The organism is Bacillus sp. FSL L8-0199 (assembly GCF_038005705.1).
Classification (GTDB): Bacteria; Bacillota; Bacilli; order Bacillales; family Bacillaceae_G; genus Bacillus_A; species Bacillus_A cereus.
The window spans coordinates 4,895,172-4,952,630 of sequence record NZ_JBBOTS010000001.1; the positions used below are offsets into that span (position 1 = coordinate 4,895,172).

Genomic DNA, 57,459 nt, shown 5'->3' on the forward strand with positions numbered 1-57,459 from the left:
CTATCCCTCCAATAAAAAAAGCCTTTGCAAATTCGCAAAGACTTCTTGTTTTATAAATATTTCTCGATTTCTTCGTAAACATCCTTCAAACGAGGATTTCCTTCTCCAACAATTTCTCCATTTACAAGAACGACCGGATAAAATAAATCTTCTTCCACTACGCGCTCTGCGAATGCTTTTTTATCCGCATCTTCTTGTTCTTCCTGGAAATCAATATACTCGAAATTAAATTTATCTTCTTGTCCTTCATATTTACGACCAATTGCCGCTTGTAACCATTCAAACGTTTCTGTTGAAGATGGCATTCCAACGCAGCTCGCACAAATTACTTTCGTTCCATACACTTGAACATTAACCATTTCTTCTCCCCCACTTCTTGTCCCAACAGTATATTCAGATGTCTTATTACATAAGCACATCATTTTACAAACTTATTCCATACCCCTATACTGAAAAAACACGATACAAAATTTCGACAATAAAACAAGAAGAGAAAAAATAGATTTTCCCCTCTATCTTGATTATAATAAAACTGATGAAAGGAGTCGATAAAAATGGAAAACCCACATATGGAAGAACAAGTATTAGAAGTATTAGATAAATTACGTCCATTCTTACTTCGCGATGGCGGAGACGTTGAATTAGTAGACATTGAAGAAGGTATCGTAAAACTACGCCTTATGGGTGCATGCGGAAGCTGCCCAAGTTCTACAATCACACTAAAAGCTGGTATCGAGCGCGCGTTACTTGAAGAAGTACCAGGCGTTATCGAAGTAGAACAAGTATTTTAATTAAAAGCGGAAGCGGCTCGTTCAGAACAGGAGGTCATTGGAGCTCCTGACGAAGAGGCGCTTTTTGCCTCACAGGAAGGCGCGAAATGGCCGACTGTTCTAGCCGCTGGAGCTGGATATTATCTAGCGGCTCGTTCAAAGTCACTTGCTAAAAGGAGACCAAATTTGGTCTCCTTTTTTTATTCAAATCACATTTATCCGTTAACATCATAAAACAAAATTGGAAATCCCTCTCAAAAAATGCGATAATTAATACTATATAGTGAATCGTTCACACATATAAAGTAAAAAACATAGGGGGACGACAGATGCCAAAAATGGGGAACACTTTTTTAACAATTCAAGAACTAGAAAAGAAAAAAGAATATTTATTAGGCCTTTCATCCGTTATACCAACATGGAATACAAGCTATCAATTTTTATTTAAAGAAATTCAGCAAGAATTATTGGGTAAAGTAAATGAAAAACTCGAAGGGCATCAATTCGTTTTAAATATATGTGCAGATCAGCAGGTAGGGGCATAATGTATTACATAAAATTGTGGTATAAAAAAGAGACCTCCATCGGTCTCTTTTTTATACTTTTAAGATAGCCAATCTAATTTTCTAATCCCGAGCTTATCTACTGGTAAACGAAGTGAACCATAAAAATGCTTCATAAATTGCTCTGAGCGGTTCACATCGTGTAAAATGGCTTCTAAGCGATCTCTATATATGCTTTTTTGTTCTTCGTTTCCAGTTTGGTAATATCGTTCGACCGTTTCAAAATAATGAAGCGGGAACAGGAGCCTTGCAAATAATAAGCGCCAGCCAAATGAGGATAGCGAATAATTCCGTTCATAATCCGTAACAAATTGAACGATTGTTTGCTCCCAGTCTTTCTTTTTTTCTATCGTCATATGGCGGATCCATTCTGCAATATCTCGACTCGGGTGATCATATACCCAATCAAAAGGGAGTTTGAGACGCTTCGTTTGATGCCATAATAAAGGTGTGAATCGTTCTTGGCAAATTGTTGCTGCATCCGTTAGTTGCGGCGTATCATCCATTTCTGTATCGACAACATATTGAATGGCATTTTCTGCAACTCCTAAGTAATACGGGAAGGATTCAATAAACAATTGATCGAATACATCTGAAGGGTGGTTCATTACTTGTGATTGCCAAAACTTTTCTAATTGATCGAGCCTTTTTTCCCATAACGCTTTCCATTCACCAATTCGGCTTAATTGCTCAATTTCTTCTGGAAAGAATGCACCTCGTTTATGGAATATAGAAAGCTCACTTCCTAATGACATAGCATGTCGTTCTAACGTGCGCATACCTTTTAATAAGCAGTAATTTTGTTCTTCTATCTCACTTACATAGTAGCCGTGTATAGTCGGAACGAAAGTCGCTACAGTTATATCCCCTTGCTGGTTCATATAATCACTGAGCTTTTTCATCTCTACAAGTACTTCTTCCTCCATTTCTCCAATTGGAACAAGTACATAAATTTTGTTGCGAATCCAAAAGCTTTTATAGGGGCCAAGGGGGATTAATTCTTTAACATGCATGTGATAATGCTCATAAATATGCTGAATCATCGCAGTCGCCACCTATGGTTTTTCTTTATATATATGAGCTTGTGCTCGCCTTTCATTCCTATGCACATGATAAAGCAACGAAACGTATACAAATACTAAAAAGAAAAAAAGGTGATAAACATGAAAGAATCAAATCAACTACAAGAAAGAGCATTAAAACTATTACAAGAACGCGGTGTAACAATTGACGATATTGCTGAACTTGTTCATTTTCTTCAAAAAAAATATCATCCAAATTTAGAGATGTCAGAATGCCGTTACAATGTAGAACGTGTACTATCAAAACGTGAAGTACAAAACGCACTGATTACTGGTATCGAGCTTGATGTCCTTGCTGAAAAGGGAATGCTAAGTGAACCGTTACAAGATATTGTAAAACGTGATGAAGGCTTATATGGAATTGATGAAGTTATCGCACTTTCTATCGTGAATGTGTACGGCTCTATCGGTTTCACGAACTTTGGATATATTGATAAATTAAAACCTGGTATTTTAGAATACTTAAATGATAAATCAACTGGAAAGGTGCATACATTCCTTGATGATATCGTTGGCGGAATCGCTGCCGCTGCTTCAAGCCGTTTAGCGCACCGAGCTGAGCACTCAGAATAATAGTGTTTTCTAGGCCGTCAGGTTCATGCTGACGGTCTTTCATATTCCATCAGCATAAATTCTCTTCCGCGACTCAAAAAAATAGGCCCTTGCTTAAATCCGATATTTTTATATAACGTAATCGCTCTTGTATTAAATGTCGCTACGCTTAATCGAAACATTTTTGCATTAAACTCTTTCGTGGCAAACGCTATTCCAGCTTGGAAGAATTCTTTCCCCATTCCTTTCCCGGTTAACGCCGGCTTCATGCCAAGTCCGATATCAATCACATCTTCTCCACCATATAAATGAGCATCTCTTCCACCTGGTACTTGTGCATTTGCTCCAAAACAAAAATAACCGATGAAGTCTCCTTGATCATCACAACAGCCATAATACGTTCCATCTAATAGCTCTTCCATTACTTCTTTCTCGCCTGAAAAACTATATAAATTATATGGTTCCTCGTACGTCCAAGTATTTATCTCATTTGCTTCTTCCTCTGTTAATTTATGTATATCCACTTTCTCTTTCCCCCTATTATATTTCTATTAACAATATTCGATATTCATCTTATAATTCATCTTTCTCAATATATTTTTTTAATTTCTCGCCTCATTTTTATGGAAGATTTTTCTTATTATGTTACGATTAAACATAATCATTACAAATAAGGTGGTGACAATTTGAATTACTTTTCTTATCTCTCCTCGGAAGAACGGCAAAATTTTTTCTATAAAGAACCTCTTGGTTTTTCAAAAAATATAGAGAAAGAACAACTAGCTTACGCACTAGGTGCCACACTATATACTCCTGGCACGAAAGAAACGATTGCGGAAGATATAATTAGAAGGAAACATGTGGATGCTATCTCAATTATTCTTTGTCTAGAGGACGCTATCAGCGATGAGGAAGTAAAACTTGCAGAGCAAAACATCGTCGTTCAAATACAGCAAATCGCTAACTTAGTCAGTGCCAACATACTAAATCAAGCAGACATCCCACTTCTTTTTATTAGAGTTCGACAGCCAAGTCAAATGAAGAAGATTGTTACTGAATTAGGTAGTGCTGTTCATTGTTTATGTGGTTTTGTCTTTCCAAAATTCACACCGATTAACGGAAAGACTTATATCGATCAGCTTGCATATATAAACGAGTTATACTCATTATCGCTATATGGCATGCCGATTTTAGAATCACCCGAAATTATGTATAAGGAAACACGGGCAGAATCATTATTACAAATAAAGGATTTACTAGATTCTTATCACGATTACATCTTAAATGTACGTATTGGTGCTACTGATTTTTCAAGTATATTTAGTATTCGGCGCAATAAATACACACCTATCTATCATATTACTGTTGTCCGTGATTGTATTTCAGACATTATTAACGTTTTCTCAAGGGCAACAAATGAATATATTATTTCAGGATGTGTATGGGAATATTTTTCTAATGATCATGAAGAAGGGCTTATTCAAGAGGTATCACTTGACCATGCAAATGGCTTAATCGGAAAGACAGTTATTCACCCATCTCATATTAAAGTTGTACAGGCAATGCACATTGTCACAATGGAAGATTATTTAGATGCGAGATTAATTTTACAAAATGCAGATACGTATAATGGAGTGCTAAAAAGCAGTTTTTCTAACAAAATGAATGAAGTAAAACCTCATTATGGCTGGGCTCGCAAAACCATTTTAAAATCTAATATTTACGGGGTGCTACATGAAAACAAACAATTCACCGATCTCCTTATTGCAAATGCAAAGCAACACGTATAACGTTTTAAATAATATACAAGTTCATGTAGAAGTACGTGATAATCCATATAATTTAGCGCTAGACAATCTTTTTCAAATGGCTGCGAGAATAAATAAGAAACGTAGTTTTTTATTTGTGAGTACAATCCTTGGAAAGCATCTTCCTACTAAACCTGCAGTCTCTCTATCAAGTGGAGTTGCTCTCGCTGCAAGATATATGGAAATACTACATAATATTTCTCATCCATTTCAAAAAGAAATTTTAAATCTCATTTCATTAGAAATTGATGAAATCCCAGAGGAAGTATTTCGTTATCAATATCCTCTGCAAGAAGAAGTTTTGTTCATCGGATTCGCTGAAACAGCGACATCACTTGGTCATTCTATGTTTCAATGCTTTCAAAATGCAAAGTATGTACATACAACTAGGGAATCGATACCCCACCTAGAATCTGTCATTACATTTGAGGAAGAACATTCTCATGCAACATCGCACCGTTGTTATGTAGATGAAAGCTTTTTTCAAAACAACAATCCAATTGTTCTCGTAGATGATGAGATGACAACAGGAAAAACAGCATTAAATATTATTAGATCTATTCAAAATAAATTCCCACGAGAAGAATATATAATTGCTTCTTTATTAGACTGGCGTTCTCATACTAATAGAAAACAATTTAAACAATTAGAAGAAGAACTTCAAATTAAGGTTCATGTTATTTCTTTATTAGAAGGCAGTATTCATACAACTGGCCAACCATTAAATATTGCAAAAACAAAGATTCAAATTGAAGAAACAAAACCTGATTTCAAAAAACATACCCTTACCTGCCCAAAATCACCCTATACATCAAATTATATAAAATATACTGGGCGATTTGGCATTTCAGCATATGAACAAAAGCACATTCATTCTTTCGCCCAAGAAGCAGGAAAAACTTTAAAAAGAGAAAGAATTGGAAAACGAACACTCTGTCTCGGAACGGGTGAATTTATGTATATTCCAATGAAAATTGCTGCTGAAATGGGTGAAAATATTTTATATCAATCTACAACAAGAAGCCCTATCCATCCTGTTTCAAATGATGTGAACTACGCCATTCATAATCATTTCTCATATCCAAGTCCTGAAGATTCTACTATTACAAATTACTTTTATAATATTTCACCTCATGATTACGATGAAGTATTTGTTTTCATTGAGCGTAATTTAGGGGAAGAAGCCCTATCTCCTCTTCTACAGCAGTTACAAACAGTTATTCCTTTTATTCATATCGTCTCATTTTCAAATAGCATAGAAAAGGAAGGTTGATAATTATGGTAAAAGTAAATTCTCATATTAGTAGTTACAATCCAAATGATGCTATTTTTCTATTAAAAGATATTAGTGATTTAATGAAAGAAAGTTCCACGGAAACTAGAGAACAAGCAATTCAAGCTGGCACACATTATTCCGAAATGTTACCAATGGAATATAAACCCTCTAAAGCGTATATGGATTTATTCTTTTCTTCCCTGCAACAATACAAACACAAACTAGCCATCGCTGTTGGAGTTGTCGCCGAACAGATTATACAAACTAAAGGAACTAACCTTGTCCTCGTTTCATTAGCTCGTGCTGGTACACCTATTGGCATTCTTATCAAACGCTACATACGCTATCAATACAACCTTGATGTACCTCACTATTGTATTTCTATTGTTCGCGGACGCGGTATTGATGAAAATGCACTCCATTATATTTTGGAACATCACCCTAAAGAAACAATTCAATTCATTGATGGGTGGACTGGAAAAGGTGCAATAAAAAAAGAATTAGAATATGCAGTACACACATTTAACGAACGAAATAATACACACATTTCTCATTGTATGGCTGTACTTGCTGATCCCGGTTACTGTACTTCAATTTACGGTACACGTGAAGATTTTCTTATTCCTAGCGCTTGCTTAAATGCAACAGTCTCTGGACTCATTAGCCGCACTGTACTAAATGACACCTATATCGGTCCAAATGATTTTCATGGTGTTAAATATTATAAAGAGCTAGAACAAGAAGACTTATCAAATTTATTCGTTGATGAGGTAACAGATTTATTCCCTTCTGTTCATTCTCATATAGATAATCAATTACGTTATATTACTTCAACTTACACTAATCCCTCTTGGCAAGGATTAAAAGATATACAGTCTATCCAAAATCACTTTGAAATTGACGATATTAACTTAATTAAACCAGGAGTCGGTGAAACAACTCGCGTATTACTCCGGAGAATACCGTGGAAAATTTTAATACGCAAGCAAAACAATCCCGATTTAAAGCATATTTTACTTCTCGCTAAAGAAAAGAATGTCCCTATTGAAATCTATGAAAATATGGCTTATTCATGTTGCGGGCTCATTAAGCCTCTTAAGAGGGAAATGATATGATTTTCGCCAGTGATCTTGATCAGACGCTTATTTATTCCCGGAAATCGTTTCGTGCCCCTATAGAAGATGAATCAATTCAACTCATTGAAACTTTAGATGGGAAAGAAATTTCTTTCATATCACATAAAACCATTTCACTACTAAAAAAATTACAACTGCACTCACATTTCATCCCAGTTACAACAAGAACTATTGAGCAGTTTCAGCGGATTGCTTTATTCCAAGACGAAATCATTCCCGAATACGCCATTACAAGTAATGGTGGTAATATCCTTCATAACGGGAAACAAGATGGTACTTGGAACAGGACAGTAAAAGAAAGACTATCGGCTGAATGTATAGAGAGAAACGACATACTAAAGGAATTTGGACAAATAGCTCATAAAGATTGGGTTATATCACAAAAAACAGCCGATGATCTATTCCATTATTGCATTATTAAACGGGAGAACATTCCTTATGATGAATTATCATCTTTTACTTCCTGGTTAGACAAACAAGGCTGGAATCATTCACTTCAAGGCAGAAAGCTATACTTTGTACCAAAACCAATTAACAAATGGGACGCCGTGCAATATATAAAAGAAATTTTGCAAATAGATACGATTATTACAGCTGGGGATTCTTTACTTGATTTATGCATGCTTGAAAAGGCGAACCATGCCTTCGCACCACTTCATGGTGAGTTAGGGGCAATGCATGATAACTTACAACCTCATATTTTAAAAACAGACGCAATTGGCATATATGCCGCAGAAGAAATCGTAAATAAATCACTTCAAATTATTCACAGTTCATTACCTACCCCATGATCATAATATGCACAATTGCATACGCACCACAATTAAACAAGTGGTACAATTTATTTGAATCGCTGTTGCTACACTTCTTGATTAAAGAAAAGGCGTTAACACGGAAATTAGCGTCTTATCAACCTCAAGCAATTGGCACATTTTGTCATCTTAAAAGACACTCCAAGAGTGTCTTTTTTTCTATATCTCACAAGGACTTACTCATTTCAAAGTATGCATACATAAAATAATGTAAATATTACACGCATGCATCACTTTCTAAAAGTTATAAAGTAGATTCAAAATAAAAAAGCACTCTTAACTAGAGTGCTTTTTACTTTCAAACAAGGAGGCTACATATATGGATAGTACTCTCGTATTTAACTTCGGCATTGGTATTGTCATTATTTTATTTGTCTTTTTTGTACTTTGTATGAGCGGGGTATAAAAAGGCGATTTTCGGGCGTCTTTTTATACATACATATGTATTACTTGACTTCTATAAAGGTAGTAACCATAATAGTTACATATATACAAATAACTATTCACATATCCACAAATAGGAGGAAGAAAAATGAAACATGTAATCGTTTATGCACACCCGAATACAGAAAGCTTCAACCATGCGATTTTAGAAACGGTAAAAAGTGAATTAGAAGGAAAAGGTCACGAAGTACGCGTTCGCGATCTATACGAATTAAACTTTAATCCAGTATTAGGCGCTTCCGATTTCATCTCATTTTCTCAAGGAAATACACCAGAAGATATTAAAAAAGAACAAGAACATATCTCTTGGGCTGACAGCATTACATTCATTTATCCAGTTTGGTGGGCGGGGCTTCCTGCTATTTTAAAAGGATACGTTGACCGTGTGTTTAGCCATGGATTTGCTTATGCTTACGGTGAAAACGGCATTGAAAAGTTATTAAGCGGTAAAAAAGGATTGTTATTATCTACAATGGGCAATACGAAAGAAGCATACACAGCAGGCGGCATGTTTGATGCAATGAAAAAAACAGCGGATGTTGGTATTTTTGAATTTACAGGCATTGAAACAATTGAGCATACATTCTATACAAGTGTTCCTTCTGTGGATAACAGTGTGCGTAAACAATATCTTGAAGAGGTTAAAGACGTTGTGAATCGTGCGTTCTAATAAAAAACTCCGGTTGTTAAAACCGGAGTTTTTTTATTTCATCATTAATTTCGGAATATATCTTTGAAGAATGCTTTCTAATTCATTCATATCTTCCTGTCTAATAAGTAAGTTCACATTGTCATTCATTTTTTCTCGCCCGCGATATAAAAATATATTTTCTTTTGGATTTTCCCATGTTGATGTTTTATAGCCTTTCAATTCTTCATATGAATAAAAGTTTAATCCATCTATTACACCTTTTTCATATATTTGTACACTTTTAATAAGGTGTATAGCTATTAAAGTCATAAAACAACTTGCTACAGCATAAATACCTAGCTGAATAAAAAACTGTTCAACTGTATCAATATCGCCACTTACGTACTGAGCATATATATACATACATTGTCCAATGAAATATGCTGGTCCAAGTAATGCAATCCAACGTCTTCTCACCCGAGGATACATTGCAATAAGTTTTCCTGCACTTTTTTTCATTTCATTTATTTTATATATTTTCCATAGAACAAAGAACAAAACACATAATGTAAAAACAAGCATAATACATGACATCCAGTACATTCTTATCCCTCCCTTATATCAATACATTTAAATTCTACATTTTATATACCTATAGTACATATGCAATTATGCATAAAAAAACAGGTAACCTCTTCGGTTACCTGCATTTCATTACATCTTCTCAATCCACTCCGTCAAGTTATGCACAACTTGCGTTGGTTGTACTTCGTATTCTGTTAACTTCTCCACAGTTGTGACTCCAGTGTGGACAAGAAGGGTATGCATGCCAGCATTTATTCCTGCTAAAATGTCTGTATCGTAGTTATCCCCAACCATTAATGCTTCATTTTTTTCTATGCCAAGTACTTTTAAAGCTTGTTCCATAATGATTGATTCTGGTTTTCCGATAAAGATTGGATCCACACCTGTTGATACTGCTACAACTGATGTTAATGAGCCGTTACCTGGTAATAATCCGCGCTCAGTCGGAATGGCAATGTCTCCATTTGTGGAAATAAACGTTGCGCCGTTACGCACAGCAAGACATGCTTTTGCTAACTTTTCATATGTGATGTCACGATCTAAACCAACAACAACGAAATCAGGATTTTCATCCACAAGTTCAAATCCTTTTTCCACAAGTGCATCGTGTAAGCCTTCTTCACCAATCATATATACAGTTGCGTCTTGTTTACGTTCATAAATGAAGTTCGCAGTCGCCATACTCGTTGTGAATACTTGCTCTGCTTTCGCTGGAATATCGAAACGAACAAGTTTTTCTGCCACTTGTTCTGGTTTACGCGTTGAGTTATTCGTAACGAATAAATAAGGAATGCCGCGCTCTCCTAATGCTTTTACGAAGTCGCTCGCTTCTTCAATTTGTTCTTCTCCGCGATACATCGTACCGTCTAAGTCAATTAAGTAACCTTTATACATCGATTATGTCTCTCCTTCTATGCTAACGTTCTCACCTTATCATACCACTCTTATATTACCCGCTTTTTCCAAAGAAAAAAACGCTTTACCTAAAAGCGCCCCATAACGTTCATTTTTTCTCTTTTACTTGGTAAGAACAACTACAATCGCCCTCACACATGTTTGCTAACGTCTTTACATCTGCCCCTGCAAATAAACGCTTATACATTTCTTTTTCATCTTCGCATACTTGCGGGAATCTCTCTGCAATTTCTTTTAACGGACAGTTTTGTTTTTCAATTACGAAAGATTTCTCTCCATCTCTCTTTATTTGAACCATATAACCATTTTTCTCTTGCATAGCTGCTATCTCTTGCACTTTATATGCTAAATTCTTTTGATTACTTACTCTCTTTTGTAACTGTTCTTCCATTCGCTTCGTTCTCTCTTTTAAAACGTAACGAAGTATTTTTTCATCACCCATTCGAGCTAAATCTTCTAGCATATCAATCGCAAATTGCTTATACTCTTTCGGGAATGTATCTTCTCCCTTTTCACTTAATCCATACAAATAAGTTGGTCTTCCGACATGTTGCCTTACCATCTTAGAATAAATGAGTCCGTCTTTCTCAAGATTACTTAAATGTCTTCTGATTGCCATTTCTGTAATCTCTAAAATGTCAGCTAATTCAGCTACTGTGTGCTCTCCCTTTACTTTCAACAATTGTACAATCTCGTCTTTCGTAGTACGTGCTTCCCCCATACTTCACCCTTCTCCCTTTTCTTTCTCACATACAATATAAGATCCCCAAAAGGCATTCTCTGGGGATCTTATAAGCATAATTATTCTGGTACAAATGCAGATACAGGTCCTAATTCCTTTTCTAAATAACTGCGAATATTTGCTGGGTATTTTTCTACCACTGCAATATGTTTTTGAATCGTCTTATATAATTCATCATGATTCATTTGAATATAGTCTTGCGTAAGCATTTTTCGAAGAAGGATAATTTCTTTCATCCCTTGTCCATCTTCTTCACTTATCACTCGCTCGTCCATTAAAATATCAATAATATCTTCATAGCTTCCTGGATCGCGCATAATAAATCCATCAATCATCGCATTCCCGGCATCTAATACAGTATCAATAATAAGATGGGCTATGCGCTCTAATGCGTAAAATTCAAACTCGGTTTCATATATCTTTTTCTCTTGAAATGTACTTGTTGCTCGTTCTAAACATACTAGCATTTGTTCTATTTTCTTTCTGTCTACAAAATACATGAATGTCACCTACCTGGAAATTAAAGCATTTACATTTTAATTGTAACGCTTTCTTCTGAAAAAATCGACAATTTTTCGAATTCACCTTTTCTCCGTTATTTGTTATAGTTATATTTGTATGATTTTTGAAATTGGAGGAATGGAATCTTGGAACGTGAACTCGCACTAGAAATTGTCCGTGTAACAGAAGCAGCAGCCTTAGCATCCGCACAGTGGATGGGCCGCGGAAAGAAAAATGAAGCAGATGATGCAGCAACTACAGCAATGCGTGATATGTTCGATTCAGTAAACATGGCAGGTACAGTTGTAATTGGTGAAGGAGAACTTGATGAAGCACCGATGTTGTATATTGGTGAAGAACTAGGAACAGGTAACGGTCCAGAAGTAGACATCGCCGTTGATCCATTAGAAGGTACAAACATCGTTGCAAAAGGTCTTGCAAATGCAATGGCAGTTATTGCAATCGCAGACAAAGGGAACCTTCTTCATGCTCCTGATATGTACATGGAAAAAATCGCGGTTGGTCCAAAAGCAGCTGGTAAAATTAGCTTAGATGATCCAATTGAAAAAACAATTGAAATTGTAGCAGAAGCTAACAATAAAAAGATTCGCGATCTAACAGTTATCGTTCAAGAACGTGAACGTCATCAAGATATTATTGACCGTGTTCGTGCAAAAGGTGCACGCGTAAAATTATTTGGTGACGGTGATGTTGGTGCGTCAATCGCAACAGCACTACCTGGAACGGGTATCGACTTATTCGTAGGTATTGGCGGAGCTCCAGAAGGTGTTATTTCTGCAGCAGCATTAAAGTGCCTTGAAGGTGAAATGCAAGCTCGTTTAGTTCCAATGAACGAAGAAGAAGAAGCTCGTTGTCGTGAAATGGGATTAGAAGATCCTCGTCAACTTCTTATGTTAGATGACTTAGTATCTGGGGATGATGCAATCTTCTCAGCAACTGGTGTATCTGCTGGTGAGTTATTAGACGGTGTTAAATTCCTTGGTGGAGATTTAGCTGAAACATACTCTATCGTAATGCGTTACAAAACAAGAACAGTACGATTCATTAAAACGCATCACCATTTAGATCATAAACCACACTTAAACTTAGATATTTAATAAAGGAGCCATGTGTATGGAAGAACGTTTCTTTCTGTACGACGATACTGTCGCTACAAAAACTCGTTTCGTTAGCTTTATGGGAGAAAATGAGCGTCACGATTTAGCGCTATTATACTCCGATCGTCATTATGGTAAAACAATTGTTCTTGATATGCAACGCAATAAATTTGCAATCATCGGTGCTGACGATTTAAACGAACCAGGCTACTTAGAGCACGCATTTTCTATGACTGAAGAAATTGCAGAAGAATTACGCTCATTTTTATTTGAACTTATATAATTTATCGTATGCACCAGCTATTTTAGCTGGTGTTTTCCATTTCAAGAATTTTCAATTTTCAATCTTCTGTGTTATAATTAAGAATAAATCTATTTGGATAGAAAGGACGTTATCTACGTATGCCAACATTTACTTTGTAATGGACCAGCAATTGGATAGCATTACTCTCAAAAAAGCACCACGCTTTTTCAAGGGAGTAGTCTGCCCATTATTCCCATTACAAAGGAACGTAACGCATCTGTAGTATGATGTTTACGGAGGTTCCTAAGGGAACCTCCTTTTATTTTTGTCTTTTTCTCATGTCTTCATACTACAAGACATCCAAATAGCTGTATTACGTTTCTTTGCCACTACTATAAGAGGTGAAGAAAAATGCAGAAAGTACAACTTTCTTGGAGTTTATATGAAAATGAGCAAAACACAATCGAAAAGTATTGTAAAAATTGCAGACACACTACCTTATTTACTGACACGAATATTCGTAGGCATAACGCCAACGGAAAAAACATATACCGCTTTGCCATTTATAAATGTCCGAAAGATCATACGTGGAATCAAAAACTGCGTATTTATAAATCATTTACTGATCACGTTGAAACAGTCGATATGACGCAGCAAGATCAAGCCGAAACAACTACTATTTCTATTATGCAACATAAAGAAAACGGCATAGCTGAAATCACAATCGTATTAGACATCATTTTGGGTTCCCACCGAATAGATAAGGCCTTATCCACATATATTTCCGACTGGAGCCGTACACTCATTGTGGATAAAATTAAAAACGGGGATATTCAATTGAACGGACAACAAATGAAACCAAATACAATACTTTCTGAAGGCGATCATATCTCGATTTGTTTATAAATGAGAATATACAAAAAATCCTCTTACAATCGTAAGAGGATTTTTTTATTTCTTCATTTTTCGTAATACGAAATGTGCGCAACCGAAGTTACAGTACTCGTATAAATACTCCGTTAACGTACTAATTTTCGTATCATATGTCGCACGTTGGTTACTATCATCAAAGAATCCGCGCAATCTAAGTTGCTCATATCCCCAGTCTCCAACGATATAATCATATTTATTTAAAATTTCTGCATAGCGCTCTTTAAATGCTTCTTCACTAAAACCATCACGAAAGTTTTTAATTACTTCGTACTGCACATTATTAATGCTCACCGTAGCATGAATCTCTTGCTTTTGCTCCATCATTAACTTCCTCTCTAAGCATTCTTCTTTTTATCGTATCACAAAGCATAACAACCAACAATTTCAAATACAAAAAATTGCAAATTAGTACATGCTATGGAGAAGGAGGTGATACATCGTGAAAAAACAAATTTTACTTTCCCTTCTCACTATTTCCTTATTTGCAGGCTGCCAATCAGCGAACAAAGCTGAAATGGAACGTGAAGAAGGAAGCCGTGTTCTTGTTTCCAATAAAAACGACATGTATCATACGGAAAATACAAATACACGGCTCACAAGAGTCGGCTATTCATCTAAACAAAAGCATGAAGTATCTAACAAACAAGTAGGAGCCATTAACCGTGAGAAAGTTGCTGAAATGATTACAAGTATGACAGTCAAACTTCCTGACGTTACAAACGCTGCTACGCTCGTTACCGATGATGAAGTATTTGTTGTATACCGTGCAAACACAACGGATCCAAAACTCGTAGCAGATCAAGTATATAGAGCTGCTTTGTCCATCGTCCCTCGCTATTATAAAGCATATGTATCAACAGACCAAAAGTTGATTTCCCAAATTCAAGGTCTTCAATCTGGCGCATTAAATGATACAGAATATACGCAAAGCCTCGATATGCTAAAACGTGAAATGAGTAAAAATCCTCATTTGAACAATACGGGAGATCAGACTTTGAATGATATGATTAAAAAGTAAAACAGGTGGAGAAAATCTCCACCTGTTTTACTTTTTATTTTTTATTACGATCCGCATAAACCTCCATCGCATCACACATAAACTGAGCTAACCCCTCACCAAACTTATCGATATTTTTCATGAAGCGCTCATCAGCGACATACATTTGACCGAGTCCTTTAAAAGCATCTAATGAATATGCACCGAAGTTTTGCAAGTAATCGTACCACACTCCGATTGCTTCTTGTGCCTCTTTAGAATCTGGTGCTCCGTGTCTAAGCGCTGCTAAATTTCTATAAATAGCATTAAACTCCTCTTGGTTCTCTTTTGACATACCTTTTGCATATTCGTTCGCTTTATCTACAGCTGCGTCTCCCCATTTTTCCCGTGCTTCTTCTTCATATGGGTTATGGCTGAAATCGAATCCTTCAAATTTCTCTTTATTCGTCATTTCAATCTCTCCTTTTGTATGCTGAATTGTTTTATCAATCGTCGCAATCACCTTATCTAATCTAGCACGCTTTTCAAGAAGCATTTTCTTATGAAGCTGTAGTGCCTCTTCGCGATCAAATGATGGACTCATGATAATCTCTTTAATTTTTTTCAAAGGGAAGCCAAGCTCTTTAAAAAACAAAATTTGCTGCAATGTCTCTAAATTTTCATTGGAATACAGACGATATCCAGACTCTGTCGTCTCGTCTGGGGTTAACAACCCAATTTCATCGTAATGATGCAGTGTGCGCACACTAATTCCAACTAAATCAGCTACTTCTTTTACTCTCATTGTCATTTGTATCTCCCCCTTAATACATACGATAAAGTATGACGCAACGTTAGAGTCAATAAGTAAATTCATTTTATCTTAAAAAGTTTCATCTCTCCTATATTTCATGCATAATAGATATGTACATATATTAGAAAGCGGTGAAAGTATGGTTTCAAATACTGTAATTGCCAGCATCATCTTTCAACTCATTGTCTCGATTCTGGTCCCAATTATTGTACTCGTTTATTTCCGTAAAAAATATAATATGAGTTGGAAAGTGGTCGGCATTGGTGTTCTTATCTTTATCGGATTTACCCAAATTCTTGAAACACCATTCCACCTATTTATGCGCGGTAATCCAACAATCGCTCCATTTTTAGAAAATCCGTTTGTCTTCGCAATTTATGGCGGATTGACTGCTGGTATTTTTGAAGAATTAGGACGCTTCGTTGCCTTCTTCTTCTTACTAAAAAAATATCTAGAATATAAAGATGGCTTCGCTTATGGAATTGGTCACGGCGGAATTGAATCTATTTTAATTGGCGGTTTTTCTGCATTACAAGCATTAATCTTTGCTAATTCTATTAACGATGGTAGCTTCGCTCGACTGATTGAACAAAAACCCGAGCTGAGCATTTTACAGGACATGTTAATTCAGCAACCTGCCTACTTATACTTCCTTGGTAGCTTAGAAAGAATTATGGCACTCGTGCTTCAAATTGCCTTTACAATGCTTGTTTTATACGCAGTAAAACAGAAGAAATATATCTTCCTAGTATACGCTATACTATTCCACGCATTTGTAGACTTTTTCGCGGCACTTTACCAAACAAAAACAATCAATATCTTCGTTGCAGAAGGAATTACACTTCTTTGTACAATTGGCGCTGTCGTTCTTATTCGCAAAATGAAAGCGAAATTAATGAGTGTACCGGAGTAAAAAATAAACCACCGATTGGTGGTTTATTTTTTATGGATTGTCGCAATGATGATAGCTTTTTCCTTCTTGCAGCTCCCTCTTTGTTTCTGCATCTATAACGATATATTTATGAAACTCTTCTACTTCATTTTGAGAAAAGGAAGCAAAAAAATAAACTTGGCGATCAGGATGAACAAAAAAATCTTGAAGCATCACACTACTCCGACAACCCACGGCTGTTTTTTGTAGGAAAGAAAATTCTTCATCGGGCACTTCTTTAAATAAGATTTTTTTTCGAACACTATATGCTGCATTATTGTATTCTTTATAGATTTTCTTATCTAACTGTTTATAAAAAATATCCTCACTCACAAATGACTTATTTCGATTGCTTGGATAATTTACTTTTTGATTCGACTCTGCATAAGTTGTGGACAAGTGTATAAAAAAACAAAGACTAACTAAAATACATATCATTTTATTCATGATTGCACCTCAAATGTTCATTATCCACATTACTTTTCCACATATTTAAATCCATATGCCGTTTTACAAGAAAAAGGAATTATTTCCACATTTGTCGAAGTATATAGCGTCAACTTGAAAGATGGGGATGAATTATGAAGAAAATTATTGTAATACGACATTGTTCAGCAACTGGGCAAAAACGTGATGCTGAATTAACGACCGATGGAAAAGACCAAGCAAATACCCTTGCTACATTCCTCTTAGAAAATCATCTACAAATCGATTATATTATTTCAAGCCCATTTGTCCGAGCTATCGATTCCATTCGGCCCTATGCGCTCCAAGCTAACTTATCTATCCAAGAAGATGAACGATTAACTGAACGCATATTGAGCAACGTTCCAATGGATGATTGGATGCAAAAACTAGAATCTACTTTTACAAATATAGATATTGCCTTTTCAGGCGGAGAGTCAACAAAACAAGCAACAGACCGTGCCATATCGCTTATTCAAGACGTTTTACAATTAAACCATACGACAACACTACTTGTTACACATGGCAATTTACTTACGCTCATTTTAAAGCATTTTGATCATACGATTGGCTTTAATGAATGGAGAACTTTAACGAATCCTGATATTTACGAAATTACAATCGACGAACAATGTATCATAAAACGCTTATGGGAAGCATCGTCCAAGTAATATCCCTTTCCAAAACATTCAGTTGACGCCACGAGAAGAAACTGTACTAATAATAGAAAGGGGTATCACTCCATATGTACGAAGATGTACTTGCTCTACTACATAAAACAAATGTTTCTTATGAAAAATTTGAACACGAACCAGTACTCGATTATGAGACAGATCGGATTGTACGTGAGAGACTCGGCTTACAAGGCACTCCAAGTAAAAGCTTATTTTTAAAATCAAAGTCTGGAGATTATTACGTATTTTTTACGTTAGAGGGCACAAGACTCAACCGGGGAGAAATGAAAGAACTAACAGGAGAACGGTTATCTCTCTGTTCTCCTGATGAACTGCGAGACAAAACTGGTTGTACGCCGGGATGTGTGGCTCCTTTCGGATATTCACACGATGTAACAATTATTGTGGATAACGCTATTTATACGTACGATAAAATTTTAATTACACCTGGTGTACCTGAATTTACAATTGAATTATCCACAGAAGAATTAAAAAAGATTTTATTAACATGTCCAAATACCGTTTTAGAGTATAAACAAAAAGAGAGCTAATCGTTAGCTCTCTTTTTTCATTATTTAGCTTCTGCTGTTTTTTCTTTTGCAGAACGTACTTGCTCGTCCGCATGGTAAGAAGAACGCACAAGTGGGCCAGCTTCACAGTGGCTAAATCCTTTGCTAAGTGCAATTTCTTTAAGCTCTGCAAATTCTGCTGGTGGGTAATATTTAAGAACTGGTAAATGCTTCTTAGATGGTTGTAGGTATTGCCCAAGAGTTAAAATATCCACATTGTTTGCACGTAAGTCATCCATTGCTTCAATTAAATCTTCTCTCGTTTCACCTAAGCCCACCATAATGCTCGATTTAGTTGGAATATCAGGCTGCATTTCTTTCGCTCGACGTAAAAACTCTAATGAACGTTCATATTTTGCTCTAGCGCGAACTCGGTCAGATAATCGACGTACTGTTTCAATGTTATGGTTTAAAATATCTGGTTTTGCATCCATTAACATTTTTAAGTTTTCTTCTACTCCACCCATATCAGATGGTAATACTTCGATAGACGTGAATGGATTTTTACGACGTACTGCTCGTACTGTTTCAGCAAAAACAGCTGCTCCCCCGTCCTTTAAATCATCACGTGCAACCGCTGTTATAACAACGTGCTTTAAGCCCATTTGTACTACTGAATCTGCCACGCGTTCTGGTTCTTGTAAATCAAGCTCAGTTGGTAAGCCTGTTTTAACCGCACAAAAACGACAAGCACGTGTACAAACCGCACCTAAAATCATAAATGTTGCTGTTTTTCTTACAGCCCAGCATTCATGAATATTCGGACATTTTGCTTCCTCACAAACGGTATGAAGATTTTTAGAACGCATCATTTTCTTTAAGCCTGTATAGTTTTCATTCGTGTTTAACTTAATTTTCAACCATTCGGGCTTGCGCTTATATTCTGTTTGTTTTGTCATGGTTATCAACTCCGCACAATATGAAATAGTTTACCGTGTTCGCTTCTTTCAATGTAACATATCTATTCTAACGTATGAAAGCGATTTGCTCAAATGAAGATTCTAAGATTTTTTCCAATCGTTCCCTATAATGAAATACTCCGTATATCCCACACTAAAAAGAGTGATGTTGTGAAAGGAGTCTATTTCATGCTTCGAAAAATTTCTCTTTTGCTTTCTATTTGTTTTCTTCTCCACCAAAACATCGCTTACGGTGAAGATAATCAGCAAAGCATATACGAAAAGCGCATGGCACTATATAAAGAAACCGAGCAGTCTTCAGGCATTCCATGGTATTACTTAGCTGCAATGGATCAATATGAAAGAAATATACGGAGCGTAAGAAAAGATATTCCGAAAAAACCAGATGCCATCATTTCCCTTTATTTCAAACCAGAAATATGGGCTGGACCTATTAATAGTAACGATACTCTCCCCCATACAATTTCTCTATTTGGCGGAATAGGTTTAGATGGTGACAAAGATGGATTTGCAAATGCAAATAGCGACCGTGATCTTCTGCATACCGCAGCGACTATTTTAAGGAAACAAGGAACGTCAGAAGACCGTATTAAAATTATGCTCTGGGAATATTATAAACGTGCCAAAACAGTTGATTTAATTAGCGAATACGCCCAAATTTATAAACATTATGGACGTATTAATTTAGAAGGAAATGCTTTTCCTCTTCCGATCCGTAGTGACCATAGCTACCGTAGTACTTTCGGCGCTGGAAGAAGTTTTGGCGGCAGAAGGATTCATGAAGGAACCGATATTTTTGCCGGATATGGCGTGCCAGTAAGATCAACTTGCTATGGCATTATTGAAACGAAAGGTTGGAACCGCCTTGGTGGATGGCGCATTGGTATTCGCGACCTTCATAACAATTACCATTATTACGCTCATTTAGGCGGGTTCTCAAAAGAAATACAGCTTGGACAAATTGTTGAGCCAGGGAAAGTAATCGGATTTGTTGGTAGCACTGGTTATGGACCTCCTGGTACAGCCGGAAAATTTCCGCCCCACTTACATTTTGGCATGTATAAAGACAATGGCTATACAGAATGGGCCTTCGATCCATACATGCATTTAAGCCTTTGGGAGCGCAAAGAACGAGCAAATACAAAACGATAACCGTAGCTGCATTGCTACGGTTATTTTTTATCCAGTAAAAGCCTGACTGAGCCGAGTTTCACTTTATTTACAACTAACTATCTGTTTTCTTTTTATCAGGTACAGCAACACTTCCGCTTCCATAATACGTAGGCACTTCCCCTTGAACGATACGCGTCGCAATCGGAACATTTTGTTTCACCTTTATCTCTTTCGTATGAAATGGAATAATCACTTGCAATGTTACTTCCATTTCCATAACAATTTGAATCGCTGTAGTATTAATCCCATGCGGCTCAATTTTTTGTTTAATATCTGTATTCACATGTCCAACTGGCGTGAAATGAATCGGAATATCTGGTCCTATATTACCAAGAAGTGCATTATCAGTTACACGCCCAAAAGGAACTGCCATAGTCGCGCCGTTTTTTTCAGAAATACCTAGCTCCTTCAACTTCCCTTGTTCTACTTGCTGTAAATATTTTTCTATGTACGTGGTCGTTGATGTTACGATTTCATTTACTTGCTTTGTATTTAAATTAATTGTGGATACTTTTCCGTTTTTATCATTCTGTACTTTCATTAATGAATCTACATCGAATCCTTCATTAATTCGATCCTTTACTGCCTTCGTCATAATTGCCGTCGCCATTTTATGTGTCTCTACTTCCCCATATTTAATTAAGGTTGGCTGAATATTATTATTCACAATCCACAACCCTTGTGTAAGTAATATAACAAAAAGAATAAACGACATAAGCAGTATATACCGAAAGGCAATAGGTCCCCTTCGAAACCGCGAGTTTTTCGAGCGAAATATACTCATAAAAAAACCTCCTTCTTATATCATTTCTATGCAAGAAGGAGGGACGATATATGCTTATCTCATTTTTAATAATGCTTCTTTTCCGATTGTGCCAGTCGTAATACCTAAAGCTTCGGCTTCAATCGTTACTGATTCTAGCGGTGCTTCAAGAAGTTGTTCAATCGTTCTTACACCAACCGCACGGCCAGCAATAATTCCTCGATCACCTAATTTCTCATTTAAAAGACCTACATCTAATGCACCACACATAATATATCCTTTATCGCTCATTACAGCTAGCAAATTCGTCTTTGGAAGTTTCACGCTAACTGCAATAAACGTATAATTATCAATTATAATTGGCTCCACATTAACCATAGTTCACACTCCTCTCTTTCTTATCTGTATGACAAGAGAAAAATGAGTGTTACAAGTTAACTAGCCTATAGTTTAACGGAAGATGTATAAGTTATTAACATATCTGTTAACACATCTCTAAGTAGTTCTGGCATATAATATTGTTTGTCAGAAAGTGTGGATAGCTCTGGGTATAAGTAGCCAAATGTAAACATATCAATCGTTCCTACTGTATATATACGATCTAATTCCAGCGATTCCCCGTTAATTAATACATCTTCGAGTAAAATTTTATTCCCGGGAATCGTATCTGGAATGACTTCTACACCAGCGTAAATCATTTTCCCCATCACTTTTCCCCGAAATCCGAATCCTTTCACCTCAAGATTCTCCATATTCGGCTTACGTGCTTTCAAAATAACTTCTCTTAATATCTTTCCTGGAACTTTCAAAGCACACGGATTAATTGGATGTGGACAAATTCTGTGAATATCTCCGCGCGTTACAACACCCTCTTCTAACCCTTCAAGAAGTACACCAGCGTTCACCATGCCAATCTCTGCATTGCACCATGTTTTCAGCGCACTTGCTAACATGTGAGAAAACGGCGTCTCCTGAAACCAATCAACCGGTAATGACTCTTTTAAATGAACGACAGACTCTGCCATTATATGCTCACTTTCTTCCTGCAGTATTTCAATTGTGGATAACGGCTCGCTATAAGCACCTAACCGTTCCGTCTTAATCGCTCTACCGTCTTTTTTCAGCAATTTCTTCGTCTCTATATCCACAGTAAGCTGCACGTGACCAACGTAACGTCCCCACTTTTCACAACAACAAAGTAAAGTATTATTCAGTAGAATACCACGCTCAAATAAATGATGCGTATGTGCTCCTAAAATAACATCTATATCATAATGCTCTGCCATATACTCATCCATACTTTTTCCAAGGTGAGAAAGGACAACCGTAATATGAGCCTCATCTTTCACTTCTTCTAAAATAGACTCTAAATGAATAATGGGATCTTCAATATGCCAATCGAGCATCTGATAAAACTCTGGATAAGCTACCGTTAATCCAATAAAAGCAATGGTAATCCCATCCGTCGTTGTATGCAATTTATAAGGCCTTGCCCATGACGGACGTACCCCTTCTTTTTCAAATAAATTTGCGACAAGTATTTCAAATCCAGCATCATCATAGAGCCGATTTAAATGCTCTTTCGCTAACGTAATGCCTTCATTATTTCCGATCGTTACATAATCATATAACGCCTCATTTAAAAGCTTCGTATTCCCAAGGCCATTTGTCGCTTCCGAAATACTATGAAAACGATCCACATGATCTCCGATATCAACTGTCAAGACGGTCTCTCCCGCTTCCTGTCTTCGCTTTTTCTCCCCTAGAACAAACCGAGAAATTTGCGGCCAATTTTCAAAATGACTATGTATATCGTTTGTATGATAAAGATGGATGATTGTTTCTTTATTTATATTCAGAGAAAAAACCTCCCCTCAGTTCCTTACTGCCATTTACGCTATGCGTACGCAATAATCCTGTAAATACTTTTCGTCTTTTCTTGCTATTTTACATTGTACTCGCATTGTGAGAAAAAGCAAAAGATTGTCCTTTTTATATGAGAAACTTTTGCTAATGCAGGAAAGAATTCCAAATAGTGGAGGGAGGGGTGGATTTGTCAAAAAGTTTAATAGAGAATTCAGTGGGTGGTTGTTCAAGTGGATTTGTCAGTATCTTTATCTTAAACCTAGTCGTTCTCTGTTCTTATAAAATGTTTGGGGTATGTGAGGATTTTCTTTTGTCTTATCTTGTCGACAAATCGATATTCCTTGTCGAAACGTTGATATATTGAAATAATCGCTGATATATTCCGAGTTATGGTCGATATATTTGAAAAATCGCTGATATATTTAACTGAACACCCACCCGGGTACCCTCTCCCAAGCCAAGACAAATCCGCAAAACAAAAAAGCGCCCTGCACAGCAGGGCGCTTTCTTCATACATATATTATCCAGCTTTGCCTCCTAGACCATCATGTCTAAGAACCTTCCGCACTAGAAGATGAAAAGCATCTTCTGTGCGAAAGAATCTTAGCCAACGGGTCTGAACAGTCGGCTCCGCATTTCTATTTAACCAATAGAACCTTCCATCTCAAACTTGATTAGACGGTTCATTTCAACTGCGTATTCCATTGGAAGTTCGCGAGTGAATGGCTCGATGAAGCCCATTACGATCATTTCTGTAGCTTCTTGCTCAGAAATACCGCGGCTCATTAGGTAGAATAATTGTTCTTCTGATACTTTAGATACTTTCGCTTCGTGCTCAAGTGAAACGTAATCGTTTTTGATTTCGTTGTAAGGAATTGTATCAGATGTAGATTGGTTATCCATGATTAACGTGTCACACTCGATGTTAGAGCGAGAGTTTTTCGCTTTTGGTCCGAAGTGTACGATACCACGGTAAGTTACTTTACCACCATGCTTCGCAATCGATTTAGAAACGATTGTTGAAGACGTGTTTGGTGCTAAGTGAATCATTTTCGCACCAGCATCTTGGTGTTGGCCTTTACCGGCAATCGCGATAGATAATGTTAAACCACGAGCGCCTTCGCCTTTTAAGATAACTGCTGGGTATTTCATCGTTAATTTAGATCCGATGTTACCGTCAATCCACTCCATCGTTGCGTTTTCTTCACAAACCGCACGTTTTGTAACTAGGTTGTATACGTTGTTCGCCCAGTTTTGGATTGTTGTATAACGGCAATATGCATCTTTTTTAATGATGATTTCTACTACCGCACTGTGAAGTGAGTTAGTCGTGTAAACAGGTGCTGTACAACCTTCTACGTAGTGTACGTGTGCGCCTTCGTCTACGATGATAAGCGTACGCTCGAATTGTCCCATATTTTCAGAGTTAATACGGAAATACGCTTGAAGTGGTGTATCAACTTTAACACCTTTTGGAACGTAGATGAATGATCCACCAGACCAAACTGCAGAGTTTAATGCAGAGAATTTGTTGTCTGTTGGTGGGATTACTTTTCCGAAATGTTCACGGAAAATATCTTCGTTCTCTTTTAATGCGCTATCTGTATCTTTGAAGACGATTCCTAGAGCTTCTAGGTCTTCTTTCATGTTGTGGTATACAACTTCAGATTCGTACTGTGCAGATACACCAGCTAAATATTTTTGCTCAGCTTCTGGAATACCTAATTTATCAAATGTTGCTTTAATTTCATCAGGTACTTCATCCCAAGACTTCTCAGATTTCTCAGATGGTTTTACGTAGTACGTAATTTCATCGAAATCTAAGTCGTTTAAGTCGCCGCCCCATTGTGGCATTGGCATTTCGTAGAACTTATCCAGTGATTTTAAACGGAAGTCTAACATCCACTGTGGTTCTTCTTTCATACGTGAAATTTCTTCAACGATTTCTTTTGTTAAACCGCGTCCAGCACGGAAAATCGAAACGTCTTTGTCTTTGAAACCATATTTATAATCGCCGATATCTGGCAGTTGCTTCGCCATGTTGGTGTGTCCCTCCTTAGATAACCTCGTTTTTAGGAACCTTTAACATTACTTCTCTTCGTTTAAGCCCTTTTCTAACGCTTTCCACGCTAATGTTGCACATTTAATACGTGCAGGGAACTTGCATACGCCTTGTAATGCTTCAATATCTCCTAAATCGATGCTGTCATCGTACTCTTTTCCTAGCATCATGTCAGAGAAAATTTTAGAAAGCTGAAGTGCCTCTTCAATTTTCTTACCTTTTACTGCTTGTGTCATCATGGAAGCTGAAGACATTGAGATAGAACATCCTTCTCCTTCAAACTTCGCTTCTTGCACAATACCTTCTTCTACTTTCATCGTAAGTTGAATACGATCGCCGCAAGTTGGATTGTTCAAGTTTACTGTAACACTATCTTCTAGCACGCCATTGTTACGAGGATTCTTATAATGATCCATAATAACTTGACGATATAACGTATCTAAATTATTAAATGACATTTGTGAAATACTCCTTTGTCTTGATTAGCGATTCAACAAATGTATCAATTTCTTCTTTTGTATTATATAAATAGAAGCTCGCACGTGCTGTTGAAGAAGCTTTTAGCCACTTCATAAGCGGTTGTGCACAGTGGTGTCCTGCGCGAACCGCAATACCTTCTACATCTAATACTGTCGCTACATCGTGAGGATGTACGTCTTCAATATTAAATGTAACAAGACCAGCGCGATGCTTTGGACCATAAATTGTAACGCCATCTACTTCTGATAGTCTTTCTAAAGCATATTGCGCTAATTCATGTTCATGCTTTTCAATATTATGAAGACCGATTTCTTCTAGGAAATCAATTGCCGCACCAAGTCCGATTGCATTACCGATAATCGGTGTACCTGCTTCGAACTTCCACGGAAGCTCTTTCCACGTAGATTCTTGTAAATCTACGAAATCAATCATTTCACCGCCAAATTCAATTGGCTCCATATTGTTCAGCAATTCTTTTTTACCATATAATACGCCGATGCCTGTAGGTCCACACATCTTATGAGCAGATAATGCGTAGAAATCACAGTTCAAATCTTGTACATCCACTTTCATATGAGGTGTACTTTGTGCACCGTCAACGACCATAATTGCGCCATTTTCGTGTGCGATTGCTCCGATTTCTTTTACAGGGTTAATCGTTCCAAGCACGTTTGAAACTTGCATAATAGAAACGATTTTTGTATTCGGTGTAACTGTTTGACGAACATCTTCTAAAGAAATTGTACCGTCTGGTTGAAGCGGAAGGTATTTTAAAGTTGCACCAGTTTTCTTCGCAACTTGTTGCCACGGAATGATGTTACTATGGTGCTCCATGTAAGAAATAACGATCTCATCGCCTTCTTTTACATTTTCAAGACCATAGCTAGCCGCTACTGTATTTAATGCAGTTGTCGTTCCGCGCGTGAAAATAATCTCTTCCATTGATTTCGCGTTAATAAACTTACGAACTTTCTCGCGTGCACCTTCATACGCGTCAGTAGCTTTCGTACCGAGCGTATGAACACCGCGATGCACGTTAGAATTATATTCTTTATAGTAACGTTCTAACGTTTCAATGACTTGAATTGGTTTTTGAGAAGTTGCTGCACTATCGAAATAAACAAGTTGTTTGCCGTTCACTTTTTGATCAAGAATTGGAAACTGTTTGCGTATTTCATGAATATTCATTAGCGAACTTTCCTTTCAATTACCTCAACAAGCTGTGCCTTTACTCCTTCAATTGGAAGCTCATTAACTACAGGTGCTAAGAATCCATGGATGACTAAACGTTCTGCTTCGCGTTTTGGAATACCACGGCTCATCAAGTAGTATAGTTGGATTGGATCTACGCGACCTACTGAAGCTGCGTGACCTGCCATTACATCATCTTCGTCGATTAAAAGAATTGGGTTTGCATCACCGCGTGCTTTTTCATCTAACATAAGAACGCGAGAAGATTGTTGTGCATTTGATTTAGATGCACCGTGTTCAATTTTACCAATTCCGTTAAAGATAGATGTTGCACTATCTTTTTGTACACCGTGTTTTAAAATCCAACCTTCAGAATGTTTACCGAAGTGAACAACTTTAGTTGTAAAGTTTTGTGTTTGGTTACCACGGCCAATTGTTACTGTTTTCGTATCAGCATATGAACCGTCGCCCATTAAGTTTGTAACGTTCTCTGAAATTGTGTTTCCGTCATTCATAAGGCCTAGAGCCCAATCAATGCGGCCGTCGCGTCCTACAACGCCGCGGCGGTTAACGTAAGTTGTTACGTCTTTTGCTAATAGATCAACCGCACCGAATTTCACTTGTGCGCCTTGTTCCACGATTACTTCTGCTACGATATTTGCAATACCTTTAGCATTTTCATTTGCAACGTAGTTTTCTACATAAGTTGCAGTACTGTTCGCATCAGCTACGAATAATACGTGGTTATATACGTTAGCTTCTTCGCCGTCTACTAAGAATACAGCTTGAAGTGGAGTTTCAAGAACAACGTTTTTCGGAACATATATGAATGCACCGCCGTTGATTAATGCAGCATGAAGTGCAGTTAGACGATGCTCGTCTACTTTCACGCCGTCTTTCATTAAGTACTTTTGTACTAGTTCAGCATGCTCAGTTGCTGCTGTTACGATGTCTGTAAAAATAACACCTTTTTCTTTTGCTTCGTCTGCTAAAGAAACGAATGCAGTTGTACCAGTACGTTGCACTAATACGCTGTTATTTTCATCGATTAAGTTTTTCACTGCTTCTGGAAGTTCAGTTAAAGAACTTACAGGCTCTTGCTTAGCAGCGTCGCCTTTTCCGATAAAGTCCCATTTGTCAATTTTCGTTTTATCAGGCGTTGGCATTGGAAGTTCAGTTGCTTGTGCAAGAGCTTGTAAGCGGAACTCAGTCAACCAAGCAGCTTCGTTTACTTCGCTTGCGCGTTGACGGATTGTTTCTTGATCGAAAGGTAATGTACCGATTGTCATGTTTATGCTCCTCTCTTACGCTTCTTGCTCTGTTGTTTCGTCTTCAATACCTAATTCTTTTTTAATCCAGTCGTAACCTTCAGCTTCTAGACGTTGTGCAAGCTCAGGGCCACCAGATTTAACGATACGACCGTTCATCATAACGTGAACGAAGTCTGGAGTGATGTAGTTTAATAAACGTTGGTAATGCGTAATCATTAGGCAACCGAACTCTTCGCCGCGCATTTCGTTAATACCTTTAGATACAACTTTTAATGCATCGATATCAAGACCTGAGTCGATTTCATCTAAGATTGCGATTTTTGGCTCAATCATCATTAATTGAAGAATTTCGTTACGTTTTTTCTCTCCACCAGAGAAACCTTCGTTTAAGTAACGTTGTGCCATTTCTGGATCCATTTCTAGGAATTCCATGTTTTTATCTAATGTACGGATAAATTTCATAAGAGAAATTTCATCGCCTTCTTCACGACGTGCGTTAATTGCAGAACGTAAGAAGTCAGCGTTTGTTACTCCGCTAATTTCACTTGGATATTGCATTGCTAGGAATAGACCCGCTTGTGCGCGCTCATCTACTTCCATTTCTAATACATCTTCACCGTCGATGATGATGCTACCTTCTGTTACTTCATACTTTGGGTGACCCATAATTGCAGAAGATAAAGTTGATTTACCTGTTCCGTTAGGTCCCATAATTGCGTGGATTTCTCCACCTTTTACTTCAAGGTTTACACCCTTTAAAATTTCTTTGCCATCAATTGATACGTGTAAGTCTTTAACCGTTAATGTAGAACCAGCCATCTCAATACCTCCATTAATCCTATATATACATTTTAAAAATTCCTAAAACGTTCATATTCTCATTTTATTCTCATTCTAATTTTATATCAAATAAAATGATATCGCAAACGACGAAAAAAAGTAACCGTTTTTTCACAAATGTATATAAGTATTTCCTTTGCATCTTTCTATGATACACCTTTCTTCTTATTTATATAAAGAAAAAAGGACTGGTAATTTTCCAATCCTTTCCTTATAATTATTCACTTACCGGAAGTACAGCACCTTTATATTCTTTATTAATAAAATCTTGAATTTCTTTTGAATGTAGCACTTCTACTAGCTCTTTAATTTCTTTTTTCTTCTCATCACCTTTACGAACTGCAATGATGTTTGCATATGGAGAGTCTGCTCCTTCAATCGCAATTGCATCCTTTGTTGGATTTAATTTTGCATCAATTGCATAGTTTGAATTAATAAATAAAGCATCACCTTCATTATTTTCATACAGCTTTGGTGACAATCCAGGCTCTACATCTGTTTTAAACTTTAAGTTTTTCGGATTTTCGACTACATCTTTTACTGTTGCCTTAACAACATCTACGCCATCTTTTAGTTTAATAACTCCTCCTTTTTGTAATAATGCGAGCATACGGCCACGCTCCGCTACGTTATTACTCATAATTACTGTTCCGCCATCTGGTAAGTCTTTTAAGCTTTTATATTTCTTAGAATAAATACCCATCGGCTCTAAATGGATTTTTCCTGCGTTTACAATTTTATATCCCTTTTCTTGAATTTCTTTATCTAAGTATGGAATATGCTGGAAGTAGTTCGCATCAATTTCTTTATCCGCTAACGCTTTATTTGGCAGTACATAATCCTGGAACTTTTTAATCTCTAACTTAATGCCTTTTTTCTCTAATATTGGCTGTGCCTTCTCTAGAATAACAGCGTGCGGCACGTTAGAGGCTCCAACAACAAGCTTATTCTCTTCTTTTCCTCCGCAAGCAGCTAATGTAAATACAGACAGCGCTGTAACAACTGACAATAGAATCTTTTTCATATGATGTCCCCTTCTCCCCTATAGTTATGTAGTTATAAAAAAGGCTGGCATACACCAGCCTTTTCAGCAATTATTCTTTTACAGGAACAACTGCCCCTTTATATTCTTTATTAATAAAGTCTTCGATTTCTTTAGAATGCAATACTTCTACAAGCTCTTTAATCTCTTTTTTATCTTTATCACCTTTACGAACCACTAATACGTTTGCGTACGGTGAATCATCACCTTCAATTGCAATTGCATCTTTTTCTGGATTTAATTTCGCATCAATTGCATAGTTTGAGTTAATTAAAACAGCGTCGCCTTCTTTATTGTTATACACTTGTGGTAACAAACCTGGCTCAATATCCGTTTTGAACTTTAAGTTTTTCGGGTTATCTGCAATATCTTTTGGAGTTGCACTAACTGGATCTACTCCGTCTTTAATTTTTAAAATGCCTTCTTTTTGTAAAATTGCTAAACCACGTCCATGGTCAGTAACGGAATTACTCATAATAATTGTCGCCCCGTCTGGAAGTTCTTTTAAGCTCTTATATTTTTGAGAGTATACACCAATTGGTTCAATATGAATTTTCCCTGCTATTTCAAAATCATATTTTTTATCTTTAATTTCTTTTTCTAAATACGGAATGTGCTGGAAGTAGTTTGCATCTAAATCCTTATCCGCTAACGATTTATTTGGCAACACGTAATCTTGGAATTTTTTCACTTCTAATTCAATTCCTTTTTTCTCAAGTAACGGTTTTGCTTTTTCTAAAATTTCAGCATGCGGTACGTTAGAAGCACCAACAACAAGTTTCTTTTCATCTTTATCTTTCCCGCCACAAGCAGCTAACCCAAAAATTGAAGTTGAAATAAGTGCCGTAAGTAATAATTTTTTCATTTAAAATATCCTCCCGTTTTTATTATCGTTTATCTATTCGAGTCGTTAAACTATCACCAATCCACTGGATTAAAAATACAACTAGTAATACACAAATTGTCGCAACGATTGTTACATCGTTATTCCCTCTCTGGAATCCTTCTAAATAAGCAAGTGTTCCAAGGCCACCAGCACCAACAACTCCCGCCATTGCTGTATAGCCTACTAAAGCAATTGTCGTAACCGTAATACCAGATACTAATGCTGGTAATGATTCTGGAATTAACACTTTCAAAATAATTGTGCTTGTTTTTGCTCCCATTGCTTTTGAAGCTTCAATTACACCTTTATCAATTTCGCGAAGTGCAATTTCAACCATTCTCGCATAGAATGGTGCCGCTCCAATAATTAAAGCCGGCAAAGCTGCACTTGCTCCAAGAATTGTTCCAAGAAGAATCTTTGTGAATGGGATTAATAAAATAATTAAAATGATGAACGGTATAGAGCGGAATATATTTACGAATGCTCCAATCACCGTATTAATTGATTTGTTTTCCCATAAATTATCTTTCGCTGTCATGAAGAGTAACAATCCTAAAATTAGTCCTAAAACAAATGTCGCAAGAGCTGCGATTGCCGTCATATATAATGTTTCACCAGTTGCTTCTAACATTTGATTCCAATCAACATTTGCGAGTAACTTATCCATGTGCAATCACCTCCAGCTCTACTTGATCTTGATGAATTCCTTCTATTGCTTGCTGGATCGCTGTTTCCTCACCATTTAAATGAACAACTAAACTACCGTAAGAACCGTTATTCGTTTGTGCAATATTTCCTTGTAAAATGCTAACTTCTATATCACTGCGTTGCATTAATCGTTGAAGCACTGGTCTTTCTACAGCCTCACCGATAAACTGCAAACGAATTACTTTTCCATCTGGATATTTTTCAATTAAACTTTCAATTGTTTCATTTGTATCTTCAGAATCTGTTAACTGCTGTACAAATCGTTTCGTAATATCTTGCTTCGGATTACGGAATACATCAAGTACTGGACCTGTTTCTACAATCTTTCCTCTCTCCATTACCGCTACTCGGTTACATATCTTTCGAATCACGTGCATCTCATGTGTAATGAGTACAATTGTTAAACCAAGGCGCTTATTAATGTCTAATAGTAAATCCAAAATTTGATCTGTCGTTTCTGGATCAAGAGCTGACGTTGCTTCATCACATAAAAGCACTTGTGGATTGTTAGCTAAAGCTCTTGCAATCCCGACGCGTTGCTTTTGTCCTCCGCTCAGCTGAGATGGGTACGCGTCTCCTCTCCCTTCTAATCCAACGAGATGAATTAATTCATCAACACGTTTTCTTCTCTGCGCTTTATCAACACCTGCAATTTCAAGTGGAAACTCTATATTTTCACGTACAGTTCGTGACCAAAGTAAGTTGAAGTGCTGAAAAATCATTCCGATTTCTTGCCTTGCCTTACGAAGTTCACTTCCTGTAATTGCTGATATAACACGATTCGCAATTGTAATTTGGCCAGAAGTCGGTTTCTCTAACTGATTAAACAATCTGATTAAAGAACTTTTTCCAGCGCCACTATATCCGATAACACCAAAGATTTCACCTTTGTCTATTTTTAAATTGGCGTTATCTACAGCAGTGACATCACCGCTTTTCGCCTTATATATTTTCTTTACGTTCTCTAATAGAATCATGATGTTCACCCCTTTTTTAAATAAAAAGCGCAAGCGGCTCGTTTAGAACAAGAGGACGCCCGAATCCCTGACGTAGAGACGCTTTTTGCCTCATACGAAGGGATGAAACGACCGACTGTTCTAGCCGCTGGAGCTAGATTTCATAAAGATTTTAGGTCGACTCCGCAATTTTTTATGTTTAATGTGTGTAGTCCACCGTTATCACTACCCTTATTATTTGAATGTCCTCCACATTCAAACAATAAAAAAACCTTTCTGCTTTAGAGAAGCAGAAAGGTTTATATGCGTATATAACAACATTATCCCTCTCTCTCATCTCTCAAAGCATTCGCTTTGCAGGAATTGGCACCATTTCAACATAAGTTGACGGTTGCCGGGCTTCACAGGGCACAGTCCCTCCACCTCTCTTGATAAGAGAAATCAGATTCAATTTTCGTCTGATTTGAAATTTATTAAATTGTCTATATTTTATGACTTGAATTGTATCAATATACACTCACCATGTCAACAGAAATTTTCGCAAAAAATGAAACTTCAGAATTTTAAGCACCTACTGACATCGGTTTACATATATGAAACATCGATTCCACTAATAACATCGTTCGATACGTTCCCGAATATTGTACACGTCCATCGTTCATTAACATTTGCAATCGTACATTTCCATTCACCAATTGTTCTATATCCTTTTCATCTAAGCAAATGATTTGTTCCGTTCCTCTTTCCTCATGTACCAGCTCTATATAATCTCTTGAAATTTGTAACGAACAACTTTCATCTCCAAAACGAAAATTAACAGTTTTTTCCTCTTGTCTTAAAAGCGGTTCTAAATGATATTGACCATTAGCGTAATTTACAAATGATTGAAGCAAAGAATATAATCTCATCCTAAATCACATCCTTCATATCACTTTCTATTACATACCATTCCCTCTCACTAAAGAGCAATCCTGTTATTTTCGCTCGACAAATACTGTATCCACCCTGCATCTCGACATATTTCCCAAGAAATATGTCGAGGCGGCAAAAATTTTGCCGCCTACTTTAATTCCGTATATAAATATTCAACCGAATGAAATGCGTATATCTTCTTCATCAGTGTCCCATTTTCAAAAACAAGTAAACAAGGTACACTTTCAATCCCATACTCTTTCGCTAAATACGGAGCATAATTTAAATCTAACATCCCAATTTTGAGGCCTTCAATTGTCATCTCAACGACTGTTAACATCTTTTTTGCTAATTGGCATGTTCCACACATTGGAGTATATACATATAATACTGTTTTTTCTTCGTTCTCTATTAGGGCTGTAGCTTCGGCTCCTGTCCAATCAATCACTTCTATCATTCCTTACCGTAAATATTCTGTATAAACGTCAATGTCGGCTCCCCATAATACATTTGCTAAGTGTGTAGATGGCGCAGTTGCCACTTCTCGGTACGAGCGATCAATATAGATATGCTCGGCTTGCGGAAATTCTTTTCGAAATTGTTTCCTTAACTTTTCTCCAGCATCATCAGCATCCACTAGCACATACACTTCCTTATCAAAAAACTGATCAACGAGCTCATCCATTTTCGACAAACCAATTGTACCATTTGTACAAACAATTTCCACCGGTTCACGAATAATAGATTCAATCTTTCTTCTATCTGATGTACCTTCTACAATAATGACTTTTTCTACATAAATCATATGTCATCACCCGATCACCATATACTATATAACATTGAACTTAGTATATAGTATATTCGTTATTTTCATGTTGTTTCCTGTTTATTTTTGCAAAAGAAAAGCGGAAGCGGCTTGCTCAGAACAAGAGGACATTGGAACTCCTAAACTAGAGGCGCCTTTTGCCTCAAGTGAAGGAGTGAAATGACCGACTGTTCTAGCCGCTGGAGCTGGATCACAAAGAAAAGCGGAAGCGGATCATTCAGATTGTGAGGGGGATGGAGCTTCTGACGTAAAGGCGCTTTTGGCCTTGCAGGAAGAAGCGAAGCCACCGAACAATCTAGCCGCTAGAGCTGGATCATAAAGAAAAGCAGAACCGACTGTTTAGCCCTGTTGGCTAAGGTTCTTTCGTACAGAAGACGCTTTTTGTCTTCTTCGTACGGAAGGTTCTTAGACATGAAGGGCTAGGAGGTGGAGCTGGACAATGAAAAGCACAAGCGGCTCTTTCAGAACAGGAGGGCACCCGAACTCCTGAACTAGAGGCGCCTTTTGCCTCAAGTGAAGGAGTGAAATGACCGACTGTTCTAGCCGCTGGAGCTGGACAATGAAAAGCGCAAGCGGCTCGTTTAGATTGTGAAGACTTATGAAACCTTACCACAAAACAGTTTTTCTCATAATAGCTTATTTATTTACATATAACTTGAATTTCATTATTTCACACAAAATAAAAAAGGACAGCACAAAGGCTGTCCTTTAGTCGACTATAATTAGTCTTGGTTTGTCATTTCTGCATATTTTTCTGCAGTTAATAACTTCTCAACTTGGCTTGCATCAGAAAGTTCAACTTTAACCATCCATGCACCCTCGTATGGAGATTCGTTAACAAGTTCTGGTTGGTCACTTAATTCTTCGTTTACTGCTACAACTTTACCGCTTACAGGTGCGTATAACTCAGAAACTGTTTTAACAGATTCTACGCTTCCGAATGGCTCGTCAGCTTCGATTGTTGCACCTACTTCAGGAAGTTCAACGAATACGATATCGCCTAGCTCACCTTGTGCAAAGTGAGTGATACCGATAACAACTTCATTACCTTCAGTTTTTACCCATTCGTGTTCTTCAGAGTAACGTAAATTATTTGGAATGCTCATGACTGTACCTCCAGTGAATGTATTAATTATGTAAAAATACCTTATTGGTACTTTTTCCACACACTTTCAAACTGCTCTTCGTTAAAACCAAGTGTTACATTCGTTCCATCTGTTACAATTGGACGTTTAATCAACATGCCATCCGATGCTAAAAGCTCATACATTTCGTCTTCGCTTGCATCTTTCAACTTATCTTTTAGACCAAGTTCACGGTAACGCATTCCACTTGTATTAAAGAATTTTTTTAATGGTAATTCACTTTTTTCATGTAAATTACGTAAATCTTCTTTTGATGGTGGATTTTCAACAATATGAATCATCTCATATGCTACATCGTTTGCCTCAAACCATTTCTTTGCCTTTTGACATGTGCCACACTTTGGATATGAATAAAATGTTACTGTCATAAATTCACCTACTTTTTTACTAACCTTTACCTTTATCATATAGAAAACGTTTTATTATTTCAAACCATTATTCGCTAAACTTTTACTTATTTCGTGATAATTTTTAATAATCCTGCGAATTTTTCTTATTTTTCCGCCATTTGTTAAGAAAAAAATAAATATATAAATTTTTTAGATTCTGCACCAAACATATATCTTAAACAAGCGTTTGATTAATTCTCCATTTTTCTTTCTTAACCTTTGAACTACAGGAGTTTCTTCCTACCGAACATACAGCTTAAACAAACGTTTGATTAATTCTCCATTTCTCTTTGTTAACCCTTGAGTTACATCGGTTTCTTCCTACCGAACATACAGCTTAAACAAACGTTTATTTTAAAAAATAAGAAGCCTCTTTTACAGGCTCCTTCATCATCTATTCAAATAATCTGCAATTGTTTGAAATACTACGATATACATATTATGAATACTTTCTTCTGTGTTTCCACCATTTGATAAACCAATTGCCCATTGTTGCCCTTCACCACTTCCGATATTCGCAAAACCTTGCGTATACATCGCATTTACATCTTTTCGTGCACTGTTATACTCTATCCCTTTTGTAATAAAAATTGAATATGATTTATCTTGTAAACCGATAAAAAACACTGGTTTCTTTAGCGATGAAAATACATTTTTATACTGCTCTGTTGAGGCTTCTTGAAAGTGATCTTTCATTATTAGAAAACCATCCACTTCCTTAGATTTCTTTTCCAGTGCCTCTAACTTCATTTCCTCAAACTTTACATTCCTAAACGTATCTTTCGGCTTTTCTCCAACAACTCCAATTACGAGTGCTCTTCCGTTATATTCTAATTTCTCTCCTTCTTTATCCTTTGCACACCCAGCACCGACTAGGCATATCAATATAAAAAATAAGAAATACGATAAACGCTTCATTTAGCACCCTTCCCTTCTTTTTAGTCAAGTGACAAAAACGTAAGGTTAATTCAAGAAAATGTAAGTAAAATCGATAGCCCAATTCACGTTTCTATATTATAATCAATTGAATTTACTTACATTACTAAACATAGGAGATCAACATGAAGAAATTTAAACTTTCATCTTTTCTTCCGTTAAGTTATATACTTCTACTCGTACTCGTAAGTCCCCTTTACGACGTATTAAATAAATCGACTGTTCACGCAGTAGACGTTACAACTGTAGTAGATGATTGGATTCCATTTGTAAAAGCATTTATTATTCCTTATTTACTTTGGTTTCCATACTTATACGGCGCACTTATTTATTACTGCTTTGCAGACCGAAAGCAATATTATGTCACTTTAAGTAGTATTATTTTTGGAAAGCTTGCTTGTTTTTCTATTTATTATTTTTGGCAAACAACTGTACCGCGTCCGACTGTCGTTGGGACAGATGTATTTTCTGAACTAGTTCGCTATATTTATAGTATCGATCAACCTGTAAACTGTTTCCCTAGCATTCACGTTCTTACTACATTTGTAATTATGTTAGCTGCCTTTAAGCGTAGAGAACAGCATGCTTGTGAATATTACATCCTTACTTTCTTCGGTACACTTATTATTTTATCAACGCTATTTACGAAGCAGCATGCCTTTGTAGATGCCGTTTCTGGAATGACGCTTGCAAGTATACTTTACTTCGGCGTTCAGCTCTTATTGGCCAAAGAACCGATAAGAGTTCCAGTAAAACAAAATCATAGAATGTAGCATGACAAAAAAGCAGACTGTGGCTTCTCAGTCTGCTTTTATCTATTAGTAAGGAGATTTTCAACTTAAGATTGCGGTACAGTCATATCACCAGAGTGAATACGACCTGCTTTTTTAAGAGCAATGTAAAGTATATAAGAAACAGCTACTGGAATGACGATATAAGTAATTACCATCGCCGGGAGAACTTCCCACCCTTGGCTGGAAATTAAATTAATTGGTGCGATAAGAGAACTTAATCCAAGACCTGCAATTTCCTTTCCTGCTTCCAGTTGGAAAATTAATGCTGATACTGGACCGACTATAGCACTGGCGACGACAGTTGGAACGAGAATCATTGGGTTTTTAGTGATATTTGGCAACTGTACTTTCGGAGTACAAAGTGCTTGAGCTAATATGCCACCTAAATTGTTTTCTTTCGCTGAGATGACAGAGAATCCGATAAACTGAGCGACGCATCCGGCAAGAGCAGCACCACCTGCAACACCGTCTAAGCTAAGTGCAATTGCTAACGCAGCTGATGAAGCTGGAGAGATAAGTAATAGTCCCCAAACTACTGCAATGACGATAGAAGCAATAAACGGACTACCAGCTGAGCTATCTTTAATAAACGCTCCAACTGCATTTAAAACAGGAGTAATATTATGAGATAACCAAATACCAACTAAACCAGAACCTAATATTGCTGCAAATGGAACGAGCATCATATCTAACGCAGTTTTTCCGCTTAAACGTTTACCAATATATACAGCTAAAGTTGCTGTTAATAATGCACCGATTGGCTCACCTGTTTTAATAATTAGACCAGCTTCAGTAATTGAAATGGATCCGGCACCAATTGCTCCGGCTACCATCGCCGAGAAGATTACAAGACCGTTTGCACCGAGCATAAAAGCAATGCCGGCACCAATCGCCGGTGCCATAAGGGATTTTGCAACAACTCCGATTGTAATAAGTAATGGTATATCAACAATTCTTCCTATATTTTCGATCAGTAAACCAATTCCGAGGGATACGAAAATACCTTGTGCGATTCCAGCAGATGCTTTAAATACACGAGACATTATATATTCCTTCATTCGTTTCACCTTCTTCTATAAGTTAGTAACCAATTGTTTTCATATAATCACGTAAAATATCGTTTGATTTTGCGAATCGAGATTCTTCATCCTCTGTTAAATTGAGTTCTACAACTTCTCTTATACCGTCTCTAGTAATAATAGCAGGTACTCCTGTACAAATATCATATTCACCGTACTCACCATCTAAAATGGCTGATACAGCAATAACACGGTGATCATCATTAAAGATTGAACTCGCAATATATGCTAGAGAATTTCCAATTCCGTAATAAGTAGTACCTTTTCGTTTATAAATTTCCCAGCCAGCTTTTGCAGTCTTCTCAACAATTTCATCTAAATCTATTTCACCAAATCGTTCTTTTTGTTCTTCTAAAATTTGCAGAACTGGCTTTCCACCAACAGTTACATGAGACCAAGCAACCATTTGAGAATCACCATGTTCTCCTAATGAATACCCATGGATACTACGAGGGTCTACATGTAGCATTTCAGATAAAATTGTTCTTAAGCGAGAAGAATCTAATGATGTACCAGTACCGATTACGCGATTTCTAGGTAATCCAGATAATTTCCACACTTCATATGTAATAATATCAACTGGGTTCGATGCAAGTAAGAAAATACCATCAAATCCACTTTCCATTACGCCGCCAACAACACTTTCCATAATCTTCGCACTCGCTCCTAAAGTATCTAAGCGACTTTGTCCAGGTTTTGGTGCTGGCCCTGCTGTAATAATAACAATGTCCATATCTTTGCAGTCTTCATAGCTTCCTGCATATACTTTTGTTCTTGTATTTGTAAAGTTAATGCAATGTGATAAATCCATCGCTTCCCCAACTGCACGTTCATGATTTATATCAATTAATAATAGCTCTTCGCAAATTCCTTGATTTACAATGGAATACGCACAACTTGATCCAACTAATCCAGTACCGATAATTGCAATTTTTCTTGTATGTCTTTTCATAGCAATCTCTCCTAATTGATCATATAATCTATTTCTTTTGCTCTTTACACTCCTAATTATAGAGGTTCCCACGATAGAAACCATGGATACTTTGTGAAATATTGAACAAATCATTTGTCCTTTTTGTGAATTGTTATATTCCATTTTCGTCATATTTGTTACAACTGGAAAAATATTTATTTTATATTTATTGACATGCTCAAAACAAAAAACGAGCGACTTCATTCGCCCGTTTTTTGTCATCCCGTTATTCCGCACTTAATTGACTTTTTAATTGCTGCACAATCATTGGATTAGCAGGTGCTGCCGGTTTGTAATAACTCTTTTGCTTTGCGTACTCATACATATTACGTTGGCGCATCTCATCTTGATTACGAATTTGAATTAACGTTTGATGTAACTGTTCATTATCAGACTGAGCAATATAATTTGCATAGCTTGTTAAACTTGCATTCAATCCTGCTAAATAATCATTTACCATATCTTTTTCATTCATCTTTCTCTTCCTCCTATCCTAGGAAAGTCATTAATTGCTGTTTCGTATTTCGTGCATCTTGCGCATCTTTTTGTAGCATTTGTTTCAGTTGTGGATCTGTACACGTCTGTGCATACTGCTCCAACTTGTTAATAATTGTTGCGTGTCCACCAATTAAATGACGTAAGTTTTCTACTTCAAGCTCTGTTAAATTTTGCATGGAATACTCCTACCTTTCTTTATTCGTTCACTGTTAGTATTTAGCTATTTTTTGATTGTATACATGAATTAACTTTTTCACGTGCATACAAAATATATGGAATTTTACATATTATGAAAACTTTATATTTTATAGTTTTAGGAATAGAATTGCTATGCAATAATTATTATATGAAATTTCAAAAAATACTCCCTATCCACTATAACCCTCGCATCATATAAAACTTATTAGTTAAAGGAGCAATGAACATGAAAACACATGACTTCCTTACAGAAATCCAGAAGGGCTCTGAGCCTAGTCCATATCAAGATCCTATTGCTTTTATTTTCGTTTGCCTTTCCGTAGCTATATACACATTTTTCAAACCTGCTAAATAATATCATGTAATGAGAAAAAGCCTACCGCTCTTTTCGAATCATATGCACTAAAAAACCTTAGAATCACTTCTAAGGTTTTTGTTTGCCTCGCTTCTTATTCACGTAACCCTTTAATAAACGTTTCCAATAATACATGTAAACTTGTATCCAGATCTAACGGCAAACCAAATCCGCCTTGCTGTTCAATCGAAGCAAATCCATGACAAATACTTCTGAATCCGCGTGTCGCATGAAGTGCATTCTCTCCTTCTAAGCCATACTGTTGTAATACTTGAAGACAAAGCTTTACAATTCCGTCACCTGCTTTTCTTACTTCTTCATCTCGTAAAAAAGTTGCTTCATATAGTCCAGGATGTTTTCGGACAAATGCTACATACGCTTCTCCTAATGCATGAATTGCTTCATCCATACGTTTATCCTCGGCCGCTTCTTCCAGTTTGTTATGCAGCTGTTTGATTCCGTAAATACCAAGATTTTTCCGTACATCTTGTAACCCTTTTACATGATTATATAGTGAGGGCGAACGTATCCCTAACCTTTGCGCTAATGAAGCTAATGTCACTTCTTGTATTCCATTTGCATCTGCAATTTCTGCAGCTGTTTCTACAATTTTCTGTAATGTAAGTCCGATTCTCGGTGACATAAATTAACCCTCTTTCTTACTTTCTATATTCCGTTTCGCTTCCTTAATAGCAAGCTCTATGGCAGTGCCTGGATTCTTTATCATTTTCCCATGTCCTGCCGCAAGCAAGGAAGGCTCATATTCGCTTAACTTCTCTGCACTTTGTACTGATATTTCTTTACTCCACGTTGCCATCGCAGGAAACGGAAACCAAAATTTCATTTGTCCCGAAACAGCCATACCTCCTCTTGTTTGAAATGCATCCCCAACAATAAGAGCTTTATTTCGTACATCAAGAAACGACATGGATCCTGGCGTATGTCCCGGTGTCATAATCGCAAGAAGCGATCCAACTCGGTCGCCATCTTCTAATAAAACATCAGGTACCGTTTTTACCTTTTTAGGTACACCGCCTTTTATCGGTATATTTGGTTCATCCTTTTGTAACGTCGTATCTCCTTCTAACAGCTTTGCGTCCCGCTTAGAAATATAGACTGGAACATGAGGGAGTACTTCCTTTAATGCGTCTAATGCACCTATGTGATCATCATGCGCATGTGTTAATACAATCTTAGTAATTCGTTTTCCTATTTTCTCAGCCGCCTGTAAAATACTTTTTGCGCTATATGGCAAAGCCGCATCAATTAAAGTTAAACCATCTTCTTCCTCCACAAAGTAACAATTCACAGGAAACACTCTTGGCAAAAATGACAATTGATATACCGTTTGTTCATGTATCATTCTCATATTTCCATCTCCCTTTTCACGAAAACTAATACTATTAGTTTTATTATACTAATGTCATTAGTTTTATGTCACTAAAAATTTCATTTTTTCCAAAAAAAAAGAAAAGCAGCCGTTTATACGACTACTTTTCTGTACAGCTATTAAACTGTGTAACGCTCATCTTCTAAAATTTTCGCAGCGATTTCACGTTTCTTCGGAATTACGTTAAGTGGTGTGTGGCGAGTTAATTTACGTAATGATGATAACATCATGCGCAGCATGTCGCCGTTTTCAACTGCGATAAGTGTTTCTTTCGCATCTGCTTCAATTTCGTTGAATGCTTCTTGGCAGAATACTTCAGTGTATAACACTTTTTGTTTATTCTTTTCAAGACCAGTTGTTTTGATCGCTTTTTCTGTACGAAGAACAGCTGATTCCATTGCGTATAGGTTGCTTACGATGTCAGCGATATTCACAAGAATTTCTTGCTCTTTATCTAATGCTTTACCATATTTTTGAGCTGCTAATCCAGCTACCATTAAGCCGATTTTCTTCGCGTTACTTACTAAATATTTTTGAAGTGCTAATGGCTCATCACCCACTTCTTCTGGCATCATCATCATTAACTCTTCTTGTAATTTTTGTGCTTTTTGAAGAAGTGGTAATTCACCTTTCATCGCTTTACGTAAGAACGTACCTGGTACGATTAGGCGGTTAATTTCGTTCGTTCCTTCAAAAATACGGTTAATACGAGAATCACGGTACATTCTTTCAATCTCGTATTCTGCCATAAATCCGTAACCACCGTGAATTTGAACACCTTCATCTACTGTATAGTCTAATACTTCAGAACCGAATACTTTGTTTAAAGAGCACTCGATTGCATATTCAGCGATAGAAGCTGCTACTGCTTTACCGTCTTTTACTTCTTCTTCAGATAATGTGCTCATGCGGCTTTCGAATAAACCTACTGTACGATATACAGAGCTTTCAGCTGCATATGTTTTTGCTGCCATATTCGCAAGTTTCTCTTGAATTAATGGGAAGCGAGCGATTGGTTGTTTGAACTGTTGACGTTGGTTTGCATATTGTGCTGAAATTTCTACTGCACGTTTCGCAGATCCAACTGTACCAACACCTAATTTATAACGACCGATATTTAAAATGTTGAATGCGATAATATGACCTTTACCGATTTCACCAAGTAAGTTTTCTTTCGGTACTAACGCATCTTCTAAAATTAACGTACGAGTTGAAGAACATTTAATACCCATTTTCTTTTCTTCTGGGCTTGTAGATACGCCAGCGTAGTCTTTCTCTACAATAAATGCTGAGAAGTGCTCGCCATCTATTTTTGCATATACAACGAATACGTCAGCGAATGCAGAGTTTGTAATCCATTGTTTTTCACCGTTTAATACGTAATGTGTACCTTCTGCATTTAAACGTGCAGTTGTTTTTGCGCCTAATGCGTCAGATCCTGAACCTGGCTCTGTTAATGCGTATGCAGCTAATTTTTCACCAGTTGCAAGTAATGGTAAATACTTTTTCTTTTGCTCTTCGTTACCGAATAATACGATTGGTAAAGATCCGATACCTACGTGAGCACCGTGAGTAATTGCAAAACCACCAGCGCGAGAGAATTTCTCTGCGATTAACGCTGAGCTTACTTTATCAAGACCAATTCCGCCGTACTCTTCTGGTACGTCAGCGCCTAATAAACCAAGTTCTCCAGCTTCTTTTAAAAGACGAACTGAACGATCAAACTCATGTTGCTCTAAATATTCAAGCTCTGGAAGAACTTCATTTACGATAAAGTCCTCTGTCGTTTTAGCAATCATTTTATGCTCAGATGAAAAATCTTCTGGCGTAAACACTTGATCAATCGTAATCTCATCTACTAAAAAGCTACCGCCTTTAACCGCATTTCCTACTGTTTTTTCCATGAAAATTTCCTCCTTCATATTTTCATGAGCCGCTTCTCTCTTTTTGAAAGAAGCTGGCTCTCCCTTTTGTTTTTATAAACCTTTGTTGCTTCCATTCTTTTTTTATAATCCAGTTTCAGTGGCTAGAACAGTCGGTCGTTTCACCCCTTCCTTTGAGGCAAAAAGCGCCTCTTCGTCAGGGCTTCCAACGCCCTCCTGTTCTGAGCAAGCCACTTCCACTTTTTTTATAGTCCAGTTCCAGCGGCTAGAATGTTCGGTGGCTTCGCTTCTTCCTACGAGGCAAAGAGCGCCTCTACGTCTGAAGCTCCATCCCCCTCACATTCTGAACAAGCCGATTCCACTTTTTTTATAGTAATTCAAATACTCCCGCTGCTCCCATTCCGCCGCCGATACACATTGTTACGATACCGAATTGTTCGTTGCGGCGTTTCATTTCGTGAATAAGAGATAGTGTTAGTTTTGCTCCTGTACAGCCAAGTGGATGTCCAAGTGCGATTGCACCACCGTTTACGTTTACTTTTTCTTCATCTAAACCAAGTTCACGAATAACTTGGATTGATTGTGAAGCGAATGCTTCATTTAGTTCGAATAGGCCGATATCAGATAGCTCTAAACCAGCTAGTTTTAACGCTTTCGGAATTGCAGCGATTGGACCGATTCCCATTACTTCTGGTGGTACGCCAGCTACTGCAAATGAACGGAATTTCGCGAGTGGCTTCATGCCATCGCTCACTGCTTTTTCGCGATCCATTAATAGTACAGATGCTGCACCATCACTCATTTGTGAAGAGTTACCAGCTGTTACAGAACCGCGAACGTTAAATGCTGGACGTAATTTCCCTAAAATGTCTAGCGTTGTCTCTGCTCTTACACCTTCGTCTTGTGCGAAAGTGATTGTTTCTTCTTGCAGTTTATTGTTTGATCCAACCGAGCGTAACGTCACATCTACAGATACTGTTTCATCAGCAAAGTTTCCTGCAGCTAATGCTTTCGCAGCGCGTTGATGACTTCTTACTGCAAATGCATCTTGCTCTTCACGAGAAATTCCATATTTCACAGCAACTTGCTCTGCTGTATGTCCCATACCCATATAATATTCTGGAGCCGCTTCTACAAGGCGACTATTCGGACGAACAACGTGTCCCATCATTGGAACTAAACTCATTGATTCTGCTCCGCCTGATAATACAGCTTCAGAGTGACCAAGCATAATACGCTCAGCTCCGTAAGCGATACTTTGTAAACCTGAAGAACAGTAACGGTTAATCGTAATAGCTGGAACATCGTAAGAAAGTCCTGCTAATCCGCCGATATTACGAGCCATATTTAAACCTTGCTCTGCTTCTGGCATCGCACAACCGAAAATTAAATCATCGATTGGTCCTTCATAATTTGCACGCTTTAACGTTTCCTTTACTACTAACGCCCCTAGATCGTCAGGACGAACTGTTTTTAACGAACCCCTCTTTGCTTTTCCAATTGGTGTTCTTGCTCCCGCAACAATGACAGCTTCTCTCATGAACGATATCTCCCCTCGTTATTAGTTACGTAATGGCTTTCCTTTTACAAGCATGTGCTGCATTCTTGCTTGTGATTTCATCTCACTTACTAAGCTAATAAATGCTTCACGTTCTACATCTAATAAATATTGCTCATCAACTTCTGTTCCGTACGGCACTTTTCCGCCCGCAATGACATATGCAAGTTTCTTAGCAATGTGAAGATCGTACTCTGAAATGTAACCAGATAAATGCATTGCTTCCGCACCAAGTGCAAGAGTTGCATATCCTGTTTCCCCAACAACTGGTATCTTTTTACGGATCGGCGCTTTATAACCAGCTTCATATAAAGCAAGTGCTTTCTGTTTCGCATCGTATAGTAAGTGATCACCATTCACACTAATACCATCTTTATCACCTAAGAAGTTATGAGAAACTGCTTCTTGTCCTGAAGTTGAAACTTTCGCCATTGCGACTGTTTCGAACACTTTATTTGCAACTTTTTGCAGATCAAACTCTACACCGTTTGCCATTTTGTTTAAGTGTTTAATGTATAGCTCTTTATTACCGCCTCCGCCAGGGATTAAGCCAACACCAACTTCTACTAAGCCCATATACGTTTCACTAGAAGCTTGAATGCTCGCTGCTGGTAAGCAAACTTCTGTACCTCCGCCAAGCGTCATACCATATGGTGCTGCTACAACTGGCTTAGAAGAGTACTTAATTTTCGTCATTGCATCTTGGAAGTTTTTCACAACCCACTCAATTTCAAAGTAGTTGTCGTCTTGTGCTTCCATTAAGATCATTGCTAGGTTCGCACCAACGCAGAAGTTCTTCGATTGGTTACCGATAACAAGACCTTTATAATTCTTTTCTACTTCATCAACAGCGTAGTTAATCATTTGCGTAATATCCATACCGATTGCATTGCTCTTCGAATGGAACTCTAAGCAAAGGATACCGTCGCCTAAATCAATTAAGCTCGCTCCGCTATTTTTCTTTAATACACCATTTTTCGCTTTTAATTGCTTAAGAGAAATTGCTTTTTTATTACGCTCGATTAGCTTATATTCGCCATTATCGTAATAGTAGCTATCGCCGTTATCATGTTTATAGAAAGTAGTGAAACCTTTCTCTAACATTTCTTTCACCCAAGTAGGAACAACTACGCCGTTTTCTTCCATCTTTTGAACAGATTTTTCAACGCCGATTGCATCCCACACTTCAAACGGTCCTTGCTCCCAGCCGAAGCCCCACTTCATCGCTTGGTCAATTGCAACGATATCGTCAGCAATTTCTTTATGAAGTTTTGCAGAGTATAAAAGAGTTGGTGTAATGATGTTCCATAACAACTCTCCTGCGCGGTCTTTTGCGTATACAAGCGCTTTCAATTTATTCGCTAATCCTTTTTCTTGTTTACTTAACTCTACGGATGCAGCTTTTAATTTTTTACGCGCTTCATATTCCATCGTTTCAGGATTTAATTCTAAAATTTCTTTTCCTTGTTTTAAGAAGAAGCCTTGACCTGTTTTGCTTCCAAGCCATTTTTTATCAAGCATGTCATGCATGAAAGCTGGTACTTTAAATACATCACGCTCTTCTTCTTGCACATTTTCATATACGTTATTTGCAACGTGTACGAATGTATCTAAACCGACAACATCTAATGTGCGGAACGTTGCGCTCTTCGGACGACCAATAAGTGGGCCTGTTACAGAATCAACTTCCCCAATGCTATAGCCGCGTTTTACCATCTCTTGAAGAGTAACAAGTAAACCGTACGTACCGATGCGGTTTCCAATAAAGTTTGGTGTATCTTTTGCGATAACAACGCCTTTTCCAAGAACGTCTTCGCCAAATAGTTTCATGAAGCTTAATACTTGTGGATCTGTTTCTTTCGTCGGTATTACCTCTAGAAGTTTTAAATATCGTGGTGGGTTAAAAAAGTGTGTGCCTAAGAAGTGTTTCTGGAAGTCGTCTGAACGACCTTCTGCCATTTTTTCAACTGAAATGCCTGACGTATTCGAGCTTACAATTGAGCCCGGTTTACGAACAGCGTCTACTTTTTCAAATAATTTCTTTTTAATATCTAAGTTTTCAACTACTACTTCAATAATCCAATCTACATCAGCTAGACGCTCAAGATCATCTTCTAAGTTACCTGCTTCAATCAGTGCTAGATTTCCTTTCACTGTCAGAGGAGCTGGTTTTTGCTTTAATAGTTTTTGCACAGCCGTATTACTAAAACGATTTCTCACACTTTTATGTTCTAATGTAAGTCCCTTCGCTTCTTCTTCTTTCGTAAGCGCAGGTGGTACAATATCAAGCAATAATGTCGGAATACCAATATTAGCTAAGTGTGCCGCAATTCCCGAACCCATTACGCCTGAACCTAGAACAGCAGCCTTTTTAATTTGGAACATCCAATTCTCCCCCTATTCTTGAATGAATGCTCATTCAATTTTTCGACATAAGTCGCAATCAATGAGTGAGCCTCTACTAATAAATATATGATACTGTTTAAATTTTCGCAATATATTTATTGATAAAATTTTCTGAAATAAATATTTTTCTTTCATTTGGCCATGCTATATATGTATTTTCTTCACTAAAATACACTTTCCCTTTTTATAATCTGACGAAACTGGAGGAATATATATGGCAAAACTTAAGAAGAACCCTTCAAAGGCTGGAATTAGTGCAGCTAGTGTAACTGGAAACGCAGGTCCGCATAACCACGGCGTGGAAAAAGGACGTCAAGGTAATAACCAACAATATAAAAAGCATAATATGGGCGAAAAATAACGCTATATTTTTGGGCAGAGAACGTGGCATAATGATTAATGGCTGCTTTTTCTGCCCAATTTATTTGTAACAAATGAGGGAATTATAATGAAACGAACAATAGTTATGATTGTAATGATTGCCACACTATTTACAGGGATGATTTTCTTCTCTTATGCACAAAGGCAACAATCTGTAAGAGCTGATCAACCTAATATTACTGGGCAATACGGAGTTACAATCGATGCAGACACAGGTGAAATTTTGTATGGGAAACGTGAAGACGAACGCTCTTATCCGGCTAGTATAGCCAAAATGATGACAACCCTTCTTTTACTAGAGAATGTAAAAGAAGATGAAGAAATTACAGTTACAGAAAACGCAATTAAAACAGAAAGTCAAAGTAAGAAAATTAAACTTCGTGCTGGAGAAAAATTAAAGCGTGATGAGGCATTAAAACTTATGCTTATCATTAGTGCAGATCCAATAGCTGAATCAATTGCAGAACATATCGCAGGATCAAAAAATGAATTTGTGAAAATGATGAATGCTAGAGCGAAGGAACTCGGTACAAAGCATGCGACTTTCAAGAACGCAAGTGGTGCTGATGCACTTGGAAATAAAGTATCGCCATATGACATTGCTATTATTACGAAAGAAGCATTAAAGTATCCAGTTGTTTTAGAATATATGAATTCAACACGTACAACTCTACATACTTCAGAACGCTCTCCAAACATCGCAAACTACGGACGAGAAGAACTATATGATGATCCATATGCGATTGGAAGTAAAAGCGGTCTATCAGCACTTGGCAAATATACAGTCGTAACAGTGGATGAAAAAGACGGTAAACGCGTCATTAACGTCGTATTATCTTCTACTCGTGCGCAACTATATCCTGATACGAAGAAAATGGCACATTATGCATTTCAGCAATTAAAATAACCAAGGAGTATTTTCTCCTTGGTTATTTTTTAACCATACCTTTTAATACGAACGCAACGTTTGCTGGACGTTCTGCTAAACGACGCATGAAATATCCATACCAGTCGTTTCCATAAGGTACGTAAACACGCATTTTGTATCCTTCTTTTACTAGCTCAAGTTGACGCTCATTACGAATACCATATAACATTTGGAATTCAAATTGATCCCTTGGAATATTGTGTTCTTCAGCAAGTTTTTTTGTATATTCAATAATCGCTTCGTCATGTGAAGCAATTGCAGTATAATTTCCATTTAATAAGTGCATTTTAATAATTTTTTTATAATTGTCATCTACATCTTTCTTGTCTGGGAACGCCACTTCTTCAGGTTCTTTATAAGCACCTTTTACAAGACGTAAATTCGGATTATAAGCATTTAAATCTTCAATATCTTTTTCTGTACGATATAGGTAAGCTTGAATAACAGTACCAATATTATCGTATTCAGATTTTAATTGTTTAAAGATATCAATTGTTTTACCACAGCGTGTATAGTCTTCCATATCAATGGTAACAAACACACCATTTTCTTTCGCCGCTTCTAAAATACGGCGCATATTGTTCATTACGATTTCATCAGAGATATCTAATCCCATAGAAGTCATCTTTAAAGAAAGCTGCGAATCAAGACCTTCTCTTCCAATTGCACGGATCGCTTCAATCGATTGGTTAGCCATTTCATTTGCTTCCGCTTCATTATCAACGAATTCACCTAAATAATCGATTGTTACGCAAAGACCTTGCTTATTTAATTGTTGAATGGCAGCTGTCGCTAATTCAATCGTCTCCCCTGCGACGAAGCGACCTGCACCAAAGCGTAAACCGTACTTTTTAGCCAGTTTTGTTAGCGCTTTATTTTTAGATAAGAAAAGAAACGAATTTCGCATTAATTGTTCCATGTAATTCACCCCTATGACTGTAATTTATCTGTTTTTTACCCCTCTTCAAAATTATATCATTGTTTAAAATTATTGGATACAAATAATTATTTAGATAATTTATAAAATACTATAAAAACATTTAAAAACCTATATTTCTGCTTATAAATATACCTGAAATATTTTTCGACATTTAGAAAAATGGAGTTTAATAGGCATAAAATAGGCATGTCGAAAATATTCGACATGCCTATAAAATCCTTTATACTCCATGTAAATTATATAAGGATATTAATACAGAAAACTTACGATTATATTTCCCTCAAGTTTTTTTATTGCTCATTTCGCTTCTCTTCATTCAGCCTTTTAATATCTGTAATTAACTGTACCATCTCTTCTTTCGCATCAGGATATGTCTCATTCCAATGCTTCACTAAAGCCGGCATCGTCTTCGCTATGTAAGAATACAGTGCCCACTTCTGCACCTGTTCTTTTCTCTCTTCATTGCTCTCTCCAAGTAATAGTTCCGTGTATTTTTCTAGTAACCCGTCAAATTGTTCATTAAACTTTTCACTCATCTTATCTACCTCCTATATGAAAAAAGCAGCGAAAATCGCTGCTTTTCCTTATAATTTTGATCGAACAGAGTTTAATTTCTTTTCCATCGTGCTTACTTTATCACGACGATCATCGATACGAATTGTTGTTGCAACACGCTGTGCACCTTTCGTATATGGAACTTCATGCATTTGTTGAATTACTTCTAGAATGACAGGAAGATCTCCTTCAATAATTGTATTCATCGGTGTTAATTGATACTTCACGCGATCCGCATTTTTCTCTAGCACCTTTTGTACTTCTGCTACATATTCACTAACACTTGGATTACCTGTTCCTACTGGAATAATCGATACATCAACAATTGCCATAGTAGTCTTCCTCCTATAATCGTTTCTTATATATCCATTGTCTATTTTACCGAAATCCTCATCATTTTACTAATATGTTACTCTTCCACTTTAAACTGCTCGACTAATCTTTCTAAATCTCTCATATGTTCTGTCAAACTTTCCATCGTGTGAGCTACCTTTTCTAAATGATTCACCTGTGATTCCGTTGCAGCATGTACCTCTTCAGAAACAGCTGCACTTTCTTGACTCGTACCAGCAATTGTATGCATTACCGCTGTAATTTCCCCCTGCTCGTAACCTATGTTATGTACCTCTTCTACAATTTTTTCAACTGAAGTACTAATCGTATTTACGACTGACATAATTGTGCGGAACTCCATTTCCGCCTCTGTCGTCACTTTATTTTGCACATCTGCAATGTCTTTCAATTTACTTACAACTTCTACAACCCTTTTTACTTCTAATTGTACATCACCAATCATCGTTGTGATTTCTCCGGTTGCCTCTTTTGATTGTTCTGCTAATTTCCGCACCTCTTCAGCAACAACCGCAAATCCCTTACCTTGCTCACCTGCACGGGCAGCTTCAATCGATGCATTTAAAGCAAGTAAATTTGTTTGATCCGAAATGCCTTTTATAAGCTCAACAACATTTTGAATCGATCCAACTCTTTGTTCTAACTTATCCGATGCTTCTTCTGTATGAACAACAATCGAAGATGATTGTCCCCTCGTACGGATTAAATTCCTCATTGTATTTAATCCTTGCTTAGATGCCTCTTCCGCTTTGCCAGCCACTCCTTTTATTTCACCAACGGAGCTATTCATTTGTTCCACTGACTCCGCCATATTCTCGAGCTGAGCTGAAACTTCATCCACACTATTCGCAAGAGTAGAAGCTCCTCCGCTCACATCATCCATTGCTCCTGAAACTTCTCTACTAGCCGCTACTGTTTCGTTCGTTAAATAATGTAAACTATTCGTTGATTGTTGCACCGTTGATACGCTGTTTTTAATTTTACTTACCATTTCATTCATTTGTTCAACCATATCATTAAAGTGCTTAGTCAACTCTCCAACTTCATCTTTACTTGTCACTTTCATTCGGAGCGTTAAATCGCCTTCTGCTACTTTTTGCACGTGATTCTTTAATAGTTGCAGTGGTCTTGCTAATCTTCTTGAGAACAAGTAGGAAGCTACGATTCCAACTAATAAACTAATACATGCCATTATAATAACTGTATTTCTCGTACTATTTAATAGCCCATCGATCGTTTCTTTCGGATAAAAGATTCCTATCGTCCATTTCATCGTATCAAATGATTGACTATAAACAACTACATCTTCACCTTTTATTGTAGTGACCGCATATTTTGTTACCTCTTTATTTAAGCTCTTTATAAGTGGCTCTTTAGAAACATCTTTCCCTATCTTTTCTGGATAAACAAGAGCCATATTTTTATCATTTATAATAAACATTTCTCCGTCATTATTGTATTGAATATTGTGAAGCAACTTCTGAATCGTCCCAAGCGATACATCCATCGCAACAACGCCTAATACAGATCCATCTTGAGCTGTAATTGCTTTAGAAACACCTACACTTAACTTTCCTGTTGCAATTTCATAAGAAGGTTGTCCCCAATGGACCTTTTTTACATCAGCCTCTGAATCTTTATACCATGGTCTTGTCGTTGGATCGTATCCTTCTGGCACTTGCCCACCTTCAGCAAGATTGGCACTTAATGTTTTTTTATCTTTCGTACCAATATATAAATCTAAAATACCAGGATGATTCTTTTTATACTCTGCAAACTCTTTCGTTAAAAACGCTTCCTCTTCTGGAGTAACCCCACCTTGAAGCATATTACGAATCATCTCACTGTTCGCGTAATACCCCATATCTTCATCCGTTCTTTGAACAAATGTCGTAAGTTGCTCTGTCACAAGATCCATCGCATTTTGAGAATACTCGTCTAAGGAACGCACTTCCTTTTCTTTCTGTAATTGATACACAGCTGTACCCAATATTACGAACATCATAGAAATAAGAACTGAAAACACTACCGCAATTTTTAATCGTAAACTTCTTAACATCTTCCCCCAAGCATCCCCTTCGCATTAAATTGAAATCTTATTAATCATTATATTAAGTATAATAGATAAAATTAAAAAATTGAAATTAATTCTCACCTTAATACAATTAGAAAACGGACTACCACTTGTGCAAAAACAAATAGTTCATTATCCTTAAAATATAATCTCATTCGTTCGGAGGTAACTATGTTACAAAAATTCGGTTTCTCACAATATGAAAGCCAAGCTTACGAAGTTGTCGTATCAAGCAATGAACCATTAGATGCTACAACGATTGTGAAGCATTCAGGTGTTCCAAAAGCAAAAATATATGAAGTGCTAGCACGCCTAATCGATAAAGGAATGGTAATGGATTCTGTTTCAGAAAAGAAAAAACTGTATACAGCATTACCACTAAAGCTAGCAATTGAAAAATTAACGACAGAATTCCAATCAAATATTAAAGAACTGGAAACAAATATATCAAAAAAATCATTTACAGATGACCGTGTGTGGAGCTTAAAGATGCAATCTTCTATTCGAGTTCAAAGTAAAGAACTCATTGAAAGTGCAAAAGAATCAATCCGTATTTCAGCTTGGAATGATACTCTTTTAGAATATCTTCCTTTACTAGAACAAAAAGCAAAACAAGGTGTTCAAATTGAATCCCTTATTGTTGGAGAAGTAGAAACAGACTTAGAAAACATGCATTTTCTAATCCCAGCTGAAGAACCTAATGCATTAGAGCGCTACTTGCTACTCATCGTTGACGATCGTGAAATTTTATTTGCTGGCGTAGAACAAGAGTCATGGCAAGCGATGAAAACAATGTCACAACCTTTCGTAAAGTTCTTTACAGAATTTTTCTATCATGACGTTGCACTTGCAAAGATTACCCAGAAACACCATGACCTCTTTATGGAAGATGAGGAAATTAAGAGTTTGTTAATGAAATTAAGATACTAATTAAATAATAAAAAGGAGTCTAGTTTTTCACTTAGACTCCTTTTCGTTTTGTTCCTTTATCTCCATCAACAGCTCAATGATTTTCTCATTTTGCTCTACCTGTTTCTCTGAATTTTTATAGATGAAACGAACCCATCTAAGTGCAAGAATAATAAGAAACAAAGGGAGCATTGAAATTAGAAGACCAATAATTGAAAAATTCGTATACATATACATCACCTCGCTACATATAAATTCTCCACCTTTCTACTAAAACCTGCAATTTTTTACAAATAAAAAAAGAACCTATCAAACGATAGATTCTTCTTTCACGAACTGAGTAGAGCGTCCTCTCGTAATCGAGAAAATCGCGCAAAGCAGTGCTAATACAATAAAGCCACCGCCTACCCAAGCATTATATATAACAGATGATTTTTCGATAACAACTCCGCCTACTGTTGAACCAAGTGCAATTCCTAAGTGAAGGGCAGAGTTATTTAAACTTTGCTGAATACCAGCTGATTCTGGTGCAATTTCAATTAAATAGTTTTGTTGCGCTGGTGAAATCGCCCAGCTCAGCATACTCCAAAGTCCCATCATAATGATGAAGAGCGGGAATGAGAATGTCATTAATGGCAGTATGAATATTGCACACGCAAATACGATAATGATGGAAATAATACTTTTTTTCGATCCCCATTTATCAGCAAGCCAGCCACCAAAGCCGCCACCAATTACTGCTGCGATTCCGAAAATAAAGTAAAACACACTAATCCAGTTTGCTTCAACATGCATGACATCTTTTAAAAACGGTGTTAAATATGCATACAATGTTAAATGCCCTGTTAAAAACAAAAATGATGTTAACTGTGCACTTACAATTTTTTTATCTTTTAAAGTAGCAAGTTGTTCTTTTATTGATAATACCGATGTCGGTGGTACTTTCGTTAAGAATAATGAAATACAAGCAATTGCCATAACTGTTAATACCGAAATTAATACAAATGGTGCACGCCATCCGTATGCATTTCCGAGTACAAGACCAAGCGGTACTCCAAGCACAAGTGATCCACTAATTCCCATAAAAATGATTCCAATTGCACGCGCACGAAAATGCGGTTCTACTACACTAGAAGCAAGTGTTACCGATAGTGCAATAATTAATGAACCACTCGCCGCACAAATAACCCTTGAGAACATCAGCATTCCGTAATTCACACTAAATGCCGAAATAATATTTCCGATTAAGAAAATCGATAATGCTCCAACATACAATGTTTTTCTTTCAAACTTCCCTGTCAAAGCTAATAAAACTGGACCTGACAAAGCAAATACTACCGAAAATATTGTTATAAGCTGACCAGCTGCACTAATAGATACTCCTAAATCATTGGCAACTAAATCGAGCGTTCCTCCTATAATTAGCTCAACCGTTCCGACTACAAAAGCCGCGATAGCTAAAATATAAACACGAAAATTCAAGTCTTTCCCCACGCTTTCTGTTTTGGTTACTACGACTATAGTAACCAAAACAGAAAATAGACGCAAGTACAATTTTTTTACAGTAAAAAAGGTAGGCGTATAATACGCCTACCTTTTCATCATTCTGTTTCTTTCTTCTTATTTAAACACCAATACACCGGAAGTCCCGTAAATACAATTCCAATCGATAAGAAACAACTTACTGGATCGTTAATAATCGCACTACCAATTACAAAGAACGAACCTAAAATCGCTACGATTGGTACGATTGGGAATAACGGTACACTATATGCACGCTCTTTATTCTTATTACGTTTTCTTAAAATGAAGACACCAATAAACGTCATTACATAGAAAATATAAATAATGAATACGGAAATCTCAGACAGCTTATTTGGATCACTAATAATCATTAAAATAATTCCTAAAATGATTTCAACAGTAATCGCATTTGCTGGTGTTTTAAATCTCGGACTTTCCTTTGCAATAAACTTAGAAAATGGAAGTTGTCCACGCTCTGCCATAGACATTGGGATACGTGGGAACGTTAAAATCTTTCCATTTAAACAGCCGAAAATAGAAACGATAATACCGATACTAATAATTTTTCCGCCATATTCTCCAAGTAACATGCCTGCAGCTGTCGCTGTTGCATTTTCTCCAAGGTCTACAATTTTCGCTGCTGGTAATACATTTAATAATGCCAAGTTAATTAATACGTAAGCAGCCGTTACGATTAAAATCCCTACTGTCATTGCTTTCGGTAATAACTTTGTTGGATTCTTCATTTCTCCACCAATCGAAGCAAGTAAAATCCAGCCGTCATAAGCAAATAACGTTGCTAAAATTGCCATACCGATACTTTGATTTTCCGATATCGGCACAACTACGTTAAAAATATCGCTATTCCCTTTCCAGAAACCTAGCACAACAATTAACACAATCGGAATCATCTTCCCAATTGTCGTGATTGTTTGAACGATACCTCCGTATTTTGTTCCCATACTATTTACAACGCCAAGGAACACAACCGTTCCAATTGCGATTGGTAAATTCCACACTTTATCTAAATAGAAAAAATTAATCATTAAAGAACTAAAGTATAAACCTAATGTTCCGATAATAGCAGGTCCATAAACAATTGTTTGCATCCAACCTGATAAATATCCCAAAAAACTTCCGTAAATCTCCTCTAAATACGTATACAACCCACCATTTTTCGGGATTTGCGCTCCAATTTCAGCAACTGTTAAACCACTTGCTAGCGTCAACAGACCACCAATTACCCAAGCAAGAATGGCCATATTAGAACTCCCCGAGTAATCTAATACGCTCCCTGGTTTCATAAACACACCAGATCCAATAATCGTTCCTACTACGATAGAAAGTGCTACTGTTAAACCAATTTTGTTCTTCTCATCATGATGCATGCTGCGTATCCTCCTTCCAATCCTAGTGTGATGCAAAAATGAAATAAAAAAACACTCCTCCCTAAAAAAGGGACGAGTGTTGTATTCGTGGTTCCACCCTTGTTTCAATTCGTAAAGTAACACACTTCACCAATTTCTCAAGTCTAAATAACGGTTTTTGCCGGCAAGCAATTACTAGATGCTCGTTCACTGCTGCAGTTCAGAGGTGGTAATCCATTTTTCCGTATTAGGAAGCTCGCAGCCAAAGGCTTCCCTCTCTGGAAATCGTAAAAAATTGATCGTGTCCTCATCATCACTTCTTGATGTCGAATTTTGTAGTTATTGTTCATTATATTGAATTGTTAGAAAAAATCAATATATTTTTATAT

At 36.9% G+C, this 57,459-nt stretch carries 65 protein-coding genes, 1 riboswitch and 1 other annotated feature; of the genes, 20 read left to right on the top strand and 45 right to left on the bottom strand.

Annotated elements, in window-relative coordinates; translation table 11 throughout:
- Positions 1–50: 50 nt before the first annotated feature.
- Positions 51–359 (bottom strand): YuzD family protein, encoded by a 309-nt coding sequence (locus tag NST86_RS25365; RefSeq protein WP_016118826.1) that lies wholly within the window; start codon positions 357–359, stop codon positions 51–53.
- A 195-nt stretch (positions 360–554) separates the two neighbouring features.
- Between NST86_RS25365 and NST86_RS25370 the strand changes: the two genes are divergently transcribed.
- Positions 555–791 (top strand): NifU family protein, encoded by a 237-nt coding sequence (locus tag NST86_RS25370; RefSeq protein ID WP_000431158.1) that lies wholly within the window; start codon positions 555–557, stop codon positions 789–791.
- Between the two features lie 308 nt (positions 792–1,099).
- Entirely contained in the window at positions 1,100–1,315 is a 216-nt protein-coding gene (locus NST86_RS25375; protein WP_016118827.1) for a hypothetical protein, read from the top strand.
- Between the two features lie 59 nt (positions 1,316–1,374).
- Here the strand turns inward: NST86_RS25375 and yutH are convergent, their stop codons facing one another.
- Complete coding sequence (yutH, locus tag NST86_RS25380; protein ID WP_000614218.1) at positions 1,375–2,376, bottom strand: spore coat putative kinase YutH; 1,002 nt, start codon at positions 2,374–2,376, stop codon at positions 1,375–1,377.
- Between the two features lie 120 nt (positions 2,377–2,496).
- On the opposite strand from yutH, the gene NST86_RS25385 reads away from it, so the two are divergent.
- On the top strand, positions 2,497–2,988 hold the full coding sequence (locus NST86_RS25385) for a phosphatidylglycerophosphatase A family protein (protein ID WP_000665094.1): 492 nt from the start codon (positions 2,497–2,499) through the stop codon (positions 2,986–2,988).
- A gap of 23 nt (positions 2,989–3,011) precedes the next feature.
- Here the strand turns inward: NST86_RS25385 and NST86_RS25390 are convergent, their stop codons facing one another.
- Positions 3,012–3,491, bottom strand: coding sequence for a GNAT family N-acetyltransferase (locus tag NST86_RS25390; RefSeq protein ID WP_000351145.1), 480 nt, complete (start codon positions 3,489–3,491; stop codon positions 3,012–3,014).
- Positions 3,492–3,653: 162 nt separating this feature from the next.
- On the opposite strand from NST86_RS25390, the gene NST86_RS25395 reads away from it, so the two are divergent.
- From NST86_RS25395 to NST86_RS25415, 5 genes are all read left to right on the top strand, one after another.
- Positions 3,654–4,757, top strand: coding sequence for an HpcH/HpaI aldolase/citrate lyase family protein (locus tag NST86_RS25395; RefSeq protein ID WP_001106076.1), 1,104 nt, complete (start codon positions 3,654–3,656; stop codon positions 4,755–4,757).
- The gene (locus NST86_RS25400; protein WP_061663190.1) at positions 4,702–6,048 is read left to right on the top strand and encodes a phosphoribosyltransferase family protein; all 1,347 of its coding nucleotides are present in this window, start codon (positions 4,702–4,704) and stop codon (positions 6,046–6,048) included. Before NST86_RS25395 ends, NST86_RS25400 begins: the two co-directional genes overlap by 56 nt.
- A gap of 5 nt (positions 6,049–6,053) precedes the next feature.
- Positions 6,054–7,166: a cysteine protease StiP family protein gene (locus NST86_RS25405; RefSeq protein ID WP_061663189.1), complete on the top strand. Its 1,113-nt coding sequence runs from the start codon at positions 6,054–6,056 to the stop codon at positions 7,164–7,166.
- Positions 7,163–7,978, top strand: a complete 816-nt coding sequence (locus tag NST86_RS25410) for an HAD family hydrolase (protein WP_000575376.1) — start codon at positions 7,163–7,165, stop codon at positions 7,976–7,978. The genes NST86_RS25405 and NST86_RS25410 overlap by 4 nt, the downstream gene beginning before the upstream one ends.
- A gap of 553 nt (positions 7,979–8,531) precedes the next feature.
- Positions 8,532–9,113 carry an NAD(P)H-dependent oxidoreductase gene (locus NST86_RS25415; RefSeq protein ID WP_000683447.1) on the top strand — a complete coding sequence of 194 codons (582 nt, stop codon included), beginning with the start codon at positions 8,532–8,534 and terminating at the stop codon, positions 9,111–9,113.
- A 33-nt stretch (positions 9,114–9,146) separates the two neighbouring features.
- On the opposite strand, the gene NST86_RS25420 is transcribed toward NST86_RS25415, so the two are convergent.
- The 4 genes from NST86_RS25420 to NST86_RS25435 form a co-directional block, all read right to left on the bottom strand.
- Positions 9,147–9,677 carry a hypothetical protein gene (locus tag NST86_RS25420; protein WP_061663188.1) on the bottom strand — a complete coding sequence of 177 codons (531 nt, stop codon included), beginning with the start codon at positions 9,675–9,677 and terminating at the stop codon, positions 9,147–9,149.
- Between the two features lie 111 nt (positions 9,678–9,788).
- Positions 9,789–10,553, bottom strand: coding sequence for a TIGR01457 family HAD-type hydrolase (locus tag NST86_RS25425; protein ID WP_000276467.1), 765 nt, complete (start codon positions 10,551–10,553; stop codon positions 9,789–9,791).
- A gap of 109 nt (positions 10,554–10,662) precedes the next feature.
- Positions 10,663–11,295 carry a helix-turn-helix transcriptional regulator gene (locus NST86_RS25430; protein WP_061663187.1) on the bottom strand — a complete coding sequence of 211 codons (633 nt, stop codon included), beginning with the start codon at positions 11,293–11,295 and terminating at the stop codon, positions 10,663–10,665.
- An 80-nt stretch (positions 11,296–11,375) separates the two neighbouring features.
- Complete coding sequence (locus tag NST86_RS25435; protein WP_016110892.1) at positions 11,376–11,816, bottom strand: DUF86 domain-containing protein; 441 nt, start codon at positions 11,814–11,816, stop codon at positions 11,376–11,378.
- A gap of 147 nt (positions 11,817–11,963) precedes the next feature.
- Here NST86_RS25435 and glpX point away from each other — a divergent pair, with 147 nt between their 5' ends.
- The 3 genes from glpX to NST86_RS25450 all read left to right on the top strand — a co-directional run bounded on the left by glpX (position 11,964) and on the right by NST86_RS25450 (position 14,085).
- Positions 11,964–12,935, top strand: coding sequence for a class II fructose-bisphosphatase (gene glpX, locus NST86_RS25440; protein ID WP_000439090.1), 972 nt, complete (start codon positions 11,964–11,966; stop codon positions 12,933–12,935).
- A gap of 16 nt (positions 12,936–12,951) precedes the next feature.
- Positions 12,952–13,218, top strand: a complete 267-nt coding sequence (locus NST86_RS25445) for a DUF3055 domain-containing protein (RefSeq protein WP_000392606.1) — start codon at positions 12,952–12,954, stop codon at positions 13,216–13,218.
- 372 nt (positions 13,219–13,590) lie between these two features.
- Positions 13,591–14,085 (top strand): hypothetical protein, encoded by a 495-nt coding sequence (locus tag NST86_RS25450; RefSeq protein WP_061663186.1) that lies wholly within the window; start codon positions 13,591–13,593, stop codon positions 14,083–14,085.
- Between the two features lie 45 nt (positions 14,086–14,130).
- On the opposite strand, the gene NST86_RS25455 is transcribed toward NST86_RS25450, so the two are convergent.
- Positions 14,131–14,433, bottom strand: coding sequence for a YutD family protein (locus NST86_RS25455; RefSeq protein ID WP_000435942.1), 303 nt, complete (start codon positions 14,431–14,433; stop codon positions 14,131–14,133).
- Between the two features lie 118 nt (positions 14,434–14,551).
- Between NST86_RS25455 and NST86_RS25460 the strand changes: the two genes are divergently transcribed.
- Positions 14,552–15,130: a YhcN/YlaJ family sporulation lipoprotein gene (locus NST86_RS25460; protein ID WP_000744128.1), complete on the top strand. Its 579-nt coding sequence runs from the start codon at positions 14,552–14,554 to the stop codon at positions 15,128–15,130.
- Between the two features lie 34 nt (positions 15,131–15,164).
- Here the strand turns inward: NST86_RS25460 and NST86_RS25465 are convergent, their stop codons facing one another.
- Entirely contained in the window at positions 15,165–15,899 is a 735-nt protein-coding gene (locus NST86_RS25465) for a MerR family transcriptional regulator (protein ID WP_000178773.1), read from the bottom strand.
- 100 nt (positions 15,900–15,999) lie between these two features.
- On the opposite strand from NST86_RS25465, the gene NST86_RS25470 reads away from it, so the two are divergent.
- The gene (locus NST86_RS25470) at positions 16,000–16,815 is read left to right on the top strand and encodes a YhfC family intramembrane metalloprotease (RefSeq protein ID WP_009327507.1); all 816 of its coding nucleotides are present in this window, start codon (positions 16,000–16,002) and stop codon (positions 16,813–16,815) included.
- Between the two features lie 30 nt (positions 16,816–16,845).
- On the opposite strand, the gene NST86_RS25475 is transcribed toward NST86_RS25470, so the two are convergent.
- A complete protein-coding gene (locus tag NST86_RS25475) occupies positions 16,846–17,280 on the bottom strand; it encodes a hypothetical protein (protein WP_061663185.1) in 435 nt (144 codons plus the stop codon).
- Positions 17,281–17,414: 134 nt separating this feature from the next.
- Between NST86_RS25475 and NST86_RS25480 the strand changes: the two genes are divergently transcribed.
- Both NST86_RS25480 and NST86_RS25485 read left to right on the top strand, forming a co-directional pair.
- Complete coding sequence (locus NST86_RS25480) at positions 17,415–17,969, top strand: histidine phosphatase family protein (RefSeq protein ID WP_061663184.1); 555 nt, start codon at positions 17,415–17,417, stop codon at positions 17,967–17,969.
- Between the two features lie 74 nt (positions 17,970–18,043).
- On the top strand, positions 18,044–18,523 hold the full coding sequence (locus NST86_RS25485; RefSeq protein ID WP_000272747.1) for a YbaK/EbsC family protein: 480 nt from the start codon (positions 18,044–18,046) through the stop codon (positions 18,521–18,523).
- 20 nt (positions 18,524–18,543) lie between these two features.
- On the opposite strand, the gene lipA is transcribed toward NST86_RS25485, so the two are convergent.
- Positions 18,544–19,440, bottom strand: coding sequence for a lipoyl synthase (gene lipA, locus NST86_RS25490; RefSeq protein WP_000166372.1), 897 nt, complete (start codon positions 19,438–19,440; stop codon positions 18,544–18,546).
- Positions 19,441–19,629: 189 nt separating this feature from the next.
- On the opposite strand from lipA, the gene NST86_RS25495 reads away from it, so the two are divergent.
- The gene (locus NST86_RS25495) at positions 19,630–20,613 is read left to right on the top strand and encodes a M23 family metallopeptidase (protein ID WP_016118833.1); all 984 of its coding nucleotides are present in this window, start codon (positions 19,630–19,632) and stop codon (positions 20,611–20,613) included.
- Positions 20,614–20,686: 73 nt separating this feature from the next.
- Here NST86_RS25495 and yunB read toward each other — a convergent pair whose 3' ends face one another.
- The 18 genes from yunB to NST86_RS25585 form a co-directional block, all read right to left on the bottom strand.
- A complete protein-coding gene (gene yunB / locus NST86_RS25500; RefSeq protein ID WP_000021805.1) occupies positions 20,687–21,418 on the bottom strand; it encodes a sporulation protein YunB in 732 nt (243 codons plus the stop codon).
- 54 nt (positions 21,419–21,472) lie between these two features.
- A complete protein-coding gene (locus NST86_RS25505; protein WP_016118834.1) occupies positions 21,473–21,775 on the bottom strand; it encodes a YunC family protein in 303 nt (100 codons plus the stop codon).
- A 65-nt stretch (positions 21,776–21,840) separates the two neighbouring features.
- Positions 21,841–23,256, bottom strand: coding sequence for a bifunctional metallophosphatase/5'-nucleotidase (locus NST86_RS25510; protein ID WP_227414888.1), 1,416 nt, complete (start codon positions 23,254–23,256; stop codon positions 21,841–21,843).
- A 649-nt stretch (positions 23,257–23,905) separates the two neighbouring features.
- The gene (gene sufB / locus NST86_RS25515; RefSeq protein WP_001118827.1) at positions 23,906–25,303 is read right to left on the bottom strand and encodes a Fe-S cluster assembly protein SufB; all 1,398 of its coding nucleotides are present in this window, start codon (positions 25,301–25,303) and stop codon (positions 23,906–23,908) included.
- A 48-nt stretch (positions 25,304–25,351) separates the two neighbouring features.
- Positions 25,352–25,783: a Fe-S cluster assembly sulfur transfer protein SufU gene (gene sufU, locus NST86_RS25520; RefSeq protein WP_000009526.1), complete on the bottom strand. Its 432-nt coding sequence runs from the start codon at positions 25,781–25,783 to the stop codon at positions 25,352–25,354.
- Positions 25,773–26,993, bottom strand: coding sequence for a cysteine desulfurase SufS (gene sufS / locus NST86_RS25525; protein ID WP_001020769.1), 1,221 nt, complete (start codon positions 26,991–26,993; stop codon positions 25,773–25,775). The genes sufU and sufS overlap by 11 nt, the downstream gene beginning before the upstream one ends.
- Positions 26,993–28,285, bottom strand: a complete 1,293-nt coding sequence (gene sufD, locus NST86_RS25530; RefSeq protein ID WP_000152164.1) for a Fe-S cluster assembly protein SufD — start codon at positions 28,283–28,285, stop codon at positions 26,993–26,995. Before sufD ends, sufS begins: the two co-directional genes overlap by 1 nt.
- Before the next feature lie 15 nt (positions 28,286–28,300).
- On the bottom strand, positions 28,301–29,086 hold the full coding sequence (sufC, locus tag NST86_RS25535) for a Fe-S cluster assembly ATPase SufC (protein WP_000929160.1): 786 nt from the start codon (positions 29,084–29,086) through the stop codon (positions 28,301–28,303).
- Between the two features lie 238 nt (positions 29,087–29,324).
- Positions 29,325–30,131, bottom strand: coding sequence for a methionine ABC transporter substrate-binding lipoprotein MetQ (gene metQ / locus NST86_RS25540; protein WP_000722399.1), 807 nt, complete (start codon positions 30,129–30,131; stop codon positions 29,325–29,327).
- A gap of 70 nt (positions 30,132–30,201) precedes the next feature.
- Entirely contained in the window at positions 30,202–31,014 is an 813-nt protein-coding gene (gene metQ / locus NST86_RS25545) for a methionine ABC transporter substrate-binding lipoprotein MetQ (RefSeq protein ID WP_061663182.1), read from the bottom strand.
- Positions 31,015–31,036: 22 nt separating this feature from the next.
- Positions 31,037–31,702, bottom strand: a complete 666-nt coding sequence (locus NST86_RS25550) for a methionine ABC transporter permease (RefSeq protein WP_000359401.1) — start codon at positions 31,700–31,702, stop codon at positions 31,037–31,039.
- Positions 31,695–32,720 carry a methionine ABC transporter ATP-binding protein gene (locus NST86_RS25555; RefSeq protein ID WP_000601767.1) on the bottom strand — a complete coding sequence of 342 codons (1,026 nt, stop codon included), beginning with the start codon at positions 32,718–32,720 and terminating at the stop codon, positions 31,695–31,697. Before NST86_RS25555 ends, NST86_RS25550 begins: the two co-directional genes overlap by 8 nt.
- A gap of 309 nt (positions 32,721–33,029) precedes the next feature.
- A riboswitch (SAM riboswitch) is annotated at positions 33,030–33,137 on the bottom strand.
- 125 nt (positions 33,138–33,262) lie between these two features.
- On the bottom strand, positions 33,263–33,607 hold the full coding sequence (locus NST86_RS25560) for a hypothetical protein (protein WP_001242139.1): 345 nt from the start codon (positions 33,605–33,607) through the stop codon (positions 33,263–33,265).
- 152 nt (positions 33,608–33,759) lie between these two features.
- Positions 33,760–34,068, bottom strand: a complete 309-nt coding sequence (locus NST86_RS25565; RefSeq protein WP_002062684.1) for a thioredoxin family protein — start codon at positions 34,066–34,068, stop codon at positions 33,760–33,762.
- 3 nt (positions 34,069–34,071) lie between these two features.
- On the bottom strand, positions 34,072–34,416 hold the full coding sequence (locus NST86_RS25570) for a toprim domain-containing protein (RefSeq protein ID WP_000640870.1): 345 nt from the start codon (positions 34,414–34,416) through the stop codon (positions 34,072–34,074).
- 743 nt (positions 34,417–35,159) lie between these two features.
- Complete coding sequence (gcvH, locus tag NST86_RS25575) at positions 35,160–35,543, bottom strand: glycine cleavage system protein GcvH (protein WP_000026896.1); 384 nt, start codon at positions 35,541–35,543, stop codon at positions 35,160–35,162.
- A gap of 41 nt (positions 35,544–35,584) precedes the next feature.
- On the bottom strand, positions 35,585–35,950 hold the full coding sequence (locus NST86_RS25580) for an arsenate reductase family protein (RefSeq protein WP_000218968.1): 366 nt from the start codon (positions 35,948–35,950) through the stop codon (positions 35,585–35,587).
- Positions 35,951–36,361: 411 nt separating this feature from the next.
- Positions 36,362–36,889, bottom strand: coding sequence for a hypothetical protein (locus tag NST86_RS25585; protein WP_000826876.1), 528 nt, complete (start codon positions 36,887–36,889; stop codon positions 36,362–36,364).
- Between the two features lie 143 nt (positions 36,890–37,032).
- Here NST86_RS25585 and NST86_RS25590 point away from each other — a divergent pair, with 143 nt between their 5' ends.
- Complete coding sequence (locus NST86_RS25590; protein WP_000713761.1) at positions 37,033–37,680, top strand: phosphatase PAP2 family protein; 648 nt, start codon at positions 37,033–37,035, stop codon at positions 37,678–37,680.
- Positions 37,681–37,745: 65 nt separating this feature from the next.
- Here the strand turns inward: NST86_RS25590 and NST86_RS25595 are convergent, their stop codons facing one another.
- The 9 genes from NST86_RS25595 to NST86_RS25635 form a co-directional block, all read right to left on the bottom strand.
- On the bottom strand, positions 37,746–38,759 hold the full coding sequence (locus tag NST86_RS25595) for a PTS transporter subunit IIC (protein WP_000666172.1): 1,014 nt from the start codon (positions 38,757–38,759) through the stop codon (positions 37,746–37,748).
- Between the two features lie 22 nt (positions 38,760–38,781).
- Positions 38,782–39,732, bottom strand: coding sequence for an L-lactate dehydrogenase (locus NST86_RS25600; protein ID WP_000820652.1), 951 nt, complete (start codon positions 39,730–39,732; stop codon positions 38,782–38,784).
- A 247-nt stretch (positions 39,733–39,979) separates the two neighbouring features.
- Positions 39,980–40,228 (bottom strand): spore coat protein, encoded by a 249-nt coding sequence (locus NST86_RS25605; protein ID WP_001002987.1) that lies wholly within the window; start codon positions 40,226–40,228, stop codon positions 39,980–39,982.
- A gap of 13 nt (positions 40,229–40,241) precedes the next feature.
- The gene (locus tag NST86_RS25610) at positions 40,242–40,427 is read right to left on the bottom strand and encodes a hypothetical protein (RefSeq protein WP_001180555.1); all 186 of its coding nucleotides are present in this window, start codon (positions 40,425–40,427) and stop codon (positions 40,242–40,244) included.
- 471 nt (positions 40,428–40,898) lie between these two features.
- Positions 40,899–41,447 (bottom strand): TetR/AcrR family transcriptional regulator, encoded by a 549-nt coding sequence (locus NST86_RS25615; RefSeq protein WP_000074923.1) that lies wholly within the window; start codon positions 41,445–41,447, stop codon positions 40,899–40,901.
- A 3-nt stretch (positions 41,448–41,450) separates the two neighbouring features.
- Positions 41,451–42,173 (bottom strand): MBL fold metallo-hydrolase, encoded by a 723-nt coding sequence (locus tag NST86_RS25620; RefSeq protein ID WP_001242350.1) that lies wholly within the window; start codon positions 42,171–42,173, stop codon positions 41,451–41,453.
- A 140-nt stretch (positions 42,174–42,313) separates the two neighbouring features.
- Positions 42,314–44,098 carry an acyl-CoA dehydrogenase family protein gene (locus tag NST86_RS25625; RefSeq protein WP_000416290.1) on the bottom strand — a complete coding sequence of 595 codons (1,785 nt, stop codon included), beginning with the start codon at positions 44,096–44,098 and terminating at the stop codon, positions 42,314–42,316.
- Between the two features lie 346 nt (positions 44,099–44,444).
- The gene (locus NST86_RS25630) at positions 44,445–45,617 is read right to left on the bottom strand and encodes an acetyl-CoA C-acetyltransferase (RefSeq protein WP_001206333.1); all 1,173 of its coding nucleotides are present in this window, start codon (positions 45,615–45,617) and stop codon (positions 44,445–44,447) included.
- Between the two features lie 21 nt (positions 45,618–45,638).
- Complete coding sequence (locus tag NST86_RS25635) at positions 45,639–48,020, bottom strand: 3-hydroxyacyl-CoA dehydrogenase/enoyl-CoA hydratase family protein (RefSeq protein WP_000486375.1); 2,382 nt, start codon at positions 48,018–48,020, stop codon at positions 45,639–45,641.
- A 235-nt stretch (positions 48,021–48,255) separates the two neighbouring features.
- Between NST86_RS25635 and NST86_RS25640 the strand changes: the two genes are divergently transcribed.
- Both NST86_RS25640 and NST86_RS25645 read left to right on the top strand, forming a co-directional pair.
- Entirely contained in the window at positions 48,256–48,402 is a 147-nt protein-coding gene (locus NST86_RS25640; protein ID WP_001096344.1) for a YuzL family protein, read from the top strand.
- A gap of 87 nt (positions 48,403–48,489) precedes the next feature.
- Positions 48,490–49,329, top strand: coding sequence for a D-alanyl-D-alanine carboxypeptidase family protein (locus NST86_RS25645; protein ID WP_044794995.1), 840 nt, complete (start codon positions 48,490–48,492; stop codon positions 49,327–49,329).
- A gap of 22 nt (positions 49,330–49,351) precedes the next feature.
- Here NST86_RS25645 and NST86_RS25650 read toward each other — a convergent pair whose 3' ends face one another.
- The 4 genes from NST86_RS25650 to NST86_RS25665 all read right to left on the bottom strand — a co-directional run bounded on the left by NST86_RS25650 (position 49,352) and on the right by NST86_RS25665 (position 53,255).
- The gene (locus tag NST86_RS25650) at positions 49,352–50,269 is read right to left on the bottom strand and encodes a proline dehydrogenase family protein (RefSeq protein WP_000436785.1); all 918 of its coding nucleotides are present in this window, start codon (positions 50,267–50,269) and stop codon (positions 49,352–49,354) included.
- A 311-nt stretch (positions 50,270–50,580) separates the two neighbouring features.
- Entirely contained in the window at positions 50,581–50,826 is a 246-nt protein-coding gene (locus NST86_RS25655) for a YusU family protein (RefSeq protein ID WP_001290594.1), read from the bottom strand.
- 48 nt (positions 50,827–50,874) lie between these two features.
- On the bottom strand, positions 50,875–51,177 hold the full coding sequence (locus NST86_RS25660; protein ID WP_001018860.1) for an MTH1187 family thiamine-binding protein: 303 nt from the start codon (positions 51,175–51,177) through the stop codon (positions 50,875–50,877).
- A gap of 77 nt (positions 51,178–51,254) precedes the next feature.
- A complete protein-coding gene (locus NST86_RS25665) occupies positions 51,255–53,255 on the bottom strand; it encodes a methyl-accepting chemotaxis protein (protein WP_000946367.1) in 2,001 nt (666 codons plus the stop codon).
- Between the two features lie 186 nt (positions 53,256–53,441).
- On the opposite strand from NST86_RS25665, the gene NST86_RS25670 reads away from it, so the two are divergent.
- The gene (locus NST86_RS25670; protein WP_000939479.1) at positions 53,442–54,200 is read left to right on the top strand and encodes a TrmB family transcriptional regulator; all 759 of its coding nucleotides are present in this window, start codon (positions 53,442–53,444) and stop codon (positions 54,198–54,200) included.
- Positions 54,201–54,227: 27 nt separating this feature from the next.
- Here NST86_RS25670 and NST86_RS25675 read toward each other — a convergent pair whose 3' ends face one another.
- From NST86_RS25675 to NST86_RS25685, 3 genes are all read right to left on the bottom strand, one after another.
- Complete coding sequence (locus tag NST86_RS25675) at positions 54,228–54,410, bottom strand: hypothetical protein (protein ID WP_000288473.1); 183 nt, start codon at positions 54,408–54,410, stop codon at positions 54,228–54,230.
- 78 nt (positions 54,411–54,488) lie between these two features.
- The gene (locus NST86_RS25680) at positions 54,489–55,673 is read right to left on the bottom strand and encodes an MFS transporter (RefSeq protein WP_002001400.1); all 1,185 of its coding nucleotides are present in this window, start codon (positions 55,671–55,673) and stop codon (positions 54,489–54,491) included.
- A gap of 107 nt (positions 55,674–55,780) precedes the next feature.
- A complete protein-coding gene (locus tag NST86_RS25685; RefSeq protein WP_000546303.1) occupies positions 55,781–57,091 on the bottom strand; it encodes an APC family permease in 1,311 nt (436 codons plus the stop codon).
- 65 nt (positions 57,092–57,156) lie between these two features.
- Positions 57,157–57,393, bottom strand: a binding site (T-box leader).
- Positions 57,394–57,459 lie beyond the last annotated feature (66 nt).

Bases quoted from the DNA above. Each gene is read 5' to 3' on its own strand.
- NST86_RS25415 (WP_000683447.1), top strand. From the start codon at position 8,532: ATGAAACATGTAATCGTTTATGCACACCCGAATACAGAAAGCTTCAAC.
- NST86_RS25400 (WP_061663190.1), top strand. From the start codon at position 4,702: ATGAAAACAAACAATTCACCGATCTCCTTATTGCAAATGCAAAGCAAC.
- NST86_RS25555 (WP_000601767.1), bottom strand. From the start codon at position 32,720: ATGATTCTATTAGAGAACGTAAAGAAAATATATAAGGCGAAAAGCGGT.
- lipA (WP_000166372.1), bottom strand. From the start codon at position 19,440: ATGACAAAACAAACAGAATATAAGCGCAAGCCCGAATGGTTGAAAATT.
- NST86_RS25670 (WP_000939479.1), top strand. From the start codon at position 53,442: ATGTTACAAAAATTCGGTTTCTCACAATATGAAAGCCAAGCTTACGAA.
- NST86_RS25480 (WP_061663184.1), top strand. From the start codon at position 17,415: ATGAAGAAAATTATTGTAATACGACATTGTTCAGCAACTGGGCAAAAA.
- NST86_RS25665 (WP_000946367.1), bottom strand. From the start codon at position 53,255: ATGTTAAGAAGTTTACGATTAAAAATTGCGGTAGTGTTTTCAGTTCTT.
- NST86_RS25640 (WP_001096344.1), top strand. From the start codon at position 48,256: ATGGCAAAACTTAAGAAGAACCCTTCAAAGGCTGGAATTAGTGCAGCT.
- yunB (WP_000021805.1), bottom strand. From the start codon at position 21,418: ATGAGTATATTTCGCTCGAAAAACTCGCGGTTTCGAAGGGGACCTATT.
- NST86_RS25375 (WP_016118827.1), top strand. From the start codon at position 1,100: ATGCCAAAAATGGGGAACACTTTTTTAACAATTCAAGAACTAGAAAAG.
- NST86_RS25650 (WP_000436785.1), bottom strand. From the start codon at position 50,269: ATGGAACAATTAATGCGAAATTCGTTTCTTTTCTTATCTAAAAATAAA.
- NST86_RS25465 (WP_000178773.1), bottom strand. From the start codon at position 15,899: ATGACAATGAGAGTAAAAGAAGTAGCTGATTTAGTTGGAATTAGTGTG.
- NST86_RS25455 (WP_000435942.1), bottom strand. From the start codon at position 14,433: ATGGAGCAAAAGCAAGAGATTCATGCTACGGTGAGCATTAATAATGTG.
- sufB (WP_001118827.1), bottom strand. From the start codon at position 25,303: ATGGCGAAGCAACTGCCAGATATCGGCGATTATAAATATGGTTTCAAA.
- NST86_RS25685 (WP_000546303.1), bottom strand. From the start codon at position 57,091: ATGCATCATGATGAGAAGAACAAAATTGGTTTAACAGTAGCACTTTCT.
- sufU (WP_000009526.1), bottom strand. From the start codon at position 25,783: ATGTCATTTAATAATTTAGATACGTTATATCGTCAAGTTATTATGGAT.
- NST86_RS25645 (WP_044794995.1), top strand. From the start codon at position 48,490: ATGAAACGAACAATAGTTATGATTGTAATGATTGCCACACTATTTACA.
- NST86_RS25505 (WP_016118834.1), bottom strand. From the start codon at position 21,775: ATGGTTAATGTGGAGCCAATTATAATTGATAATTATACGTTTATTGCA.
- NST86_RS25485 (WP_000272747.1), top strand. From the start codon at position 18,044: ATGTACGAAGATGTACTTGCTCTACTACATAAAACAAATGTTTCTTAT.
- NST86_RS25605 (WP_001002987.1), bottom strand. From the start codon at position 40,228: ATGAATGAAAAAGATATGGTAAATGATTATTTAGCAGGATTGAATGCA.
- NST86_RS25615 (WP_000074923.1), bottom strand. From the start codon at position 41,447: ATGTCACCGAGAATCGGACTTACATTACAGAAAATTGTAGAAACAGCT.
- NST86_RS25630 (WP_001206333.1), bottom strand. From the start codon at position 45,617: ATGAGAGAAGCTGTCATTGTTGCGGGAGCAAGAACACCAATTGGAAAA.
- yutH (WP_000614218.1), bottom strand. From the start codon at position 2,376: ATGATTCAGCATATTTATGAGCATTATCACATGCATGTTAAAGAATTA.
- NST86_RS25385 (WP_000665094.1), top strand. From the start codon at position 2,497: ATGAAAGAATCAAATCAACTACAAGAAAGAGCATTAAAACTATTACAA.
- gcvH (WP_000026896.1), bottom strand. From the start codon at position 35,543: ATGAGCATTCCAAATAATTTACGTTACTCTGAAGAACACGAATGGGTA.
- NST86_RS25580 (WP_000218968.1), bottom strand. From the start codon at position 35,950: ATGACAGTAACATTTTATTCATATCCAAAGTGTGGCACATGTCAAAAG.
- NST86_RS25620 (WP_001242350.1), bottom strand. From the start codon at position 42,173: ATGAGAATGATACATGAACAAACGGTATATCAATTGTCATTTTTGCCA.
- NST86_RS25570 (WP_000640870.1), bottom strand. From the start codon at position 34,416: ATGATTTATGTAGAAAAAGTCATTATTGTAGAAGGTACATCAGATAGA.
- NST86_RS25430 (WP_061663187.1), bottom strand. From the start codon at position 11,295: ATGGGGGAAGCACGTACTACGAAAGACGAGATTGTACAATTGTTGAAA.
- NST86_RS25600 (WP_000820652.1), bottom strand. From the start codon at position 39,732: ATGAAAAGACATACAAGAAAAATTGCAATTATCGGTACTGGATTAGTT.
- NST86_RS25445 (WP_000392606.1), top strand. From the start codon at position 12,952: ATGGAAGAACGTTTCTTTCTGTACGACGATACTGTCGCTACAAAAACT.
- metQ (WP_061663182.1), bottom strand. From the start codon at position 31,014: ATGAAAAAATTATTACTTACGGCACTTATTTCAACTTCAATTTTTGGG.
- NST86_RS25590 (WP_000713761.1), top strand. From the start codon at position 37,033: ATGAAGAAATTTAAACTTTCATCTTTTCTTCCGTTAAGTTATATACTT.
- NST86_RS25420 (WP_061663188.1), bottom strand. From the start codon at position 9,677: ATGTACTGGATGTCATGTATTATGCTTGTTTTTACATTATGTGTTTTG.
- NST86_RS25495 (WP_016118833.1), top strand. From the start codon at position 19,630: ATGCTTCGAAAAATTTCTCTTTTGCTTTCTATTTGTTTTCTTCTCCAC.
- NST86_RS25475 (WP_061663185.1), bottom strand. From the start codon at position 17,280: ATGAATAAAATGATATGTATTTTAGTTAGTCTTTGTTTTTTTATACAC.
- NST86_RS25585 (WP_000826876.1), bottom strand. From the start codon at position 36,889: ATGAAGCGTTTATCGTATTTCTTATTTTTTATATTGATATGCCTAGTC.
- NST86_RS25595 (WP_000666172.1), bottom strand. From the start codon at position 38,759: ATGAAGGAATATATAATGTCTCGTGTATTTAAAGCATCTGCTGGAATC.
- NST86_RS25610 (WP_001180555.1), bottom strand. From the start codon at position 40,427: ATGCAAAATTTAACAGAGCTTGAAGTAGAAAACTTACGTCATTTAATT.
- NST86_RS25405 (WP_061663189.1), top strand. From the start codon at position 6,054: ATGGTAAAAGTAAATTCTCATATTAGTAGTTACAATCCAAATGATGCT.
- NST86_RS25435 (WP_016110892.1), bottom strand. From the start codon at position 11,816: ATGTATTTTGTAGACAGAAAGAAAATAGAACAAATGCTAGTATGTTTA.
- NST86_RS25655 (WP_001290594.1), bottom strand. From the start codon at position 50,826: ATGAGTGAAAAGTTTAATGAACAATTTGACGGGTTACTAGAAAAATAC.
- sufC (WP_000929160.1), bottom strand. From the start codon at position 29,086: ATGGCTGGTTCTACATTAACGGTTAAAGACTTACACGTATCAATTGAT.
- NST86_RS25625 (WP_000416290.1), bottom strand. From the start codon at position 44,098: ATGGAAAAAACAGTAGGAAATGCGGTTAAAGGCGGTAGCTTTTTAGTA.
- NST86_RS25425 (WP_000276467.1), bottom strand. From the start codon at position 10,553: ATGTATAAAGGTTACTTAATTGACTTAGACGGTACGATGTATCGCGGA.
- NST86_RS25370 (WP_000431158.1), top strand. From the start codon at position 555: ATGGAAAACCCACATATGGAAGAACAAGTATTAGAAGTATTAGATAAA.
- metQ (WP_000722399.1), bottom strand. From the start codon at position 30,131: ATGAAAAAGATTCTATTGTCAGTTGTTACAGCGCTGTCTGTATTTACA.
- NST86_RS25550 (WP_000359401.1), bottom strand. From the start codon at position 31,702: ATGGATAAGTTACTCGCAAATGTTGATTGGAATCAAATGTTAGAAGCA.
- NST86_RS25470 (WP_009327507.1), top strand. From the start codon at position 16,000: ATGCATAATAGATATGTACATATATTAGAAAGCGGTGAAAGTATGGTT.
- sufS (WP_001020769.1), bottom strand. From the start codon at position 26,993: ATGAATATTCATGAAATACGCAAACAGTTTCCAATTCTTGATCAAAAA.
- NST86_RS25635 (WP_000486375.1), bottom strand. From the start codon at position 48,020: ATGTTCCAAATTAAAAAGGCTGCTGTTCTAGGTTCAGGCGTAATGGGT.
- NST86_RS25565 (WP_002062684.1), bottom strand. From the start codon at position 34,068: ATGATAGAAGTGATTGATTGGACAGGAGCCGAAGCTACAGCCCTAATA.
- NST86_RS25675 (WP_000288473.1), bottom strand. From the start codon at position 54,410: ATGTATACGAATTTTTCAATTATTGGTCTTCTAATTTCAATGCTCCCT.
- NST86_RS25450 (WP_061663186.1), top strand. From the start codon at position 13,591: ATGCAGAAAGTACAACTTTCTTGGAGTTTATATGAAAATGAGCAAAAC.
- NST86_RS25560 (WP_001242139.1), bottom strand. From the start codon at position 33,607: ATGAGATTATATTCTTTGCTTCAATCATTTGTAAATTACGCTAATGGT.
- sufD (WP_000152164.1), bottom strand. From the start codon at position 28,285: ATGACAATCGGTACATTACCTTTCGATCAAGAAACAATCCGTCAACGC.
- NST86_RS25365 (WP_016118826.1), bottom strand. From the start codon at position 359: ATGGTTAATGTTCAAGTGTATGGAACGAAAGTAATTTGTGCGAGCTGC.
- NST86_RS25410 (WP_000575376.1), top strand. From the start codon at position 7,163: ATGATTTTCGCCAGTGATCTTGATCAGACGCTTATTTATTCCCGGAAA.
- NST86_RS25660 (WP_001018860.1), bottom strand. From the start codon at position 51,177: ATGGCAATTGTTGATGTATCGATTATTCCAGTAGGAACAGGTAATCCA.